The organism is Kitasatospora sp. NPDC058218, from assembly GCF_042882445.1.
GTDB lineage: Bacteria > Actinomycetota > Actinomycetes > Streptomycetales > Streptomycetaceae > Kitasatospora.
Map to the genome: position 1 here is coordinate 1 of NZ_JBHVWC010000051.1, position 56,476 is coordinate 56,476.

Genomic DNA, 56,476 nt, shown 5'->3' on the forward strand with positions numbered 1-56,476 from the left:
TTTTTGTGTTTTTTTTGCTGGGGGGGGGGGGGCCCGGGCCCCCGCGCCCCCCCCCCTCCCGCGTTGCCGCCGGGGGCCGTCAGTTCTTGAGCCCCTGGAGGCAGAGGACGTAGCTCAGGGCGGCGGTGGAGGACTCCCGGGTGTAGGTGCTGTCCGAGTTGGGCACGTTGTCGCACGCCTTGTCGTCGCTGGTGGCGAGCATCTTGCGGAGCACCTTGTACTGGGCCCGCGAGTCGGTGCAGGACAGCATCGTGATCCGCGGGTTGGAGTCGTGGGTGGCGCCCGTCCCGTTCTCGTTGCGCAGGCAGTCGCCGGCCTTGGCCCGGTCGATGTCGCTGGGCACCGAGGAGGCCCCGCCCGGGGAGGACGGCTTCGCCGCGCCCGGGGTGGTGATCTCGGGGATGGGCGGCAGCGAGAACGACGGCATGGGCGGCATGGTCACCGCGGTCGGCGAGGGCAGCACCAGCGGGTGGTACGGCGTGGGGCTGCGGTGGTTGGCGCCGAGCAGGGCCCCGGTGGTGATCAGGATGATGAACGAGGTGATCGAGAAGATCGGCAGCAGCAGCATCAGCATGTGCGGCCGCTTGGTCAGCGGGACGCCCGGATCGAGCTGGGGGCCGTGGGTGCCGGGGACCGGCGGCGGCAGGTCCTTGATCTTGTTGTGGGCGGCCAGGTTCCGCAGCAGGGTGATCGGCGTGATGATCGAGGACAGGTAGCCCCACCAGCCCTGGACCAGGGTGCGGGCCGACATGTCGCGGACCACGGCGGTGCCGCAGGTGCGGCAGAACGGCCCCGGCTGCTTCAGGAACCGCATGATGATGATGATGCCCTGGTGCCCGCGGACGGTCGTCTCCACAGCCGGGAAACCACCGCAGAACCGGCAGACCGGCCCGCCCTGCGGCGCCTGCTGGGCGTACCCGGCCTGCTGCGGGTAGCCGTAGCCGGGCGGTCCGGGCTGGGGCGGCGGGGCCTGGGCGGGCACGCCGTACCCGGGCGGCGGCGGTGCGGCCGGGTAGCCGTAGCCGGGCGCGGCCGGCGGCTGGGCGCCGTACGGGTTGCCGGCGGCGTAGGGGTTGCCGTCGGCCGGCGGCGGGGCGCCGTACGGCATCTGGGGAGGCGGAACGGACAAAGGGGTCCCCCGGGGAAAGTCGGTCGGTGAAGGTCGGCGGAAAGGGGTCAGGACTTCTTGACCGGCGGCACACCGGTGGTCAGCGGGCCGAGGCAGAGCACGTAGCGCTTCTTGTTCCAGCGCCGCCCGCTCTTGCCCGAGACCGTGCTGGTCGTCCCGACGGTCTGCTTGCAGCGGGTGGTGTCGGTGCTGTCGGTGAACTTGGCCAGCACCTTGTAATTCGCCTTGGAGTCGGTGCACTTGACGATGTCGACGTCGCGCGATCCGCTGGCCTTGACGCAGTCGCCGGCCTTGGCGCTGCTGACGCTCGGCCCGCTGACGAAGTAGCCGACGATCAGTGCGCCACCGCCGAGCACGGCGACGACGATCTTCAGCTTGGCCTTGGCCCCGGTCTTCCTCGCCGGTTCGGCGGGCTGCGGCGCGACCGGCTGCTGCCCGTACGGGGGCTGCTGGCCGTACGGCGGCTGGTTGCCGGGCGGCGGACCGTACGGAGGCTGCTGCCCGTACGGCGGCTGCTGGCCGTACGGGGGCTGGCCGCCGGGCTGCGGCGCGGCCGGGTAGCCGTACGCCGGCGGCTGACCGTAGCCGGCGGGGGCCGGCTGGGGCGCGCCGTACTGCGGCGGCGGCCCGCCGTACGGCGCTGCGCCCTGCGGCGGTACGCCCGGTCCCGGTGCCTGCGGATAGCCGTACTGCGGCGGCGGCCCGTACGGACTGGGCGGTGTACTCATCAGGTTCTCCCCCGAGACAGAGTGCTGTCGGTCCGACAGATCTGACGTACCTTAGCGACTCACCCGGACGGGGCAGGTTTCGAGGGTGCGCGCGGCCTCAGGACTGCTGGTCACCGGGGAGGGGACCGGTCCGCCGGGCCGCCCGCAGGTAGAGCACGGCGGCGAGCGCGTACACCAGGGAGACGCCCGCGACCACCCCGACCGAGCGGCCGGAGAGCGGCAGCACCAGGGCCGTCACCACCGCGGCGGCCACGAAGGCGACGTTGAACAGCACGTCGTAGATGGCGAAGACGCGGCCGCGGTACTCGTCCTCGACCGACTCCTGGACGACGGTGTCGGCGCAGATCTTGGTGCCCTGGGTGACCACGCCGAGCAGCAGCGCCGCGATCAGGCAGGGCACCAGGGAGAAGCCCAGGCCCAGCGCGGGCACGAAGACCACCGGTGCGGCGAGGCAGAGCGTCATCCAGCCGGCCAGCCCGAGCCGGCGGGTGCACCACGGACTGATCACCGCCGCGAGGAAGAACCCGGCCGCGGAGAGGCCGACCGCCTGGCCCAGGGTGACCAGCCCGGCGGCGCTGTCCGCCGGATCGTTGAAGGTGTAGCGCGCGAGCATCACCACGACGACGATCAGCACGCCGTAGCAGAACCGGGCCGCGGTGACGGCGGCGAGCGCGTGCACCGCGGGGCGGCAGTCCCGGACCAGGTGGGTGACGGCGGCGCCCAGGTCGCGGGCGGCCAGCACCAGCGCCCGTCCCAGCGGGGGGCGGTCGAGGCGGTGCTCGGGGCCCAGCAGGTCCCGGTCCATCCGGCGGGCGGCCAGTGCGGCCGAGAGGTAGAGCACCGCGGCGACGGTGACCAGTGCCGCGTCGGCCTTCGGGCCGGGGGTCATCACCTGGTGCAGCAGGAAGCCCAGGCCGCCGCCGGAGGCCGCGGCGACCGTTCCCAGGGTGGGGGAGAGCGCGTTGGCGGTGACGAGCTGGTCCTGGGGCACGACCCGGGGCAGCGCGGCGGACAGGCCCGCCAGGATGAACCGGTTGAGCGCGGTGACCAGCAGCGCGGAGGCGAAGAACAGGGCGGTCGGCGCCTCGACCAGGAGCAGGGCGCCGGTGACGAGGCCGAGCCCGAAGCGGGCCAGGTTGCCGTAGAACAGCACCTGGCGGCGGCGCCAGCGGTCCAGCAGCACGCCGGCGAAGGGGCCGATCACGGAGAACGGCAGCAGCATCACGGCCAGCACCGAGGCGATGTCGGCGGGGGAGGACTGCTTCTCCGGGGAGAAGACCACGTAGGCGGCGAGCGAGACCTGGAAGACGCCGTCGGAGAGCTGGGAGAGCACCCGGGCGGTCAGCAGCCGGCGGAAGTCACGCCCACGGAGCAGGCCGAGGAGCGTGGCGCGGTGCGCGGTCTGGTCGGTGCTGCCGTTCTCCGTGATCGCCACCCGCCCAGACTGCCATGGAAGGGGCCTGTGTTTCACGTGAAACATTCGCCGGGAAATGGTGAACGGGCCCACGGTGAACCGTGGGCCCGTTCAGCGCCCGGGAGCGCTCGGCTCCCGGTGTTCCGGGCTCAGCACCAGGTACTCAGTACTCGGTGCCGGCACCCGGAACCCGGCGCCCGACGATCGGGATCGTCGCTGGGCTCAGCGCTCGACCTCGCCGCTGATGAACTTCTCGACGTTCTCGCGGGCCTCGTCGTCGAAGTACTGGACCGGCGGGGACTTCATGAAGTACGAGGACGCGGAGAGGATCGGGCCGCCGATGCCGCGGTCCTTGGCGATCTTCGCGGCGCGCACGGCGTCGATGATGACACCGGCCGAGTTCGGGGAGTCCCAGACCTCGAGCTTGTACTCGAGGTTCAGCGGGACGTCGCCGAACGCGCGACCCTCAAGGCGGACGTAGGCCCACTTGCGGTCGTCGAGCCACGCCACGTAGTCCGACGGGCCGATGTGGACGTTCTTGGCGCCCAGCTCGCGGTCACGGATCTGCGAGGTGACGGCCTGCGTCTTCGAGATCTTCTTGGACTCCAGGCGCTCGCGCTCGAGCATGTTCTTGAAGTCCATGTTGCCGCCGACGTTCAGCTGCATGGTGCGCTCGAGGATGACACCGCGGTCCTCGAACAGCTTGGCCATCACGCGGTGCGTGATGGTGGCGCCGACCTGGGACTTGATGTCGTCACCGACGATCGGCACGCCGGCCTCGGTGAACTTGTCCGCCCACTCCTTGGTGCCCGCGATGAACACCGGAAGGGCGTTCACGAAGGCGACCTTGGCGTCGATGGCGCACTGGGCGTAGAACTTGGCCGCGTGCTCGGAACCGACGGGCAGGTAGCAGACGAGAACGTCGACCTGCTTGTCCTTGAGGATCTGGACGACGTCGACCGGGGTCTCGTCGGACTCCTCGATGGTCTCCCGGTAGTACTTACCCAGGCCGTCGAGGGTGTGGCCGCGCTGGACGGTGACACCGGTCGGCGGCACGTCGCAGATCTTGATGGTGTTGTTCTCGCTGCTGCCGATGGCGTCGGCCAGGTCGAAGCCGACCTTCTTGGCGTCGACGTCGAAGGCGGCGACGAACTCCACGTCACGGACGTGGTACTCACCGAACTGGACGTGCATCAGGCCGGGGACCTTGCCGGCCGGGTCGGCGTCCTTGTAGTACTCGACACCCTGCACCAGCGACGCGGCGCAGTTGCCCACGCCCACGATGGCTACGCGAACCGAACCCATTCCGGTTGCTCCCTGTGATCTCATGAGGGCCGCCGGTGCTCGGCGGCGCTCGTCCTGCTTCTTCGATGAATGCTTGACGGGCGCGAGGCGCCCACTCCTACCGCGCGGCACAGGGCTGACGCGGTGTCAGCGCTCCTGGTCGGAGCGCCCCGGGCGGTCGTACGGTGGCCCGGGCGGATCCGGGGATCCGGCCTCCTGGCCACGGCCGTCCGAAGTCTTGTCGGGTACTGCGCCGGCCTGCCCCCGGAGGTCCGCAGGCCCGCCGGTGAGCGGTCCGGTCCGGCCGCTGCGGTTGGCCCGCTCGGTCTCGATCAGCTCGTTGAGCCACCGGACCTCGCGCTCGACCGACTCCAGGCCGTGTCGTTGCAGCTCGACGGTGTAGTCGTCGAACCGCTCGCGGGCCCGGGCGAGCGAGTTGCGCATCCGTTCGAGGCGCTCCTCCAGCCGGCTGCGGCGCCCCTCCAGGACGCGCATCCGCACGGCCCGGTCGGTCTGGCCGAAGAACGCGAAGTGGACGCCGAAGTGCTCGTCCTCCCACGCGTCGGGGCCGGAGTCGGCGAGCAGTTCCTCGAAGCGCTCCTTGCCCTCGGGCGAGAGCCGGTAGACGATCTTGGACCGCTTGCCGTTGAGCGCGGTGGCCGGGACGTACTCGTCGTCCGGGTTGTCCTCGACGAGGAAACCCTGGGCCACCAGGCTCTTCAGACACGGATAGAGCGTTCCGTAGGAGAACGCGCGCAACGTTCCGAGCAGGACGTTGAGCCGCTTGCGCAGCTCGTACCCGTGCATCGGGGCGTCGTGGAGCAGGCCGAGAACGGCGAACTCCAGCACTCCTGAGCGCCTGCCCAATGCCGTCGTCCTCCCTTCCTTCCGGCTGCTTCCTGGTCCGCCGTCTCCGGCGGTATGCCGCTCCGATGTATCGGCTCGATATATCGAGAACAGTAAACCGGGCTCCCCGGTGGAGCAAGGGGGGCACGCGTGAATGTGATCACAAGGCGACGCGCGGGTGCGCTTGGCAACGGGCCTGTAATGATCTGCTGCCGTTTTGCGGGCATTAATACTTGATGCCCGATTAGTTGTATTTCTCGGCTGCGTACGCTGTCGCGTGTGCACGAGGACCACCTCCGGGGTTAGGGCGGTTGCGGGCATCGGACGTGAACCCTGCCTTCAGGCTCGACCGCCTGGCGAGGAGTAGCTGGAACATGAGCGAACGACGGCGGAGGTCTGCCGACGATGGCGGACAGCCCCCGGGCGACAACGGCCGCCCGGACGGAGCCGGACAGGGCGGGCCCGGGCCGGAGAGCCCCGGCCGCAGGCGCCCCGCGGGCCTGCGGGAGACGGCGCAGCAGCCCCGGATGGGCCGTGCCGAGATGCGCAAGGCGGCCCAGAAGGGCGGCAAGCGCGGCGGTGCGGCGGCCGGAGCGGGCGCCGGCGACGGCGGCCGGGGCGGCAAGCCCGGCAAGAAGCGGTTCATCGACTACCCGCGCTTCGGCAAGCAGGGCGTCCGCCGCTGGCTGCCGTCCTGGAAGCAGTGGCTCACCGGCTTCCTGCTCTTCTTCGCCACCTGCGTGGGCGGGGTCTGGTACGCGTACGCGACCACCACCGTCCCGCAGATCCACGACCTGGTGAACGACCAGAACAACATCTACTACTGGGCCGACGGCTCGGAGATGACCCGCAAGGGCGAGACCAACCGTCAGATCGTCGAACTCGCCGACATCAGCCCCAACGTGCAGAACGCCGTCATCGCCGCGGAGAACTCGACCTTCCGCACCGACAGCGGCATCGACCCCATGGGCATGATGCGCGCCGTCTACAACATGGCGACCGGTGGCGAGACCCAGGGCGCCTCGACGATCACCCAGCAGTACGTCAAGAACGCCTACCTGAGCCAGGACCAGACGCTCGGCCGCAAGGTGCGCGAGTTCTTCATCACCCTGAAGGTCAATCAGGAGATGGAGAAGAACGACATCCTGCGGGACTACCTGAACATCAGCTGGTTCGGCCGCGGGGCCACCGGCATCCAGGCGGCCGCGCAGGCCTACTACGGCGTCGACGCCAAGGACCTCGACATCTGCCAGAGCGCCATGCTGGCCGGCCTGCTCAAGGGCGCCGCGCTGTACGACCCCACCAACCCGGCGAACCAGGAGCGCGCGGAAGAGCGCTGGAAGTGGATCCTGGACCGGATGGTCACCACCAAGAACGCCACGGCGGAGGAGCGGGCCAAGTGCACGACGTTCCCCGCGCCGATCCCGCGCAAGCCGCCGGCCAACATGAACGGCGAGATCAGCTACCTGGTCGACACCGCCAACAAGTTCATCATGACCAAGGACCCGACGATCAGCCAGCAGTCGATCGACAAGGGCGGCTACAAGGTCTACACGACCTTCGAGAAGGACAAGGTCGACGCCCTCAAGAAGGCCGTGGACGAGGTCAAGGGCGAGACGCTCAACGTGCAGAAGCGCCCGGACAAGGACAACTGGGTCCAGTTCGGCGCGGCCAGCGTCCGCCCGGGTGACGGCGCGATCGTCGCCATATACGGCGGCGACGGCGTGGAGAACCAGCACTTCGACAACAACGCGGACGCCAAGGGCGTCCAGGTCGGCTCGACCTTCAAGCCGTTCGTGCTGGCCGCCGCGATGCAGGTCGGCGTGCAGACCGCGACCGACGACAAGGGCAAGCCGAAGCGGATCAACGCGGACAGCCGCTACCAGTCCGACGACCTGTCCGAGATCCGCAAGCCGGACGGCTCGCTGGTGATCGGCGACGACGGCAAGCCGTACCGGCAGAAGAACGAGGACGCCGGCAAGCGAGGCTACGTCTCGCTGCGGATGGCCATGCAGAACTCCTACAACGTGCCGTTCGTCCAGCTCAACCAGGACGTCGGCGGGCAGAACGTGGCCAACATCGCCGAGGCGATGGGCGTTCGCAAGGAGAGCTTCGTCGACCCGAAGACCCCGACCTTCGCGCTCGGCACCTCCACGGTCAGCCCGATCCGGATGGCCGACGCGTACGCGACCCTGGCGGCGAGCGGCAAGCAGGCCGAGCCGTACTCGGTGACCAAGGTCGAGGTGAAGGGCGTGCCCCGGCCGGGCTTCAACAAGCCCGAGCTCAAGCAGGCCCTGGAGCCCGCCGTCGCCGACAACGTCACCGACGTGCTGGTGAACGTGGCGAAGAACGGTACGGGTTCGAAGAGCAACGCGCTGGGCCGCCCGGTGGCCGGCAAGACCGGTACCACCGACCAGAACAAGTCGGCCTGGTGGGTCGGCTACACCCCGCAGCTGGCCACCAGCGTCGCGATGTGGCGCGAGGACCCGGCCAAGCACGAGCGGCTGTCGCTCAACGGCACCGGCGGCAAGGACTCGGTGCACGGTGGTGACACCCCGACCGACATCTTCACCCGGTACATGAAGGCCGCCCTGGCCAACGAGAAGAAGATGGACTTCCCGACGCCGCAGCCGATCGGCAGCCAGGTGGACTCCTCCGGCGCCCCGAGCACGGCCAGCCCGTCGACCTCGCCCTCGGCGGCCGAGACCACGGCCCCCACGGCTCCGGACCCCGGTGCCCAGCAGCCGACGCAGCCGCCCGCCACCCAGGGGCCGGCCTGTGTCCCCGGGGTGGACTGCCCGGGCACGGTGCCGACGCAGCCGCCGACCAAGACCCAGCCGCCGACCGGCGGTGGCGGTGGCGGCGGTGGTGGCGGCGGGGCCTCGCCCAGCTGCATCATCCCGGGGCTCTGCGGCACGCCGCAGCCGTCGGCGTCGACCGCTTCGACGGCACCCTCGCCCAGCAACAGCAAGTCGAACAGGCCGACCACCTCGCCCAGTTCGACGGGCGGGGCCCAGCAGGGCGCGGCCCCCTGACACCCGGTGCCGAACGGCGCTGAACGACGGTGAACCGGCTGAACGGCGGTGGCGGCTCTCTTCGGAGGGCCGCCACCGCCGTTTCCGTCGTCCCCGCCCGCTCCGCCGGCCCCGTCGACGTCGTGGGCTCCGTCATTCTCGCCGTTTGGTCCTGAATCGCCGGATCGGCCCGGCGCCCGCCCGGGGGCCTCCTCGTCCAGCCGGGAGAGGTGCGGCAGGATGTCCGGCATGACGTCGAGCGCTCGTGACGAATCCGTCGGCCAGATCGGGCCCATCGAGGCCTCCGGGCCCGCCCCGGCGGCGCCCGCCACGGCCACCGCCACGGCCGTGCCGCCCGCCAACACGGTGGTCGTCCCGGCGGACGAGGACCCGGTGGCCGCGGCCGGCAGTGAGGTGATCGGCGGTCCGCCCGGCCGGCGCGCGCTGCTGGGCGTCTCCTGGTGGATCCCGGCGCGCTTCCTGGCGCTGGTGGTGATCGTCGTCTCGGTGCTGGGCATGGCGCAGAAGCTGCCGTGCTACGACGCCGCCTGGTTCCAGCCGGGTTCGCCGCAGTACATCCACGCCTGTTACAGCGACATCCCGCACCTGTTCTCCGGGCGGGGCTTCGCGGCCGGTCTGCACCCCTACGTGGACCGCATCCCGGGCACCTCGGGCGATCTGCAGTACCTCGAGTACCCGGTGCTGACCGGCCTGTTCATGCAGATCGCGGCCTGGCTGACGCCCGGCGGCGGCTCCGGCCAGCAGCAGGAGCAGTGGTTCTGGGCGATCAACGCGGGCCTGCTGATGGCCTGCGCGGTGGTCGCCGTGGTCGCGCTGTCGCGCACCCACCGGCGCCGGCCCTGGGACGCGCTGATGTTCGCGCTCGCCCCCTGCCTGCTGCTGAACGCCACCATCAACTGGGACCTGCTGGCGGTCGCGCTGGCCGCCGTCGGGATGGCCTGGTGGGCCGGCTCGCGGCCGGTCTGGGCCGGTGTCTTCATCGGTCTGGCCACCGCCGCCAAGCTCTACCCCTTGCTGCTGATCGTCCCGCTGCTGCTGCTCTGCTGGCGGGCCGGGCGCTGGCGCGACTTCCGGGCGATGCTGGGCGGCGCGGTGGGCGCCTGGCTGCTGGTCAATCTGCCGATCATGATCGCCAACTGGCAGGGCTGGTCGACCTTCTACGTCTTCAGCAAGCACCGCACCGAGGACTACGGCTCGTTCTGGCTGATCCTGATGCAGAGCCGGGGCGTCGGCCTGGAGAACCTCGACACCTACATCGCGGTGCTGATGGCGCTCTCCTGCCTGGGGGTCGGCTGGCTGGCCCTCTCGGCGCCCCGCCGTCCGCGCTTCGCCCAGCTGGCCTTCCTGGTGGTGGCCGCCTTCGTCCTGTTCAACAAGGTGTACTCGCCGCAGTACGCGCTCTGGCTGCTGCCGCTCGCGGTGCTGGCCCGGCCGCGCTGGCGGGACTTCCTGATCTGGCAGGCCTGCGAGGTGCTCTACACCCTGGGCATCTGGTCCCACCTGGGCTTCGTCACCGGGCCCAAGCAGCACGGGATCGGCGAGTCCTGGTACCACTTCGCCATCGTGCTGCACCTGCTCGGCACGCTCTACCTGTGCGGCATGGTGATCCGCGACATCCTGCTGCCCGACCGCGACCCGGTGCGCTGGGACGGCACCGACGACCCGTCCGGCGGGGTGCTCGACCAGGCCCCGGACGTCTTCGTCGTCGGCACCGCCCGGCAGCTGCGCGAGGAGGCGAGCTACGCCGGCTACGCGCCGGCCGGCTCCGAGCTGTGGCTCGACGACGAGCCGTACGCCCCTGAGACGGCCGGGAGCACCAAGCCGTAGCGCGGTGAGGGTCCCGTCCGGCGGCCGGACGGGACCCTTCGGCACGCTCTAGCGGTCCACCACGCGGTCGAAGTGCGTGGTGGTGTGCCGGACCTGCAGGACGAGTTCGTCGCCGACCACCGGCGCCTTGGTCTCGTTGTCCAGGAGGAGCAGCGAGACCTGCATGTGCGGCGGCTCGGCGAACCAGAGCTGCTTGCCGGCCCAGTTGAACGGCGACTTGGTCTTGTTGACCGTCGCCAGTCCGGCCCGGGCGATGCCCTTGGCCCGCGAGGACATCCCCTGGACGTACTTGGGTGCCTCCAGGCCGATGCCGTGCGCGGTGCCGCCGGCGACCACCAGCAGATGGCCGTCGGCCGGCGCCGGGTGCTGGCGGTAGCCGTAGCGGTCGCCCTTCGCGACCGGGGTGACGTCCAGCACCGTCGCCCGGACCTCCAGTGCGCCGTGGTCGCCGAGCCAGAGCCGGGTGCCGATCCGGGCCCGGAAGACGGTGTCCGGGTAGCGCTGGGCCAGCTTCTCCATGCCCGCCGCGCCGAGGTGGCTGACGAACACGGTGTGCACGGGGATCCCGGCCGCCCGGGCGGCGTCCACCCAGTGGGCCACCTCGTCCACCGGGTCGGAGCCGTCCGGCCGGTCCATCGGCAGGTGCAGCGCCAGGCCCTCGAAGGAGACGCCGTCCAGCTCGGCGGCGACCGCCGGCAGGTCGGCCGCGCCCACCCCGTGCCGGCGCATGGTGGTCATGCACTCCACCACCACCCGGGCGCCGTGCAGCGCGCGCAGGCCGTCCAGGTTCGCCACCGTGCGGATCACCCGGGCGTGCGGCAGCGGCAGCACCTCCTCGCCGACCCGGTACGGGGTGAGCACCAGCAGCTCGCCGCCGTACCAGTCGGCGGCGTCGGCCGCCTCGTAGGCGGTGCCGACGGCCAGTACGCCGGTGCCGAGCAGGGTCGCCTCCTCGGCGAGCCGGTGGTTGCCCAGGCCGTAGCCGTTGCCCTTCGCCACCGGCACCAGGCCGGGGAACTCGGCCAGGACGGAGCGCTGGTGGGTGCGCCAGCGTTCGGTGTCGAGGTAGAGCGACAGCGTCATCGGGTCATCTCCCAGAGGGTGTTGGGCACGGCGGGCAAGCGACTCAGCGGCGCGACATGTAGAGGTCGAGCGCCTTGTGCAGCAGCTTGTTGAGCGGGAAGTCCCACTCGCCGAGGTACTCGGCGGCCTGGCCGCCGGTGCCGACCTTGAACTGGATCAGGCCGAACAGGTGGTCGTTCTCGTCCAGGGTGTCGCTGATGCCGCGCAGGTCGTACACCCCGCCGCCGAGCGCGTACGAGTCGCGCATCATCCGCCACTGGATCGCGTTGGACGGCTTGACCTCGCGCTTGTGGTTGGCCGAGGCGCCGTAGGAGTACCAGACGTGCTCGCCGACCACCAGCATCGTGGTCGCGGCCAGCGGCTCGCCCTCGTGGTAGGCGATGTACAGCCGCATGCGGTTCGGGTCCTCGGAGGTGAGGGCCTTCCACATGCGCTGGAAGTACGCCAGCGGGCGCGGGGTGAAGCGGTCGCGCTCGGCGGTCACCAGGTACAGCTGGTGGAAGATCGGCAGCTCGTCGTAGCCGCCCTGGACCACCTCGACGCCGCTCTTCTCTGCCTTCTTGATGTTGCGGCGCCAGAGCTGGTTGAAGCCCTTCTGGATGTCGTCCAGCGAGCGGTTGGCCAGCGGCACCTGGAAGACGTAGCGCGGCTGGACGTCGCCGAAGCCGGCGCCGCCGTCCTCGCCCTGCAGCCAGCCGGCCTTGCGCAGTCGGTCGGCCACCTCGAAGGCGCGCGGCTCGTACCAGTCGGCCTCGATGTCGCGCAGGCGCTTGGCCTGCTTGCCGGCGATGGCCTCCTTGATGGTCGGCGCGTTCCAGCGCCGGATCACCACCGGCGGGCCCATCTTCACCGAGAACGCGCCCTGCGACTTGAGGTGCGCCAGCATCGGGGAGAGCCAGCGGTCGAGGTCGCGGTCGAACCAGTCGATCACCGGCCCCTCGGGCAGGTAGGCCAGGTACCGCTTGACCTTCGGCAGCTGCCGGTAGAGCACCAGGCCGGCGCCGACGATCTGGTTGGACTCGTCGATCCAGCCGATCGACTCCGTGCGCCACTCCGCCTTCACGTCGCCCCAGGACGGCACCTGCATGTGGCTGGCAGAGGCGCGGCTCCTGATGAAGGCGAGATGCTCCTCGCGGGTGATCGTCCTCAGGCGCAGGCTCATGCTCGGTGCTCCTCGTCGGTTGGGCTGCGGTGGGCCCCAGGTTCTCGGGCTGACCCTATCGTCCGGGGCCCCGGCGCCCACGGCTGCGGGCGTGGCGGCGCCCCCGTCGCGTACCTGTCTCACCGAGTAGGTACGCGACGGGGGCGCCGAGGGTTCCGGACGGGGGCGGTGGGGTGGCTAGCCGAACAGGCCGCCGTGGGCCATTCCCAGGTAGAAGCCGAACGCGGAGGCGGTGAGGCTGATCACCAGGACGAAGCGTTCGGCCGTGGTGACGGAGACGAACTGTCCCCAGAGGCCGGTGGCGACACCGAGGAGCCCGCTCCAGGAGCTCAGCAGGTGCAGGTTGTCGAAGAACGAGGTCGTGAAGGCCAGCACGCCCAGCAGCAGGGTGATGCCGACCAGGGTGTTCTCGCGGGGGTGCCGGTGGCCGTCGGTGTTCAGGGTGAGGGCGGGGAGCCGGTGGATGGTCTGGGCCATGAGTCCCACCTCCTGGTGGGGAGACGAACGAGCAGGAAACCCGTTCCGTCCAGATTGCGGCGATTGGGGCGCGGATCACAACCCCTATGCATTTTGTTCGGCCGTCCGGGTGCGGGTAGGCTGTGCAGTCTGCACTGGTGTAGTTGTGCCCCCTTGCGCCCTCTTTCGGGTGGACGGGGCTCGAATGTCGGACCCGGCCGCTACGGTGAGCCGGTGTCGTCACTACTCCGGTGCCGACGCTGCACAACCCTCCTGCCACGGAGAGACCGTGGCCGCTGAGTCCAAAGGAGGTGGGTTACTCATGCGTCACTACGAGCTGATGGTCATCCTCGACCCCTCGGTCGAGGAGCGCGCTGTCGCCCCCCTGATCGAGAACTTCCTCACTGTCGTCCGCAACGGCGGCGGCAAGGTGGAGAAGGTCGACACCTGGGGCCGTCGCCGTCTGGCTTACGAGATCAACAAGCAGTCCGAGGGCATCTACTCGGTCATCGACCTCAAGGCCACGCCTGAGGTCGTCAAGGAGCTCGACCGCCAGCTTGGCCTGAGCGAGTCGGTTCTGCGGACCAAGGTCCTGCGCCCGGACACCCACTGAGCCACCTCTGAGGCCTTCGGGTCTCGGGTAGCTCGCGTCCGCTGTTTCACGTGAAACAGCGGTGAACGGAACTCTTCCGGAGAGGTCATCACCACCATGGCAGGCGAGACCGTCATCACCCTCGTCGGCAATCTCGTCGACGACCCCGAGCTGCGCTTCACCCCGTCGGGTGCGGCGGTCGCGAAGTTCCGCATCGCGTCCACTCCCCGCACCTTCGACCGCCAGACGAACGAGTGGAAGGACGGCGAGAGCCTCTTCCTCACGTGCAACGTCTGGCGGCAGCCGGCGGAGAACGTCGCCGAGTCGCTGCAGCGCGGCATGCGCGTCATCGTGCAGGGCCGACTGCGCCAGCGGTCTTACGAGACCAAGGAAGGCGAGAAGCGGACGGTCTTCGAGGTCGAGGTCGACGAGGTGGGCCCGAGCCTGCGTTCGGCGACCGCGAAGGTCACCCGGGCCAACCGGTCCGGCGCTCCCGGCGGCGGCGGCTTCGGCGGCGGCCAGCAGGGCGGCGGCCAGGGCGGCGGCAACTGGGGCGGCGGTGGCGGCCAGCAGGGTGGCAACTGGGGTGGAAACTCCGGTGGCCAGTCCGGCCCGTCCGACGACCCGTGGGCGTCCAGCGCTCCCTCTGGTGGCAACCAGGGCGGCGGCAGCTGGGGCGGCGCTCCGTCCGGTGGCGGCTTCTCGGAAGAGCCCCCGTTCTAAGAGCTGACAGATTTCGTGCGGTCCGGCGGCCGGCGTCGTGAGACGCCTGCCGGGCCGTGAACCCCAAATGGAGCACACAATGGCGAAGCCGCCTGCTCGCAAGCCGAAGAAGAAGGTTTGCGTCTTCTGCAAGGACAAGGTCAACTACGTTGACTACAAGGACACGAACCTGCTGCGGAAGTTCATCTCCGACCGCGGCAAGATCCGTGCCCGCCGGGTGACCGGCAACTGCACCCAGCACCAGCGTGACGTCGCCACGGCCGTGAAGAACAGCCGTGAGATGGCGCTGCTGCCCTACACCAGCACCGCGCGCTAAGAGAGGGTGACCAAGTAATGAAGATCATCCTCACGCACGAGGTGCCGGGTCTCGGCTCCGCCGGCGAGGTCGTCGAGGTCAAGGACGGCTACGCCCGCAACTACCTGGTTCCGCGTGGCTTCGCCATCCGCTGGACCAAGGGCGGTCAGAAGGACGTCGACGCCATCCGTCGCGCCCGCAAGATCCACGAGATCCAGACCCTTGAGGCCGCCAACGAGGTCAAGGGCAAGCTCGAGGGCGTCCAGGTCAAGCTGGCCGTTCGCTCGGGCGAGGCCGGCCGTCTGTTCGGTTCGGTGACCCAGGCCGACGTCGTCGAGGCCATCAAGGCCGCCGGCGGCCCGGCTGTGGACAAGCGCGCCGTCGCGATCGCCTCGCCGATCAAGACCGTGGGCACCCACAAGGTCTCGGTCAAGCTGCACTCCGACGTCCAGGCCAACCTCGACGTCGCCGTCGTCGCTGCCTGAGCTCCGTAGCAGTGGCCCGAGGGCCGGTCTCCCCCTCCCGGGGAGGCCGGCCCTCGGTCGTTCCCGGGCGGGCGCCCACGGGCCCGGGCCCGTACCGGGCCGGCGGGCTCAGGCCCGCACCGCGCCGGTGACCAGCCACTTGCCGCTCCGGGCACGCTTGGCCAGGAACCCCGCGCGGACCAGCATGAACAGGTTCATCGCCCACCAGAGCCCGGCCAGGCCGGTGCCGCTGGCCGGCACCGCGAGGGCCACCGGGGCGAAGACCGCCAGCGTGGCGAGCATCGCCCAGGCCAGGTACGGGCCGTCGCCGGCGCCCATCAGCACCCCGTCCAGCACGAAGACCAGGCCGGAGACCGGCTGGCAGAGCGCGAGCAGCAGCAGGACGGTGTTCAGCTGCCCCTGCACCACCGGGTCGGGGGTGAACAACGGGACGTACAGCGGTCGGGCGGTGACCACCAGCAGGCCGAGCACCACGCCGGAGCCGACGCCCCACTCGATCATCCGACGGGTGGCCGCCTTCGCCCCCGGGACGTCCTCGGCGCCCAGGTGGCGGCCGATGATGGCCTGCCCGGCGATGGCGATGGCGTCCAGCGCGAAGGCGATGAAGAGGAACACCGTCAGCGCGATCTGGTGGGCCGCGATCGCGTCGTCACCGAGCCCGGCGGCGACCGCGGTGGCGATCATCAGGATGGCGCGCAGGCTCAGCGTGCGGACCATCAGCGGTCCGCCGGCCCTGGCGCAGGCCCGGATGCCCGCCGCGTCCGGCCGCAGCGAGGCGCGCTCCCGGCGGGCCCCGCGCACCACCACGAACAGGTAGGCGGCGGCCATCCCGGTCTGCGCCAGGACGGTGCCCCAGGCCGAGCCGGCCACCCCGAGTCCGGCGCCGTACACCAGGCCGGCGTTCAGGCCGAGGTTGGCGGCGAACCCCGCGACCGCCACCAGCAGCGGCGTGCGGGTGTCCTGGAGGCCGCGCAGCACCCCGGTGGCGGCCATCACCATCAGCATCGCCGGGATGCCGAGCGCGCTGATCCGCAGGTACGTCACGGCGTAGGGCGCGGCGGTGGCCGAGGCGCCCAGCAGGTCGGCCGTCCAGGGCGCCAGCAGCAGGGTCAGGGCGACCACGACGACCGACAGCGCGAGGGCGAGCCAGATGCCGTCGATGCCCTGTTGGACGGCGGCCCGGCGGTCGCCGGCGCCGATCCGGCGGGCGACCGCGGCGGTGGTCGCGTAGGCGAGGAAGACGAAGACGCCGGTGGCGGTGGTGAGAGCGGCCGAGGCGACACCCACACCGGCCAGCTGGGAGGTGCCGAGGTGGCCCACGATGGCCGAGTCGGCCAGCAGGAACAGCGGCTCGGCGACCAGGGCGCCGAAGGCCGGGACGGCGAGGGCGAGGATCTCGCGGTCGTGCCGGCGGCGGTCGATGGTGGGGGCGGTCATGGGGTCAAGGCTACTCATCCACAGGTAATGACCGCCAGGTGGTTTGGAGTGTTACTCGAAATCTTGAGCGACCACCGTGTGGCGGTGTGTGTCCACGGCCACCCGGCTGTGTGTGAAGAATTTCTCATGCACAGCCCCGGGAAGAGGTAATCCCAGGTCAGTAAGTTGACTGTGGAGCGATGGTCTGGTTATCCACAGGGCTTTCCACAGGGGCGTCCACAGGTTTGCGGCACTTCTCCACAGCCTCCGGCCGGTCGTCCACACCCCCTGTGGATAACCGCCTTGGCTGAAGGGCTCCCGGCGCCTTAGCGTGGGCTCTCCGCCCGACACTCCCACCCGCCCCGGCGTCCGATTTGTCGGTGCGGTGGCGTAGAAAGAGGGGCGCGGCTCCGCTCCACCCAGCCACCGGCAAGGCCCGCTCCAACTCGCACCACTCGCTGATCGGGGAACACGCGTGACCGGCCCCCAGTACGACGACCACGACGCCCCGCCGCCGGAGGAGGACTGGCAGACCGCGGACGACCCCTTCCCCGTCGGTGCCTTCGCCGACGCACCCTTCCCGGAAGGCCCCGGCGACCGGCTGCCGGTCTCGCGCGGGCGCGGCCAGGGCTCCGGCCAGGGTTCGGGCCAGGGCTCCGGCTCGGGTTCGGGCGGGTTCCAGGGCGGCGGCTTCCAGAAGGGCGGCAAGGGCTCGGGCGGGTTCCAGCGCGACGGCGGCAAGCGGCGCCAGGACGACGAGGACGAGCGCTCCGGCGCCGACGGCTTCGAGCGGGTCCCCCCGCAGGACCTCGCCGCCGAGCAGTCCGTCCTCGGCGGCATGCTGCTCTCCAAGGACGCCATCGCCGACGTGGTCGAGGTGCTCAAGCCGGCCGACTACTACCGGCCCGCGCACGAGCTGATCCACGGCGCGATCCTCGACCTCTACGCCCGCGGCGAGCCGGCCGACCCGATCACCGTGGCCGGCGAGCTGACCAAGCGCGGCGAACTCGTCCGGGTCGGCGGTCCCGGCTACCTGCACACCCTGGTCAACTCCGTCCCCACCGCCGCCAACGCCGAGTACTACGCCGAGATCGTCCACGAGCGCGCGGTGCTGCGCCGCCTGGTCGAGGCCGGCACCCGGATCGCGGGCATGGGCTACGCCGCCGAGGGCGACGTCGACGAGATCGTCAACGCGGCCCAGGCGGAGATCTACGCCGTCACCGAGCAGCGGACCAACGAGGACTACGCGCCGCTCTCCGACATCATGGAGGGCGCCCTCGACGAGATCGAGGCGATCGGCTCCCGCAACGGCCAGATGTCCGGCGTCCCGACCGGCTTCGCCGACTTCGACCAGCTCACCAACGGCCTGCACCCCGGCCAGATGATCGTCATCGCGGCCCGCCCGGCCATGGGCAAGGCCCTGGCACTGGACACCCAGCTGCCGACTCCGGACGGCTGGACCACCATGGGGGAGGTCCGGACGGGCGACTACCTGCTCGACGCCTCCGGCAGGCCGACCCGGGTGGTGGCCGCCACCGAGGTGATGACGGAGCGGCCGTGCTTCGAGGTCCTGTTCGACGACGGCACGTCCGTCGTCGCCGACGCGGACCACCAATGGCTGACCGAGACCCGTGCCTCGCGCAGGTCCGCGCAGGCGGTCCGGGCCGGTGGCAACGGTGACCGGGGTACCTCGGGCTCGGTCAGGACGACCAAGGAGATCGCCGAGACCCTTCGCTGCGACACGGCCGACGGACGTGCCAACCACTCGGTGCGGAACGCGGCAGCGCTTGATCTCCCGGACCGTGAGCTGCCCGTACCGCCGTACACCCTGGGCGCCTGGCTGGGTGACGGCCACAGTGCCGCCGCGAGGATCACGTCGGCGGACCCGGAGGTCGTCCGGCGCATCGAAGGCGAGGGCTTCGAGGTCCGGCAGGTGGGTACGTCGCTGACCCACGCCGTGAGGTTCGCCGTGGAGCGACCGGAGCCCCCGGTGCGGGCCTGTGTCGTCTGTGGGGCGACCTTCGTGGCCAAGCTCTCCCAGGTACAGACCTGTGGGAGGTCGTGCGGCGGCAAGGCGCGCCTCGTCTCGTCTCCCGTTCCCGCCCCCACCTGCGTGGACTGCGGCAGCGAGTGCTCCTCGGCGTTCTCCGAACCGCGCTGTGCCCCCTGCAGCAGGAACCACGGGAGCCTCCTGGTGGTGCTGCGGACCATGGGCGTCCTGGGGAACAAGCACATCCCCGTGGAGTACCTCCGGGCTTCCGTCGCTCAGCGCCGGGCGCTGCTTGCCGGGCTCCTCGACACGGACGGGACCGTCACGAGGACGGGATCGGTGCAGTTCGCGGTCACCAGCAAGGCGCTTGCCGAGGGTTTCCGCGAGCTTGTGGTCGGTCTCGGCCACCGGTGCGGTGTGAGCACCAAGGCGGTGAAGGGTCGCTCGGAGGAGTCGTCCACGGTCCACATCGTCACGTTCACTCCGGAGGACGAGGTCTTCGGGCTGGAACGGAAGCGGACCGCGCACACGGATCGTCGGCGTCCCGGCACCGCGAGGCTGAAGCAGCGCTACATCGTGGGCGTTCGCGAGATCGACAGCGTTCCGGTCCGCTGTGTCGAGGTGGACAACCCGGACCACCTCTACCTGGCTACCCGGGCGATGGTTCCTACGCACAACTCCACCCTCGCACTGGATTTCGCGCGTGCCTGTTCGATCCAGCACAAGCTGCCGAGCGTGATCTTCTCCCTCGAAATGGGGCGCAACGAGATCGCCATGCGCCTGCTCTCGGCCGAGGCCCGGGTGGCGCTGCACCACATGCGCTCCGGCAACATGACGGACGACGACTGGACCAGGGTCGCCCGCCGGATGCCGGACGTCAGCGAGGCACCGCTGTTCATCGACGACTCGCCGAACCTGTCGATGATGGAGATCCGCGCCAAGTGCCGCCGGCTCAAGCAGCGCAACGACATCAAGCTGGTCGTCATCGACTACCTCCAGCTGATGCAGTCCGGTGGCTCCCGCCGGGCCGAGAACCGCCAGCAGGAGGTCTCCGACATGTCGCGAAACCTGAAGCTGCTGGCCAAGGAGCTGGAGGTGCCGGTGATCGCGCTCTCCCAGCTGAACCGTGGTCCCGAACAGCGCACCGACAAGCGGCCGATGGTCTCCGACCTGCGTGAATCCGGCTCGATCGAGCAGGACGCCGACATGGTCATCCTGCTCCACCGCGAGGACGCCTACGAGAAGGAGTCCCCGCGTGCCGGCGAGGCCGACCTGATCGTCGCGAAGCACCGTAACGGCCCGACGGCCACCATCACGGTGGCCTTCCAGGGCCACTACTCGCGCTTCGTCGACATGACGCGGGACTGACCGGGTCATCGCTCTTGTAGGGTCTCGCGATCCGCGGCGGAATCTCGTGGATCTTGGCGGAGTGGTGGCGGATACGCCGGCGAGCTGAGATTCAGAAGGGGAGCGTGACGAAGTTCACTCGTTCGAGGGTGAGGTCGTCGGTCTTCCCTGATGTGGGGGTGCCCTGCCCCGACCGTGTCGCCATCAGGTCGTCAGATCTCTGGCGTTGGGCGGGTCTACGCGTTCTTCCGCCGCTGGCGCGACCACGGGCTGGTCAAGGAGTTTCATGACCGCGTCCCCGCCCGGGTCCTGCTCGCCCCCCGTCACCGACGCCGGCCAGCACCTCACCCGCCGAGTCGGCCCCGGAGGCATCTGGGTCAGCTGAGAGCCGCCTCCGAAGGAGACGCCGCACGCCGTCACGCCCACTGACCAACACCGCCCGGTCGCGCCCGCCGCTCTTGGCGGAGCGCAACGGCGCCGCGTCGGCGCTTCAGTCGGCGTTGTAGGTGCGCAGCTGCTCGGCGGCTTCCTGGTAGGCGTCGGTGGCGCGGGCGAAGTAGTCGAAGAGGACTTCGAGCTGTTCGGGCGAGTAGCCCCTGAGGAGCTCGCCGATCCGCTGCCGGGCCGGGGCCATGACCCGGTCGAGGTCGGCGGGCTTGCCGATCGGTTCGACGATCACCTTGCGGCGGTCTCCGGGGTCCGGGGCCCGGCGCACGTAGCCGGCCTGTTCGAGGCGGTCGATGAGGCGGGTGGTCGGCCCGGTGGTGAGGCCGGTGCGGGTGCCGAGCTCGCCGGGGGTCATCGGGCCGGTCAGTTGAAGGATGTTCAGCGCGTAGAGGTCGGTGGCGCCGAGCTCGCAGGCCTTGGCGCTGGCATGGCCGTGCAGCATCACGGCGCTCAGGTACCGGCGGTAGGCCTCACTCGCATCGGATGGCACGGCAGGCGTTGACACGGGCTCCTCCACTCCTTAATCTCTTCCTCAGTGAAGAGAAATCTTCGACGAAGTAACTTCTTCAAAGAAGTTATCATGGAAGGGGAGACCATGAGCACCGTCACCACCACCGAGGCGACCGACCCGACGGGCGAGCCGACCGACCTGAAGAGCACCCCGACGAGCACCGGGAACGTCGGGCGCACCAACCGTCGGCGCACCGTCAAGCGCGCCCTCGGCATCACCGCCCTCACCCTCGCCGTCGCCGCGGCCGGCGGGTACTTCTGGCTGGACGCCACGTCCGACGTCCGCAACCTCGGCCAGACCGACTGCACCGCCGTCACCCCCGCCGTCACCGCCACCCCGACCGGCACGCCCACCACCGACGATCACCGTGCCGTCTGCGACACCATCCGCGCTCTCACCGACGCCTGGGGCCGGGGCGACGCCACCGCGTACGGCGAGCAGTTCACCGTCGACGCCACCTACACCACCTACGTCGGCACCCACTACCAGGGCCGCCGCGACATCGCCGACGCCCACCGTGCCCTGTTCGACGGATTCGTCAAGGACACCAAGCTCGCCGACTCCTTCCTCGGCATCCGCTTCTACGGGCCGGACACCGCCATCGTCACCAGCCGCGGCGACACCTACAAGGGCGGTACGCCCAAGAAGCCGTCCGAGCTGACCAAGACGCAGTCCTACACGCTGGTCCGCCAGAGCGACCACAGCTGGCGCATAGCCGCCTTCCACAACACCCAGCGCCAGAACGTGATGGAGCGGCTCTCCTTCCTCTGGGACTCGGCGACCATGCCCGAGGCCGAGAAGTGACCGACCGGCTCCGCCCGCACACCGGCGCCCCGCGCCTGCACGCCACTCCACCGCACACCCCAACCCGGAGGACGACACCATGACCGCCAACCACCACACCACCGCCCCCCGCGCGACCGACGCCGCCGCGATCCGCGCCCTGCTGGAGCGCGGCGCCGCAGCCTGGGCCGACGGCGACGGCACCGCGTACGGCGCCTGCTTCACCGAGGACGCCACCGACGTCACCTACGTCGGCACCGTCTACCACGGCGGCGAGGAGATCGGCCGCGCTCACCAGGCCCTGTTCGACAGCTTCCTCAAGGGCACCCGGCTGATCCTCGACATCACGGACCTGCGCTTCTACGGCACCGACGCGGCCGTGGTCGTCACCCGCGGCGACGTCCGCAAGGGCGGCACCCCGGAGCAGGACGGCAAGCAGGGCAAGCTCGGCAAGCTCGCCACGTACACGGTGGTGCGCGAGGCCGACGGTCGGTGGCGGATCGCCGCCGTCCAGAAGACCCAGCGCAAGCCCCTGATGGAGGCCGCCTCCTTCCGCTTCCAGCCGGCCACCCGACCCGCCGCGAACTGAGACGCAGCCATCATGACCACCACCCAGCCGACCGCCGCGACACCCCGGTCGTCCGACACCGCCCACCGCCCCACCGCCCTGGTCACCGGAGCCAGCGCCGGCATCGGCCGCGCCTTCGCCCGCCGCCTGGCCGCGAGCGGCCACCGGGTGATCGCCGTCGCCCGGAACGAGGAGCGACTCCAAGCCCTGATGGCCGAACTCGGCCCCGGCCACGACTACCTGGCCGCCGACCTCGGCGACCCCGACGGCCTCCACAAGGCCGCCCAACTCCTCGCCGACCGACGCGTCCACCTCCTGGTCAACAACGTGGGAACCGCCACCACCGGCCCCTTCGCCACGACCCCACTCACCCACGCCCACGAGATGCTGCGCCTCAACTGCGAGGCCCTCGTCACCCTCTCCCACGCCTTCCTCGCCCAGGCCCGCCCCGGCGACGCCCTGCTGAACGTCTCCTCCACCCTTGCCCACACCCCGCTGCCGGACCTCGCCGTCTACAGCGCCACCAAGGCGTTCGTCACCGCCTTCTCCGAGGCACTCTGGTCCGAGCACCGGGCATCCGGCATCCACGTCCTCGCGCTCTGCCCGGGCATGACCGCCACCGAGTCGCAGTCGCACGACGACGCACCGGCCGCCCTGGTGCAGACCCCCGAACAGGTCGTCGCCACCGCCCTACGCGCCCTGCGCCGCCGCAGCCGCCCCACGGTCGTGCCCGGCACGGCCAACCGCCTCCTCCTGGCCGCCGCCCGCACCCTCCCCCGCCACCGCACCCTCACCACCCTCGCCCGCACCTGAACCACCCGCACGAACGCGAAGGAGGCCGGATCTCCGAGCAGCCCAAGACACCGGCCGAGCGGTAGTCCGGCAGGCCGCCGCGGAGGCGACGGCACCATCTCAGGGCGCTCCCCTACCGCTGCTCGAGGGACGCATGGACGGGGATGAACGACGAGCCGGCCGACGGGCTCGCCGACGTCACCTACCGGGGCGGCCGGTACGAGGACGACGCGCATGCGCAGTTCGGTGGCGAGCGGATCGCGCAGTACGGCGTCGACGGACCGCACGGCCGGCTCGACCTTCCGCCGGCCGAGGCAGCCGCACGCGCGGCCGAACTCACCGCCTGGCGCGACCGACTCCACGGCAAGGGCCTCATGGTCTCGATCGACCATCCCGCCCTACGACTTCGATGACGAAGACGAGTGACGAGCCCAGCTCTGGGGATCCGCCACCGTGGTGAGACTGATCAACCCCGACAGGTGGTGAGACAGATCCGGGAGCCCCAGGTCACAGCGGTGACGTGTGCCATGAGCCGCGAGATCCTACACAGCTTGTAGGGCCTCGCGGCCGATGCCGTCGTCCCACGGGCCGTGTCGTACCGATGTCGGGTACGGCATCGCCGTGAGACCGGCGCGTGGGTGCTGCTGCTCAGCGCCTCGTCTCGTACCTGGTCAGGACCACGCCGCCGGGAAACGTCCGCGTCTCCACCAGGTTCAGGTTCGCCCAGCCGTCCAGCGCGGTGAAGAACGGCGTGCCGCCGCCCACCAGGACCGGATGGGTGGCGATCACGTACTCGTCGATCAGCCCGGCGCGCATGGCCGCCCCGGCGAGCGTTGCGCCGCCGATGCTCATCGGGCCGCCGTCCTCGGCCTTGAGCCGGGTGATCTCGGCGATCGCGTCGCCGGTGACCAGGCGGGCGTTCCAGTCGACCTCGTCGATCGTCGAGGAGAACACCACCTTCGGCGTGTCCCGCCAGGTCCGCGCGAACTCGATCTCCGCCGGGGTGGCGTCGGGCTGCTGGGCGCCGGTCGGCCAGTAGGAGCTCATCGTCTCCCACAGCTTGCGCCCGTACAGCGACAGGCCACTCGCCTGCTCGTGGTCGAGCCACCACTGGAACAGCTCGTCGCTCGGCGGTCCGCTCCAGCCGATGTCGTCGCCGACCGCGGCGATGTAGCCGTCCAGGGTCAGGTTCATGCCGTAGATCAGTTTCCGCATGGCTCAGCCTTCCGTCCGCGGGTGTCCGGCGTACAGACCAGCGTGGCGCGGGAACCCCATCGGTGCGCGATCCGGCTCGCCGGTGGCCCTCGTGCTCGGGGCTCGGCGTGGTGCACCCGGGCGAGCCGCCTGATCCCGACCTCGCCCTCGCGAGGAACCGCCCGGCAAGGGCCCCGGGGGCACGGGGCTGCCGGGCACGGCCGGGTCAGAGGGTGACGGTGGCGCGGAAGACGGTGGTGCCGGTGCCGTCGAGCCGGGTGGCGGTGCCGGTCGCGGGGAGGAAGGCCGACTCGCCGCGGGCGAGGTCCAGGGTGGTGCCGTCGGCGGCGGTGAGCCGGGCGCTGCCGGCGGTGCAGAGCAGGATCTGCGGGGCCCGGCCGTCGAGTTGGCGCTCCTGGCCGTCCAGGGTGAAGAGGGAGAGCCGGAACTCGTCGACGGGGACGGGGTAGAGCTCCTCGCCGGGGGTCTCGGCGACGCCGACCGGCAGCAGCAACTCCGGTGCGCCGGAGGTGAATTCCACCACCTTGAGCAGCTCGGGCAGGTCGATGTGCTTGGGCGTGAGCCCGGCCCGCAGGACGTTGTCGGAGTTGGCCTGCAACTCGACGCAGACGCCGTGCAGATAGGCGTGCGGCACGCCCGCGCCGAGGTAGAGCGCCTGGCCCGGACGGAGCCGGATGGCGTTGAGCAGCAGGCCGGCGATCAGGCCGCGGTCGCCGGGGAACTCGCGGGTGATCCGGCTGTACAGCGCGTACGGGCCGTCGGGGTCGCCGGCGGCGGCCTTGTCCACCGCCTCGGCGGTGTCCCGGACGGTCGCGGCGGCGGTGGCGTCGTCCATGGTGAGGACGGCGGCCAGGGTGCTGCGCAGCGCCTCGGCCTCGTCCTCGGCGCCCAGCAGCGCGATCAGCGGGTCGAGCGCCGCCACCTTCAGCCCGGCCAGCAGGGCGGCCGCCCCGGCCGGTGTACGGAAGCCGCAGAGGCCGTCGAACTGGTCGAGCGCGCAGATGAGTTCGGGCTTGTGGTTGGCGTCGCGGTAGCTGCGGTGCGGGGCGTCCGGCGGGATGCCCAGGGCGTTCTCCGCGGCGTACCCGGCGCGGGCCTGGTCCAGGGTGGGGTGGGCCTGGATGGAGAGCGGGATGCCGGCGGCCAGGACCTTGAACAGGAACGGCAGGGCGGGGCCGAACCGGGCCACGGTGGCGGCGCCCAGCTCGCCCTCGGGGTCGGCGGCGATGAGCTCGTCCAGCGTGCGGGGCCCCTCGCCCCGGTCGGCGCGGGAGGGGGCGCCGGGGTGGGCGCCCATCCACAGTTCGGCCTGCGGTTCCCCGGTCGGTTCCTGCCCGAGCAGCTCGGGGAGCGCGGTGAGCGACCCCCAGGCGTACGGGCGGACAGTGTTGACGAGCCTGTCCATGCGCGCGGTCCTGCTCCTTCGCTGCAGTGGCTGGTGTGCCGGATCGCCGGGAGACGGCCCGGCGAGCGGGTGGTCCGGGCAAAGGCTGGGCATCGACCCTAGCCGACCGGTGCCGTCGGGAGGGAAACGGCCGTGGTCGGCCGGGAGTGCCGGAGCCGTACCGGCTGTTCGAGGACGCGGTAGTAGGATGCCAGGACGCAGTAGTTTCCACAGTGGTTTCCAGGTCGGCGGGATGTCGACGGGGACTGCGTCTCAGAGTGCGGGCAACGGTGACTGGCACTTCCCGCCACCGGCCGAGAGGTTTGTACGTGACCGTGAACCAGCAGAGTTTTGCTGATCTCGGCAGGGTGCTGGTGATCATTCCGACGTTCAACGAGGCGGAGAACGTCGAGCGGATCGTCGGACGGGTCCGTGCCGCCGTGCCCGAGGCCCACGTCCTGGTCGCCGATGACAACAGTCCGGACGGCACCGGCGAGCTGGCCGACAAGCTGGCCGCCGAGGACCCGAACGTGCAGGTCATGCACCGCCGGGGCAAGGAGGGGCTGGGCGCGGCCTACCTGGCGGGCTTCCGCTGGGGCATCGACAACGGCTACGACGTCCTGGTCGAGATGGACGCGGACGGCTCGCACCAGCCCGAGGAACTGGACCGGTTGCTGAGCGCGCTGCGCGGCGCCGACCTGGTGCTCGGCTCGCGCTGGGTGCCGGGCGGCCGGGTGGTGAACTGGCCGAAGTCGCGCCTGCTGCTCTCGCGCGGCGGTTCGACCTACTCGCGGCTGATGCTGAACGTGCCGATCCGGGACGTCACCGGCGGCTACCGGGCCTTCCGCAAGGAGACCCTGCTCGGTCTGGGCATGGACGAGGTCGCCTCGGCCGGCTACTGCTTCCAGGTCGACCTGGCCTGGCGGACGGTGAAGGCCGGCTTCAAGGTGGCCGAGGTGCCGATCACCTTCGTGGAGCGCGAGCTGGGAGCCTCCAAGATGAGCCGGCACATCGTGCTGGAGGCGCTCTGGCGCGTCACCTCCTGGGGTGTCGCCGACCGGCTCGCCAAACTGACCGGCCGCAAGGGCTGACCGGCAGCCGAAGAACCCGACAGCGCCCGGGTCCGCCTGTTCTCCACAGGCGGGCCCGGGCGCTTCGCGTTCCCGGGTGTCGGCCGGCGGGGCGGGTCAGCAGGAGCCGGGCGGCCTGAGCGCGCTGTCCGGCAGGTACTGGTCGGCCCAGACGGCGAGCTCGGTGAGGGCCGGGCGCAGGGCCGCACCCGCCTCGGTGAGGCGGTAGCTGACGCGCAGCGGCGGGCCCTCGTCGACCTGGCGCAGGACGAGCCCGGCGTCGGCGAGCTCGGTGAGTCGGTCGGAGAGCATGCGCTCGCTGATGCCGGGGACGGCGCGGCGCAGCTCGGAGAAGTAGCCGGGTCCGTTGTTGGTGAGGACGGCCACGATCAGGCCGGTCCAGCGCTTGCCGAGCAGGGTGAAGACCCGGGTCAGCGCGATCTCGGTGCCGGTGCAGGCGGCCGTCGCCTCCCCGCACTCCACGGACGCGGCGTGGAGCTGCTCGGTCACCTCGTGCTGGGCCATGGATACAGCGTACCCGTCTGTCCACTAGTGACTGCAGAAAAGTAAGCTGCTACGGTACTTGCAGCTGCGGCGGAAAGAGCAGCTACTTACTTGATGGAGGTTCGCCATGCCCACTCTGCTGCACATCGACTCGTCCGCGTTCACCGACGGCTCGGTCTCCCGCGAGGTCTCGGCCGCCTACCGGGCCGCCTGGCAGGCCCAGCACCCCGACGGCGTGGTGATCCACCGCGACCTCGCCGCCCGGCCGGTGCCGCACCTGGACGCCGACGGCATCTCCGCCGCCTTCACCCCGGCCGAGGGGCGCAGCCCCGAGCAGGCGGCCGCCTTCGCGCTGCGCGAGGAGCTGATGGCGGAGCTGGAGCAGGCCGACGCGATCGTGATCGGCACCCCGATGTACAACTTCACGATCCCGTCCGGCCTCAAGGCCTGGCTGGACCAGGTGATCCTGATGGGCCGCACGGCGGGGGACACCCCCACCGCGGCGGGCACGCCGGTGACGGTGGTCGCGGCGCGCGGCGGCTCCTACGCGCCCGGCGCCCCGCGCGAGCCGTACGAGTTCGTCACCACCTACCTGGAGAAGGTGCTGACCGGGATGCTCGGGCTGGAGGTCGACTTCATCGTCCCCGAGTTCACCCTGGCGGCGACCGTGCCCGCGATGGCGGACTTCGTGCAGCAGGCCGCCGACTCCAAGGCCCGGGCGCTGGAGGACGCGGCACGCCGGGCGAAGGCGGTGGCCGCCTGAGAGCGGCCCCGGGGCGGCCCGCCGGGCCGCGGGCACGATCGGGAAGGCGCGCCCCGCCGGGCGCGCCTTCCGCGCATTCGGCGGGCCGTACTCCCATGCTGTAGGGCGCAGGGAGTCCGACCGCCGACCGGAGGGAGCAGCCAGTGACGTCGTCCTCGCCCGAGGGGAGCGCCGACGCGGAGCACGCGGGCGCCGCGGACGGCGACTTCGCCGGGGCGGCCGGTGTCCGGCCGCTGGAGATCGCCGTCTTCACCGGCCCCGAGTCGGCCTTCTTCGCCACCTCCACGCTGATCCTCGGCGAGCGCACCGCGATCCTGGTCGACGCCCAGCTCACCCGCAGCGCCGGCCGCGAGCTGGCCGAGTGGGTGGCCGGCAAGAACCGCCGGCTGCTGGCCATCGTGATCACCCACCAGCACCCCGACCACTACTTCGGCGCCGAGGAGGTGCTGAGGCTCTTCCCGGAGGCGCAGCTGCTGGCCGCGCCCACGGTGGTGGACGGCATCCTGCGCACCGCGGCCGCCAAGGTCGCCCAGTGGAAGCCGGTGTACGGCGACGACATCCCCGACCACCCGCTGGTGCCCGCGCCGCTGCTGCCCCAGCCGTTGATGGTCGACCGCCAGGTGATCCCGGTGCTGTTGTTCGGCCAGGGCGACTGCGACGGCTCCACGGTGGTCCACGTGCCCAGCATCCGCACCGTGATCGCCGGCGACTTCGTCTACAACGGCACCCACGTCTGGACGGCCGACACCACCCCGGAACAGCGCACCGCGTGGGTGCGCAGCCTCGGCCGGATCGCCGGACTCGGCGCGGAACGGGTGATCGCCGGCCACCGGGCGCCCGAGCAGGACGACGACGCGGCCCGGGTGCTCGCCTTCACCGGCGAGTACCTGCAGGACTTCGACCGGCTGCTGGCCGAGCACCCGGACGACGCGGAGGGGCTGGTCGCCGCGGTGGGCGAGCGGTACGGGGAGCTGACCCTGCCGGCCATCCTGGAGCTGAGCGTCGCCGCCAACCTCGCCCGTCCCCGGTACCCGGAGGATGACGACGGGATCGTCGACGCCGAGCTCGTCGACGAGGACCCCGAGGACTGAACCGGCCCGGGCGGATACTGGCGGCATGACGCCGTACGACGTGATCGTGCCCGCCGGGGGCGCCGCCCGCCGGCTCGGCGGCGCGGACAAGCCCGGGCTGACCGTCGGCGGGACGGCGCTGCTCGACCGGGTGCTCGCCGCCGCCGCCGGCGCCCGCACCACCGTGGTGGTCGGCCCGGTCCGGCCCACCGCCCGGACCGGGGTCCGCTGGACCCGTGAGCGGCCGCCCGGCGGCGGTCCGGTGGCGGCCGTCGCGGCGGGCCTGGCCGAGGTGACGGCCGAGGTGGTGCTGCTGCTCGCCGCCGACCTGCCGTTCCTGGACGAGCGGACCGTCCGCCGGCTGGCCGCGGCCCTCGCCGAGCGGGAGCCGGAGGGCGACGCGGCCGGCCCGGTCGACGCGGCCGTCCTGGTGGACGCGGCGGGCCGGGACCAGCCGCTCGCCGCCGCCTACCGCACCGCCGCCCTGCGCGCCGCGCTGGCCGCCGCCGGGGATCCGGCCGGGCTGCCGCTGCGCCGGCTGACCGGCGGCCTGCGCACCCTGCGGCTGGCCGACACCGACGACGTCACCTATGACTGCGACACCTGGGAGGAGCTGGAGCGGGCCCGCGAACGGGACCGCTCGTAGGCCCCGTCCGGCCGCCCGGCGAAGCGCCGCACGGCGCAGCGCGGCACGGCGGGACACGGCGCGCCGCGGCACGGCCGACGGCGGTGCCCGGGCCGCCGTACGGCGCCGGCGGCCCGCCGTACGGGAAGCGACGCGCGCCGCTCGCCCGGGAAACAACCCGGGGAAACCGCCGATCAGGCAGCATGGGGCCCATGGAGCGCACGCTGGATGACTGGATGGCCGAGGTCCGGGCCGAGCTGGGGATCGACCTGGACGTCGACGTCCGCGGACTGCTCGACCTCACCCGGGTGGTCGCGCACGGGGTGGCGCGCCCCGCCGCGCCGCTGACCGCCTTCCTGGTCGGCTACGCGGCCGCGCAGCGCGGCGGCGGTCCGGAGGCCGTCGCCGAGGCGTCCCGGCGCGCCGCCGAACTCGCCGAGCGCTGGACGGCGGCGGCCGGGGCGGAGCACCCGTGAGCACCGTCGAGGAGGCCGCCGTGCCCGGCGGACGCTCCGCCGCCGGGCCCCTGACGTGGCCGCAGGCCCGGGCGGCGGCCCACCGGGCCGGGCTGCACCCACTCCCGCCGCAGCGCCTGGACCTGGCCGACGCGCTCGGCCGGACCCTCGCCGAGCCGCTCACCGCCCTCACCGACCTGCCCGCCTTCGACACCTCGGCGATGGACGGCTGGGCCGTCGCCGGGCCGGGCCCCTGGCGGGTCGCCGGGCGGATACTGGCCGGGCAGCCGGCCGTGCCGCCGCTGGCCGACGGTGCGGCCACCGAGATCGCCACCGGTGCCCGGCTCCCGTCCGGTGCCACCGCCGTCCTGCGTCGCGAGCACGGCGAGCGGATCGGCGCCCTGCTGCACGACCGCGCCCCGGGCTCGCTGACCACCGGCCAGGACGTCCGCCCGCGCGGCCAGGAGTGCCGTCGCGGTGAGGCGCTGCTGGCCGCCGGCACCCCGGTCGGCCCGGCCGTGCTGGGCCTCGCCGCGGCCTGCGGCCACGACCTGCTGGCGGTCCGCCGCCGCCCGGTCGTCGAACTCCTCGTCCTCGGCGACGAACTGCTCGGCTCCGGGATCCCTCGGTCCGGCCTGGTCCGGGACGCGCTCGGCCCGCTGCTGCCGCCCTGGCTGCGCGCGGCCGGCGCCGAGGTGGGCGAACCGCGCGCCGTCCGGGACGACTTCGGCCTGCTCCGGGACGCCGTCCGGCACTCCACCGCCGATGTGGTGGTCACCACCGGCGGGACGGCCGCCGGTCCGGTCGACTTCCTGCACCGGGCCCTGGCCGAGGCCGGTGCCCGGCTGCTGGTGGACGGCGTCGCCGTCCGCCCCGGTCACCCCATGCTGCTCGCCGAACTCCCGGGTGGCCGGCACCTGGTGGGCCTGCCGGGCAACCCGCTGGCCGCGGTGGCCGGCGCCGTCACCCTGGCCCTGCCGCTGCTGTACGCGCGGGGCGGCCGGTCCGTCGGCGAGCCGGTGCTCGCACCCGCCGCCGTCGACCTGGCCGGGCACCCCGCCGACACCCGGCTGCTGCCGGTGCGCCGCACCGCGCGGGGCGTCGTCCCGCTGGCCTTCGACGGCCCGGCGATGCTGCGCGGTCTGGCCCGCGCCGAGGCGCTCGCCGTGGTGGCGCCCGGTGGCGCGGCGGCCGGTGACACCGTCGAGCTCCTGGAGGCCCCGTGAGCGCGCGCCGTCGCGAGTCGCCGCTGCGCGCGCCGACCCCCGGCACCGAACCGTGGGCGGACGCCGGCATCGTGCTGCCCGCCCGGCGCTCCGCGCCCGCCGTCCGGCAGGTCGGCTCGCGGCTGCTGGTGGCGCTCGCCGTGCTGGTGGCCACCACCGTGATCGTCTGGCTGGACCGGGACGGCTACAACGACAACGCCGGCGGCGGGGTGAGCTTCCTCGACGCGGCGTACTACGCGACCGTGACGCTCTCCACCACCGGGTACGGCGACATCACCCCCTTCAGTGACAGCGCCCGGCTCACCAACATCTTCGTGATCACCCCGCTGCGCGTGGTCTTCCTGATCATCCTGGTCGGCACCACGCTCGAAGTGCTGACCGAACGCACCCGCCAGCAGTGGCGGTTGAACCGCTGGAGGTCCACCGTGCGCGAGCACACCGTCGTGATCGGCTACGGCACCAAGGGGCGCAGCGCCGTCGACACCCTGCTCGGCCAGGGGGTGCGCAAGGAGGAGATCGTGGTCGTCGACCCGCAGCGCAAGGTCATCGACCAGGCCGCCCAGCACGGGCTGGTGGGGGTGGTCGGCGACGCCACCCGGACCGACACCCTGCTGCGCGCCGGCCTCCCCGCGGCCGCGCGGGTGGTGGTGGCGCCGGAGCGGGACGACACCGCCGTCCTGATCACGCTGACCGCGCGCCAGCTCACCAAGGCGGCCACCGTGGTCGCCGCGGTGCGGGAGGACGAGAACGCGCCGCTGCTGCGGCAGAGCGGCGCCGATGTCGTGGTGACCAGCTCCAGTTCGGCGGGCCGGCTGCTCGGCATGTCGATGCTCAGCCCGCACGCGGGCGCGGTCATGGAGGACCTGCTCACCTACGGCAACGGCCTGGACGTGATCGAGCGCCCGGTCACCCGGGCCGAGGCCGGGCACGGCCCGCGGGACTGCGAGGACCTCGTGGTCGCGGTGGTCCGGGGCCGCCGGGTGATCAACTACACCGAGCCGGAGGCCCGGGTGCTCCAGCTCACCGACCGGGTGATCGTCATCAAGTGACCGGCCGGTGGCTACAGTCCGTGTCATGACTGAGCAACCGCAGCCCCCCTTCGGCACGTTCGAGACGGTCGCCCCGGCCCTGGACGTCTGCGACCTCCTCGCCGGGCCGGTGGCCGACGCCCTCCGGAACTGGGGCGACCGGGAGGCCGCCCGGTCCGTGTTCTACGTGGACACCGACCCGGAGAAGGCGGACACCGCGGTGTTCTGCGAGACCTACGGGGTGCCGCTGGAGGCCTCGGCGAACTGCGTGGTGGTGGCCGCCAAGCGCGGCGGGGAGACCACGCAGGCCGCCTGCCTGGCGCTCGCCCACACCCGGGTGGACGTCAACAAGGCCGTCCGCAAGCGGCTGGAGGCGCGCAAGGCCTCGTTCGCGCCGATGGACGCGGCGGTGGCGCAGACGGGGATGGAGTACGGCGGCATCACGCCGGTCGGCCTGCCCGCCGGCTGGCCGCTGCTGATCGACGCGGCGGTGGCCGCGGCGCCGTACGTCCTGGTGGGCAGCGGGCGGCGGCGGGGCAAGCTGATCCTGCCGGGCCGGGCACTGGCGACCCTGCCGGGGGCCGAGGTGCTGGCCGGGCTGGCGGGCTGAACGGGCGCTCCCGGCGGAGCGGACCGGCCGACCGGACCGGGTCGACCGGTGCTCCCGCCGGCTGCGCGGGGCGCCCCCGCGGCCCCGCCGGAACGCAGTAGCTTCGGGTCATGCATGCGATGACGATTCCTGAACCCGGTGGGCCCGAGGCGCTGGTCTGGGCCGAGGTGCCGGACCCGGTGCCCGGTGACGGCGAGGTCCTGGTCGAGGTGGCGGCGACCGCCGTCAACCGGGCCGATCTGCTCCAGCGGCAGGGTTTCTACAACCCGCCGCCCGGCAGCTCGCCCTACCCCGGCCTGGAGTGCTCGGGGCGGATCGTCGCCCTCGGGTCCGGGGTGGCCGGCTGGGGGGTCGGCGACGAGGTCTGCGCGCTGCTGGCCGGCGGCGGCTACGCGCAGCGGGTCGCGGTGCCGGTCGGGCAGCTGCTGCCGGTGCCGAAGGGGCTCGACCTGGAGCAGGCCGCCGCGCTGCCGGAGGTCGCCGCGACGGTGTGGTCCAACGTCTTCCTGGTCGCGCACCTGCGGCCGGGGGAGACGGTGCTGCTGCACGGCGGGGCCAGCGGCATCGGGACGATGGCGATCCAGCTGGCCAAGGCGGTCGGGGCCCGGGTGGCGGTGACGGCGGGCAGCGCCGAGAAGCTGGCCCGGTGCGCCGAGCTGGGCGCCGACATCATGATCAACTACCGCGAGCAGGACTTCGTCGAGGTGCTCCGGGAGGCCACCGGCGGCGCCGGGGCGGACGTGATCCTGGACCTCATGGGGGCGGCGTACCTGCAGCGGAACGTGGACGCGCTGGCGGTCAACGGCCGGCTGGTGATCATCGGGTTGCAGGGCGGGGTGCAGGGCGAGATCAACCTCAACACGCTGCTGCGCAAGCGCGGCGCGGTGATCGCGACCAATCTGCGCGGGCGGCCGCTGGCGGAGAAGGCCGCGATCGTGGCGGCGGTGCGCGAGCACGTCTGGCCGCTGGTCGAGTCGGGTCTGGTCCGGCCGGTGATCGACCGGGTGCTGCCGCTGGCCGAGGCGGCCGCCGGACACCGGGCGCTGGAGAACGGCGAGCAGGTCGGCAAGGTGGTGCTGCGGGCCTGAGGCCCGGCCGGGGCTGCCCGGGGCGGGGGCGGAGGCCGTGGTCCGGCCGGGCGGTTGGTGCACAGCCGTTCGAAATGCCCGGAATGCCCGATTGTGTGACGCTGGTCCGGAGCTGTCCCGCCGCCGACCCCGCCCGTGCGCGGTCGGCCGTCGGAAGGACCTCGACCGTGGCCGCACCTTCGAACGCGTTCCTCGGGCCGCTGCCCGCCGCGCCCTCCCACGGCCGTACCCGGGACCGGGCCGGTACCGGCGCTCGCCGGGCCCGTCGCGGCGACCGCCGACTGCGGCGGCTGCTGGCGGTGGCGGTGCTCGGCCTCGCCCTGCCGCTGGTCGTCGCGCCGCCGGCGCCGGCCGCCGTGGTGGACCGGCCGACCGGTCCCCGGGAGGCCGCCGCCGGGCCGGAGACCTCCACCGCGCTCGCCGCGCCGTCGGCGGACCCGTCCGAGCCGGCCGCGTCGTCCGAGCCCGGTCCGCCGGCCCCGGCCGCTCCGGTGCCGAGCGGCCCCGGCCGGTCCGGGTCGCCCTCCGCCGGGGCCGGCCAGGCATCCTCCGAAGCGTCGCCCCCGGCCTCCGCCGCTCCGGCGCCGGAGCCGACCCCGGTTCCGACTCCCGCACCGGAGCCGTCGGCCGCGCCGGTCGCGGTGCCGGCGCCGAGCACGCCGCCGGCGCCGACCGGCACACCGCCGCCCCCGAGCGCGCAGCCGGCCGCCCCGCCGGCCCTGCCCCCGGGGGCCGCCGCGGCGCCGCAGCACCAGAACGGGCGCCCCCGCCCCGGGCCGGCGGCCGGCGGGCCCTGGGCCGGTCGGGCCGAGGACGGCCACCGGCACCGACCGGCCTCGGCCCCCGAGCGAGTCCCCGAGCGGGCCGCCGAGCGCCGACCGGCGCGGGGGCCGGAGCAGCCGGTCGAGGCCGAACAGGCCGCCCCGGACGCGGACCCCGGTACGCCGGAGACCACCGCGCCGGCCGAGGACGCCGTACCGGACGGCGCCACCGTGGCGGCCGGGGCGACCGCCCAGCAGGCCGCCGGAGCCGTCCCGGCGGTGCTGCCCGCCCGCTGGCACGACGCCTCCACGCTCCAGCTCCCGCTGGGCGCCGGCCTCGGCCTGATCGGCTGCGGCCTGGGGCTGATCGGCCTGCGCCTGCGCAAGGGCTGAGCCGGCCCGCGGCCCCGCGCGAACTGAGTATCCGTACGGATGCCGGGCTCCCGCGCGGGGGCGTAGCGTCGGGCCCGGAAGTGTCGCGGTGACGTCGGTCGGTGGCGGCGGTGCGGGCGCGGTGGTGCGGTCGGGGGTTTCCGCCCGACCAACCCCAGTGAGGGAGAATGTTGTTCATGACGAATCCGATGAACGAGCGCTCGCCGCAGGAGCTGTACCAGGCCATGGGCGGGCAGTCGCAGGACGGCCAGAAGGTGCTGATCGTCGGACCGGACGGGCTGCCCGTGGGTCAGGGGTTCGCCGGTTCGACCCAGGACGACGGTGAGGGGCCGCGCGAGCTCCCGGTGACCGAGATGGTGGAGCAGCCGGCCAAGGTCATGCGGATCGGCAGCATGATCAAGCAGCTGTTGGAGGAGGTCCGGGCGGCGCCTCTCGACGAGGCCAGCCGGGTCCGCCTGAAGGACATCCACGCCAGCTCCATCAAGGAGCTGGAGCTCGGCCTGGCCCCCGAACTGGTCGCGGAGTTGGAGCGGCTCTCGCTCCCCTTCACCGAGGACACCATCCCGACCGAGGCCGAGCTGCGGATCGCGCAGGCGCAGCTGGTGGGTTGGCTGGAGGGGCTGTTCCACGGCATCCAGACCGCGCTGTTCGCCCAGCAGATGGCGGCGCGCGCGCAGCTGGAGCAGATGCGCCGGGCGCTGCCGCCCGGCCTGCACGGCGCCGACCAGGAGGGCGACGAGCCCGGCGAGGGCCGCGGCATCCGCTCCGGGCCGTACCTGTAGGCCCGCCACCGGCCCCGCGGGGAGCGCCGCGGGGCCCGTGCCGGCCGCCCGGTATCGGACGTACCGCCACGATCCGGTGCCGAACGTACGACCGACCCACTACCGCCCGGTCGTGGGTCGCGGCTCGGACACAGTGTCGGCCCTGCGCCGATCACTGTCGCCGCGAGCCGATACCCTGGGCCCCTGTCGCAGGCCGGGCGAGCGCCGCGACAGGGGTCGGGCGGGCCACGAAACCGGGCCCGACCACGCACGGACGAGACCGAACGTCACGGTTGCGGCGGCACGACCGCGCCGAGGGGGAGCAGAGGACCATGAGCGAGCACGGCAACGCGGCGGTCGAGGGCCAATCCCTGGGCAACGGCAGGTACGTGCTGCAGCGGGTGCTGGGTGAGGGCGGCATGGCCTCCGTGCACCTCGCCTACGACAACGTGCTCGGCCGCTCGGTCGCGCTGAAGAGCATGCACGCCGAGCTCGGGCGCGACGAGTCCTTCAAGGAGCGGTTCCGCCGCGAGGCGCAGGCCGTGGCCCGGCTGGAGCACGCCAACATCGTCACGGTCTACGACAGCGGCGAGGACGTCGCCGCCGACGGCTCCACCACCCCGTACATCGTGATGCAGCTGGTCGACGGCAAGGGTCTGCGCGACGCGATCAACGAGGCGGTCGCGCAGTACGGCGCGATGCCCACCGAGGAGGCGCTGCGGGTCACCGTCGGCGTGCTGAACGCGCTGGAGGCCTCGCACGACCAGGGCCTGGTGCACCGCGACATCAAGCCCGGCAACGTGATGTTCGACCGCAAGGGCAACATCAAGGTCATGGACTTCGGCATCGCCCGCGCGCTGGAGTCCGGGGTCACCTCGATGACCCAGACCGGCATGGTGGTCGGCACCCCGCAGTACCTCTCGCCCGAGCAGGCGCTCGGCAAGCCGGTGGACGCCCGCTCCGACCTCTACTCGGTCGGCGTGATGCTCTTCGAGATGCTCACCGGCCAGCTGGTCTTCGACGGCGACTCGGCGTTCTCGATCGCCTACAAGCACGTCCAGGAGGAGCCCTCGGCTCCGTCCACCGTCAACCGGACGGTCAGCCCGGCGGTGGACGCCTTCGTCGCCCAGGCGCTGCGCAAGGACCCGGCGCACCGCTTCCCGAGCGCGGCGGCCATGCGCGACGAGGCGGAGCGGCTGATCGCGGCGGAGAAGGGCGGCGGCAACGGCAACCAGCTGGCCGCCAGCTCGCCGCTGGTGATCACGGACGGCCCGCGCTCGGTGCACGCCGCGCCGCCCGCCCCGCAGGCTCCGCAGACCCCGCAGCCGTTCCAGCAGCAGTACCGGACGCCGCCGCCGGCGTTCCAGACCCCGCCGCCGCAGCACCCGCACACGCCGCAGCCCTTCCCGCAGCAGTACCAGACCCCGCCGCCGGCCTTCCAGGCCCCGCAGCACTTCCCGCCGCAGGCGCACACCCCGCCGCCCCAGCCGATGCCGACGCAGTTCCAGCCGGCTCCCGCGTCGAACAGCGGCGGCTGCTCCACCGCACTGGTGATCGTCGGCATCATCATCGGCGTGATCGTCCTCGCGATCATCATCATCGCCATCGTGGTGACCAAGGCGGAGAAGGACACCAAGAGCTCCCGGTCCGCCGAGCGGCCCGCGACCGTTCTGCACCTGGACGACCTGCCCGACCGGAATGGCCTGCTCTGACGCGTTCCGCCCGGATCGGGCGTGCTACGGGGGAAGTCCGGAGGCGGTAGCGTTCGGGGACACGAAGCGACAGGGCACCGCGATCCGAGCGAACGCCCGGGGCGAGGAGCGATGGCACAGACGCAGCAGCCGGACGACGACGAGGGTGCCCGCGCGGCCGGTTCGGCCGGCGGAGCCCGCAGGATGCCCGAGCCCGGCAGCGACAGCGCCGCCACCTCCGCACTCCCGCCGTTCGGCGGCGGCCCGCAGACCCCCGGCCGGGGCACCGCGGCCCCGCTCGGCACGGTCGGGGACGGCCGCTACCGGCTGACCCACCGGCTCGGCCGCGGTGGCATGGCCGAGGTCTTCGCCGCCCAGGACGTCCGGCTCGGCCGGACCGTCGCCGTCAAGCTGCTGCGCCCCGAACTCGCCCAGGACGACATCGCCCGGCTGCGCTTCACCCGGGAGGCACACGCCGTCGCGGCGCTCAACCACCACTCGATCGTCGCGGTCTACGACACCGGCGAGGAGTACGTCGGCGACGAGTCGACGCCCTACATCGTGATGGAGCTGGTCGAGGGCCGGACCGTCCGCGAGCTGCTGGTGGACGAGGAGGCGCCGCCGGTCGACCAGGCGCTGATCATCATCGCCGGGGTGCTGGAGGCGCTCGCCTACAGCCACCGGCACGGCATCGTGCACCGCGACATCAAGCCCGCCAACGTCATCATCACGACCACCGGCGCGGTCAAGGTGATGGACTTCGGCATCGCCCGCGCGCTGACCGGCACCGCCAGCACCATGACCCAGACCGGCATGGTCATGGGCACCCCGCAGTACCTCTCGCCCGAGCAGGCCCTCGGCAAGCCGGTCGACCACCGCTCCGACCTGTACGCGGCCGGCTGCATGCTCTACGAGCTGCTCACGCTGCGCCCGCCGTTCACCGGCGACACCCCGCTCTCGGTGGTCTACCAGCACGTGCAGGACATGCCGGTGCCGCCGGCGCAGGTCAACGGGCGGGTGCCGGCCGCGCTCGACCCGCTGGTGCTGCGCTCGCTCGCCAAGAACCCGGACGACCGCTTCCAGGACGCCGACGAGTTCCGCGCCCACCTCCAGCACGCGCTGCGCGAGATGCACGGCGCCGGCGGGGCCTGGGCGGCGGGCGCCGCGGCGGCCGGGCTGGCGGCCGCGGGCCAGGGCCACAGCGGGGCCACCCCGATGATCGGCACCGACGAGACGGCCGTGCTCGGCGCCGGTGTCGGCGGCCCTGGCGACTCGACCACGGTGCTGCCGTACCAGGTGCCCGGCGGCCCGCACACCCCGTCCGCGCCCTACCCGGGGGCCGGTGGGCCGTACGGCGGCGGTCACGACGGCTCGGGCGGCGGTGGCGACGACGGGGACGACGATCGGCGGCGGCGCGGCCCCTGGGGCTGGGTGGCCGGCGTCGCGGCGGTGCTCGTCGCGTCCGGTGTCGGCATCGCACTCGCGCTCAGCGGTGGCAACGGCGGGGGCCACACCCCCACCCCGGCGCCCACGCCGTCCGTTTCCTCGACCACCTCGCCCGAGACCGGCACGCCCACCACCGGTGGGAGCAGCCCGACCTCGGCGCCGGTCACCCAGAACACCCGGAAGCCGCAGCAGCCGACCGACACCACGAACAACAACAACCAGAGCCCGGCGCCCAGCGTGCCCTCCGGCAAGCACTCGCCGAGCACGACGCCGTCGCCCACCGGGACCAAGTCGGCGAGCGCCACCGCGACGACCAGCACGACGCCCACCGGCGGTGCCAGCACGACGCCGGCGGGCGGGGCCACCGGCACGCAGAGCGGCGGCGCGACGGGCACCCAGCCGCCGCCGGCCACGAAGCCGCCGGTCACCCAGCCGCCGGGCGGCGGCGGTGGGACCACCCCGCCCGGTACCGGCGGCTGACCGGCGGGGTCAGTTGGCGAAGGCGTCCAGCACCTGTTCGTACTCCTGGCACCACCAGGCCAGCTGGCCCGCCGAGGCGGGGTAGAGCGGGTCGGCCCGGTGGTCGGCCCGCTGGTAGCGCCACTGGAGCATCCAGAAGTCGTTGAGCCGCTCCCACCAGACCCGGTGGGCGGCCGCGGCCAGGTGCTCCGCGGTGGCGGCCCCGGTGGCCCGGTAGGCCTGCGAGTAGTGCCGGACCCGGACGAGGTCGAGCGCTCCCGACGTCCGGTCGTTGAAGACCAGGGTGGCGGCGCGGACGGCCTCCTCGGCGCGCGGCTGCGGGCCGAGCTTGTCCCAGTCCAGGACGGCCGCGATCCGGCCGCCCTCGTGCAGCAGGTTGAGGCCGTGGAAGTCCCCGTGCGTCCAGCCGGTGGGCGGGGCGGCCTGCGGGGCCGGCCGGCGGTGGGCGTACTCGGCGAGCAGGTCGAGCCGTTCGGTGAGGCGCTGCTCGACCAGCGCGTCCAGCTCGCCGTACGGGCGCTGTTCGCGGGCGCTCAGCCGCAGGTCGCGGGCGAGCCGGGCACTGTCCAGCGGGTCGGCGGTGCGGTAGCCGGCGGGTTGCGGGACCGGGGCGCAGACGTCGTCGAGTGCGCCGTGCAGTCGCCCGAGCAGCGCGCCGAGCGCGTCGCACTGCGGTAGGGAGAGGTCGCCGCCGTGCCGGTGTCGGCCATCGACCCAGGGGAAGAGCGCGAACAGCCGGCCGCCGAACGCGGCCACCGTGACGGAGCGTTCGGCACAGGCCAGCGGGGGAGCGACGGGCAGTCCGAGGGCGTCCAGCGCGGCCATCGCGCGGTGGTGGTCGGCGATCGAACCGCGGTGCGCGGTGGCGGCGTCGACGTAGCACTTCAGGAAGTACGTCCCGGCCTCGGTGGTGACCCGGTAGCCCCGGTTCAACAGGCCCTCGGCGACCGGTTCGGCGGTGAGCAGCCGCCCCACCCGGTAGCGGCGCAGGACCTCGGCCAGCGCGAGGTGGGGGACGGGCGGGCTGAGGGTCCCTATCGGCGGTGCGGTGAGGTCGGGGCGGGCCGGGGCACAGGCGAGGGTCTGGCTGAAAGTCACAGGCTGAGGTTAGGGCCCCCTGGCGGGGGTCCTTGACAAACCGTCAGATCTGTGATGCATCCGGCTTTCAGTGCTGCTGGTCCGCCTGGTGCCGGGCCACGAAGGCGGCGGCCTGGGTGCGTCGCTCCATGCCCATCTTGGCGAGCAGACTGGAGACGTAGTTCTTGACCGTTTTCTCGGCCAGGTGCAGCTCGTTGCCGATCTGACGGTTGGTCATCCCCTCGCCGATCAGATCGAGGATGCGGCGCTCCTGCTTGGTGAGCTGGGACAGTCGTTCGTCCTCCTTCTCGCCGCCGTCGCGCAGCCGGGCCAGCACCCGGCTGGTGGCCACCGGGTCGAGCAGCGACTTGCCGGCCGCGACGTCCCGGACGGCGGCGATCAGGTCGGTGCCGCGGATCGCCTTCAGCACGTAGCCGGAGGCGCCCGCCATGATCGAGTCGAACAGCGCCTCGTCGTCCGAGAACGAGGTCAGCATCAGACACTTGATCTCCGGCAGCCGGGAGCGGATCTCCCGGCAGACCTCGACGCCGTTGCCGTCCGGCAGCCGGACGTCGAGTACCGCGACGTCGGGATGTACGGCGGGGATCCGGGTGATGGCCTCGGCGGCGGTGCCGGCCTCGCCGACCACCTCGATGTCGTCCTCGACCGAGAGAAGATCGTGGACGCCCCGCCTGACCACCTCGTGATCGTCGAGCAGGAATACCCTGATTTGTCCGTTATCAGTCACGCGCAAAGCCTCCCATATCACCGTAGGAAAGACCTATTGCGCGCACCGCCGCAGCAGCGCTATCCGGCCAGAGCGCCGGAAAGCGATACCGGTAACCCCCTTACGAACGGGGCTCCGCCCGGATAACGTGCGCAGGTGTCCTGAAGGCGACCGAATTGAGAGCTGCGCCACACCCGCAGTTGTAGGCCCTGAACAAGTAGGACGTCCTAGCGCAAGCGCGCCAAGGGCTGCCGCTGGGTAACGTTCTCGTGAGGGACGCCGTCGGAACAGGATCACCACCTGCCTTGCAGCCGGTGCGCACACCCACGCGCGCCCCGCGAGGCGGTGACCGGACCGGTCACCGGCGACCCCGGGCGGCCGGACAGACCGAGGAGTGAACGTGACCGTCAAAAGCACGGCGAGGGCCCGCAAGAAGGCGGCCCCCGGCGTCCCTGACACCCTCCGCGCCACGGGTACGGACGCCCAGCCGGAGCTCGTACAGCTGCTCACCCCGGAAGGAGAGCGGGTCGAGCACCCGGACTACCCGCTCACCACCACCCCGGAGGAGCTGCGCGCCCTCTACCGCGACCTGGTGCTGGTGCGCCGGTTCGACGCCGAGGCCACCGCGCTGCAGCGCCAGGGCGAGCTGGGCCTGTGGGCCTCGCTGCTCGGCCAGGAGGCGGCCCAGGTCGGCTCCGGGCGGGCCATGCGCACCGGCGACTACGCCTTCCCCACCTACCGCGAGCACGGCGTGGCCTGGTGCCGCGACGTGGACCCGCTGAACCTGCTCGGCATGTTCCGCGGCGTGAACCACGGCGGCTGGGACCCGAACGAGAAGAACTTCCACCTGTACACCATCGTGATCGGCGCGCAGACCCTGCACGCCACCGGCTACGCGATGGGCATCACCAAGGACGGCGCGGACGACGCGGTGATCGCCTACTTCGGCGACGGCGCCTCCAGCCAGGGCGACGTCAACGAGGCCTTCACCTTCGCCTCGGTCTACAACGCCCCGGTGGTCTTCTTCTGCCAGAACAACCAGTGGGCGATCTCCGAGCCCACCACCACCCAGACCAAGATCCCGCTGTACCGCCGCGCCTCCGGCTTCGGCTTCCCGGGCGTCCGGGTCGACGGCAACGACGTGCTGGCCTGCCTGGCGGTCACCCGCTGGGCGCTCGACCACGCCCGCAGCGGCAACGGACCGGTGCTGATCGAGGCGTTCACCTACCGGATGGGCGCGCACACCACCTCCGACGACCCGACCCGCTACCGTCCGTCCGAGGAGACCGAGGCCTGGAAGGCCAAGGACCCGATCACCCGGCTCAAGGCGCTCCTGGAGAAGGAGGGCCTGGCCGACGCGGAGTTCTTCGCCTCGATCGAGGCCGAGAGCGAGCAGCTGGGGCTGCGGGTGCGCGAGGGCGTGCGCACCATGCCGGACCCGGACCCGACCCTGATCTTCGACCACGTCTACGCCGAGCCGCACACGCTGGTCGATGAGGAACGGGCCGAGTACGTCGAGTACGCGGCCTCCTTCGAGGCGGGGGAGAACCTCTGATGGCCGGTCAGCTCAGCATCGCGAAGGCGCTCAACGAGGCGCTGCGCAAGTCGCTGGAGAACGACCCGAAGACGCTCCTGATGGGCGAGGACATCGGCAAGCTCGGTGGCGTCTTCCGGATCACCGACGGCCTGCAGAAGGACTTCGGCGACAGCCGGGTGATCGACTCCCCGCTCGCCGAGTCCGGCATCGTCGGCACCGCGATCGGCCTCGCGCTGCGCGGCTACCGCCCGGTGGTGGAGATCCAGTTCGACGGGTTCGTCTACCCGGCCTTCGACCAGATCGTCTCCCAGCTCGCCAAGATGCACGCCCGCGCGCTCGGGCACGTCAAGATGCCGGTCACCATCCGCATCCCGTACGCGGGCGGCATCGGCGCGGTCGAGCACCACAGCGAGTCGCACGAGGCGTACTTCGCGCACACCGCCGGTCTGCGGGTGGTCTCGCCCTCCAGCGCGCACGACGCGCACTGGATGCTGCGCCAGGCCATCGAGTCGGACGACCCGGTGATCTTCCTGGAGCCCAAGCGCCGGTACTGGGACAAGGGCGAGGTCGGCGACGCCGCCGACCTGGGCCTGTACGACGCCCGGATCGTGCGCCCCGGCGCGGACGCGACGCTGATCGCCTACGGGCCGATGGTCAAGGTCTGCCAGGAGGCCGCCGCGGCCGCCGAGGAGGACGGCCGCCGGCTGGAGGTCGTCGACCTGCGCTCGCTCTCCCCGGTGGACTTCGCCACCCTGGAGGAGTCGGTCAAGCGGACCGGCCGCGGCATCGTGGTGCACGAGGCGCCGGTCTTCCTGGGCATGGGCGCCGAGCTGGCCGCCCGGCTGACCGAGCGGTGCTTCTACCACCTGGAGGCGCCGATCCTGCGGGTCGGCGGCTACCACGCGCCGTACCCGCCGTCCCGGGTCGAGGAAGCCTTCCTGCCGGACCTGGACCGCGTGCTCGACGCCGTCGACCGCGCGCTCGCGTACTGAACCGGGGAGCGAAGATGACCACCGAAGTTCGCTCGCTCCGCGAGTTCAAGATGCCCGACGTGGGCGAGGGCCTCACCGAGGCCGAGATCCTCAGCTGGTACGTCAAACCCGGCGACACCGTGACGGACGGCCAGGTCGTCTGCGAGGTGGAGACCGCCAAGGCCGCCGTGGAGCTGCCGATCCCGTTCAACGGGGTCGTCGAGCAGCTGTTCTTCCCGGAGGGCGCGACGGTCGACGTCGGCACCGTGATCATCTCGGTCGCGGTGGCGGGGGAGGCGGGCGCCGTCGCGCCGGCCGCGGCCGCCCCGGTGGCGCCGGTGGCCGCGCCCGCCGAGGCCGAGCCCGCCCGGCGCGAGGTGCTGGTCGGCTACGGACCGCGGACCGGCGGCACCCAGCGCCGGGCCCGCCGGACCACCACGACCACCGTGGTCGCCGCGACCCCGGCTGTGCCCGCCCCGGCCCCGGCCGCCGTGCCGGCCCCCGTCGCCGCCCCGGTGGTGCCGGAACAGCCCACCGGTGACCGGCCGTTGGCCAAGCCGCCGGTGCGCAAGCTCGCCAAGGACCTCGGTGTCGACCTGCGGGCCGTCACGCCGACCGGCCGGGACGGCGTGGTCACCCGCGAGGACGTGCACGCGCACGCCGCCGCGGCGGCCGCCGTCACGGCGCCGGTGGCCGGGCCGGTCGTGGCGGCCCCGGCGGCCCCGGCGGAGTCGGTGTCGGTGGCGACCGCCACCACCGGCGACGTCCGGGTGCCGATCAAGGGCGTCCGCAAGGCGACCGCGCAGGCGATGGTGGCCTCGGCCTTCACCGCCCCGCACGTCACCGAGTTCGTCCAGGTCGACGTCACCCGCACGATGAAGTTCGTCCGCCGGCTCAAGGAGAGCGGCGAGCTGGGCCGAGACGTCCGGGTCAGCCCGCTGCTGCTGGTCGCCAAGGCGCTGCTGACCGCGATCAAGCGGCATCCCGAGATCAACGCCCAGTGGGACGAGGCGGCCCAGGAGATCGTCATCAGGGGCCAGGTGAACCTCGGCATCGCCGCGGCCACCCCGCGCGGCCTGATCGTCCCCAACATCAAGGACGCGGGCGCCAAGACGCTGTCCGGCCTGGCGGTCTCGCTCGGCGAGCTGATCGACACCGCCCGGCTGGGCAAGACCTCGCCGAACGACATGCAGGGCGGCACCGTCACCATCACCAACGTCGGCGTCTTCGGCGTCGACACCGGCACCCCGATCCTCAACCCGGGCGAGGCCGCGATCCTCGCCTTCGGCGCGGTCCGGGAGCTGCCGTGGGTGCACAAGGGCAAGGTGGTGCCGCGCCAGGTCACCACGCTGGCCCTCTCCTTCGACCACCGCCTGGTGGACGGCGAACTGGGCTCCAAGGTGCTGGCCGACATCGCCGCGCTGCTGGAGCGCCCCAAGCGCCTGATCACCTGGGGCTGACCGGCCGGAACGGAGGAAGGGGCCCCGCTCCGCACCACTGGTGCGGGGCGGGGCCCCTTCGGTTCCCGGGCGTCGGTCAGCGCTGGGGACGCAGCCGGCGCACGGCGATCAGGACGCCCGCGCCGAGGGCGACGAAGGCGGCGGAGGAGGCGGCGAGGAAGCCGTTGCGGGCCTCGGCGCCGGTCTGGGCGAGCTCGGGGGTGCCGGCCGGTGCGGTGGGGGCCGGTGCGCCGGCGGTGGGGGCGGCCGGTGCGGCGGCCGGGGTGCCGGCCGAGGTCCGGTCGGTCACGGGGGCGGGCTTGGCGGTGCTGGAGGCGGTCGGCTTGGGCGCGGCGGGCTTGGCGGCGGTGGTCGGCTTGGCGCTGGGCTTCGCGGGGGTGGCGGGCTTGGCCGGGGCGGCGGTGCGGACCACCGAGTAGGAGTGGGAGCCCCCGGACTCCACGGGGTAGCCGTCGGCCTTGCCGCCGACGTAGACGGTGAAGTCCTTCAGGTCCGCGGCGGCGTTCGCCGAGACGGAGACCCGGAACATGAAGTTCTCGGCCCGGCCGTCGTTGAGCTGCTTGACCTTGAGCGAGCTGGTGTCCGCGATGATCGTCGGGTCGCAGCCGTGCCGGAGGGAGAGCTTCTTCCAGCCGCCGCCGGTGGCCGCCTCGATCGTGAAGTCCTCCAGCCGGGTGGAGCCCTTCTCGTTGAAGATCGCGATCGTGGGGGCGACGTTCTCGTACGGGGCGCCGGTGAAGTTGGTGACTCCGACGCCGACCTCGGCCTTGGCGCCGCCGGCGGTGATGCTCTGGTGGTCCGGAGTCATGTGGAACCCGGCGGTGAGGTCGCCCTTGTGCGCGGCGGCCGGGGTGACCGGCTTGGCCTCCGCGGCGGCCTTGCCGTCGCCGCAGGCCCAGGAGGCCTCGGCGGTCATCAGCTGGACGGAGCCGGCGAGGACGACGGTGGCGGCGACGGCGGCGAGCCGGCGGCGGCCGGAGGGCGAGGTGGCGTTCTTCGCAAAAGCGGAGATAACGGACGAGCGCATGATGTGAGTCCCCAGGGTGGTGATGCCGACGGTGTGTGAAGGTGACCGGCTCCGCGTCTTTCGCGCGGTGCGCCCCCCGGCCCTGCCGGTCTCGCTCTCCGTGCCTTCATCCGTATAGACGCGCATCCCCGTCGGTGGTTGCAGGTGGTTGCGAAAGTTCTTCGAGAATCTTCGAACGCCCCGCGGGCGGGGGTCGCTCGGCGATACTGCCGCCATGGCAGAGGAGCTGATAACCCGTTCGGCGGAGCGTCGGACCGCCCCCGAGGAACGCCGCTCGCTGCGGCGGGACGCCTCCCTCCCCGCCCTCCTGGCCGGGCTGGTCTGCATCGTGGTCTCGTTCTCCGGGCCGCTGGTGGTGGTGCTCGCGGCGGCCTCGGCCGGACGGCTGGACACGGCGCACACCGCCTCCTGGATCTGGGCGGTGGCCGTCGGCAGCGGGCTCACCGGGCTGCTGCTCAGCTGGTGGACCAGGACGCCGGTGATCACCGCCTGGTCCACCCCGGGCGCCGCGCTGCTGGTGACCAGCCTCGGCGCGTACCCCTACCGGGAGGCGGTCGGCGCCTTCCTGGTGAGCGGGGTGCTGGTGGCGCTGTTCGGGGTCACCGGACTGTTCGGGCGGTTGATCGCCGCGATCCCGGCCGGGATCGTCAACGCGATGCTGGCGGGCATCCTGTTCTCCTTCGGCGCCGGCATCTTCGGCGCCGTCCACGGCGCGCCCGCCCTGGTGCTCGGCAGCTTCGCCGCCTTCGTGCTGGCCAAGCGGTTGGCGCCGCGGTACGCCGTGCCGGTCGCCCTGCTGGTCGGCGGGGTGCTGGCGGCCGTCACCGTCGGGCTGCCGGTCCACCTCGGGGCGGGCGGCCCGACCGTGCCGGTGTTCACCGTGCCCGCCTTCTCGGGGCCGGCCATGGTGGGTCTGGCGCTGCCGCTCACCATCGTGGCGCTGGCCTCGCAGAACGCCCCCGGGCTGGGTGTGATGCGGGCCTTCGGCTACCGGCCGGACGACCGGCTGCTGATCGGGGCCACCGGCGGGGTCTCCGTCCTGCTGGCGCCGTTCGGCTCGCCGGGGGTGAACCTGGCCGCGATCACCGCCGCCATCTGCGCCGGGCCGGAGAGCCACCCCGATCCGCGCCGCCGCTACGTCGCCGGGATGTCGGCGGGCCTGCTGTACCTGCTGGTGGGCAGTTTCGGCGGGCTGCTGGTGAGCCTGTTCACCGGTCTGCCGAAGGAGCTGATCGCGGTGATCGCCGGGGTCGCCCTGCTGGCCTCGCTCCAGGGCAGTCTGGCCGCGGCCGTCGCCGACGAGCGCGGCCGGGACGCGGCGGTGGTGACCTTCCTGGCCAGCGCCTCCGGGATGAGCCTGCTCGGTATCGGTTCGGCGTTCTGGGGGCTGCTGCTCGGCCTCGGCACCCACCTGGTGCTCCGGGCCCGGCCGGGGCGGAGCGGCTGAGGTCACGGGTAGCAGGGATCACCCACCTGATCGGACTCATAGGTATGACCGGGGTGATCCGGGTCGTTCGGCCAGGTCGGTGACTTTTTCGCCGGACGGTGGGGGTGACACGCCGGGCCGGGTACGTCTTCGCGTCCACCACCCGGGCGACGCCGGGTGACCGGATCCCCGAGGACGCACCCGTATGCCGCCTGGCAACCCTGGCCGTCTCGTCCGGAGTCTGGCCGCGCTCGTGCTGGTGTCCACCGCCGTACTGCCCGCCGCCCTGGAGCTGGCCGGCCCCTCGCCGTTCGGTGTGATCGGGCCGGGGGCCCCCGCCGACCGGGCGGTGCCGCCCCACACCGTCCAGCGGGCCGACCTCCGTGCCGCCGGCACCGCCCCCACCGTCGACATAAGGCGGACCGGGGACCCGGCCAACCGGATCACCCTGGTGCTGCTCGGCGACGGCTACCGCGCCGACGAGCAGGAGCTCTTCCGCGAGCAGGCCGACCGGGCCTGGCACGCCCTGATGGAGATCGAGCCGTTCCGCAGCTACCAGGGGTTCTTCAACATAAGGCGGGTCGAAGTGGTCTCGCCGGACTCCGGCATCGCCGAGACCGAGAGCCGGGGCCGCAACCCCGGGACCCCGCTCGGCATGCACTTCTGGTGCGAGGGCACCGCCCGGCTGCTCTGCGCCGACGAGGCCGCCACCGCGCGCTACGCGGGGGAGGGCGACGGCCCGCAGTACCTGATCGCGCTGGCCAACTCCAGGGAGTACGGCGGGGCCGGCGGCACCGGGGTGACCACCCTGGCCGGCGGCAGCCCGGACGCCGGGCGGATCATCCAGCACGAGATAGGGCACACCGTGGGCGACCTCGGTGACGAGTACGACAGCGCCCCGGACGACGCCGACTACCCCAACCTCTCCACCGAGAACGCCGACGACATGCGCCGCAAGCAGACCAAGTGGTGGCGCTGGCTGGGCGCGGAGTCCCCGGACGGGGGCGGCACGGTCGGGGCGTACCGCAGCGCCAACGGGATCTACCGGCCCACCCGGGACTCGGTGATGCGCACCCTCGGCGGCGCCTACAACCTGCCCTCGCGGGAGGCGATCATCGAGGAGATCTACCGCCGGATCCGGCCCACCGACACTCCCGTGCCCGCCCCGGGCGAGGTGACCGGCCGCCCCCGGCTGGAGGTCCGGCCGCTGCCCCTGGCGGGTAGCCGCCGGCTGCAGGTGGACTGGAAGGTGGACGGCGTCCCGGTGGAGCCGCAGGCGGTGGACCGCAGCTGGCTCGACACCGCCGCGCTGACCCTGCTCCCGGGGCAGAGCGCCACCGTCACGGCCACCGTCCGGGACACCACCGACTGGGTCCGCGACGAGGCCTTCCGCGACCGGTACATGACCAGGTCGGTCTCCTGGACGGTCACCGGTTGAGGCGGTTCGTGCCCGATCCCCCCGCCGCCCCGGCCCCGATCTCCCCGCCACCCCCGGCTGAGGGTCGAATGATGGGATGACTAATCTGGGCACACTATGTCCGTGGAGCCCGCCAGTTCAGCCCGCCCCCTGTCCGTCCCCGCTCCCCGATCCACCGCCGAGCCGGCGCCCCCGGCGGTTCCCGCGCCGCCGGTGCCGCCCGCGGTCGCGCCGCCGCCCGGCGGCCGCACCGCCTGGCTGGCCTGGTCCATCGGCGTCAGCGTCTACATCCTCGCGGTGATCCACCGGACCAGCCTCGGGGTGGCCGGGCTGGACGCCGCCGAGCGCTTCGCGATCGGTGCCTCCGCGCTCTCCACCTTCTCGATCCTCCAGGTGCTGGTCTACGCGGCGATGCAGATACCGGTGGGCCTGCTGGTCGACCGCTTCGGCCCGCGCCGGGTGCTGCTGTTCGGCGTCCTGCTGCTCAGCGCCGGACAGCTCGCCTTCGCGTTCTCCTCCTCCTTCGCCCCCGCGCTGGCCTCCCGGGCGGTGCTGGGCTGCGGTGACGCGATGACCTTCATCAGCGTGCTGCGGATCGCCGCACGCTGGTTCCCGGCCGCGAAGAACCCGTTCGTCGCCCAGCTGACCGGTCTCGCCGGGATGGGCGGCAACCTGGTCACCACCGTCGTCCTGGCCGACGCCCTGCACCGCGAGGGCTGGACCCCGACCTTCACCGCGATCGCCCTGCTCGGCGTCGCGGTCTTCGCCCTGGTCGCGCTCTTCCTGCGGGAGGCCCCGGCGGGCGCGCCGCTGCCGGCCGGGGCCTTCGTGTCCGGGCCCGTGGCGCCCCGGCCCGGCGTCGGCCGGCAGGTCCGGCAGGCGTGGTCCGAGCCCGGCACCAGGCTCGGACTCTGGGTGCACTTCACCACCCAGTTCCCCGGCAACGCCTTCGGCCTGCTCTGGGGCCTGCCCTACCTGGTGGAGGCCCAGGGCATGTCGCGCGCCGGGGCGGGCGGGCTGCTCACCCTGCTGGTGCTCGCCAACATGTCCTTCGGCTTCCTCTTCGGCCGGGTGCTCTCCCGCACCGCCCGGGCCCGGATGCCGATCGTGCTCACCGTCATCGCCGCCACCGGGCTCGGCTGGGCGCTCGTGCTGGCCTGGCCGGGCGGACACCCGCCGGCCTGGCTGCTGGTCGGGATCATCCTGGTGATGGGCAGCAACGGCCCGGCCTCGCTGGTCGGGCTGGACTACGCCCGGGCGCGCAATCCCGTGGAGCGGCTCGGGACCGCCTCCGGGATCGTCAACATGGGCGGCTTCATCGGCACGATGATCACCCTGTTCGGCATCGGCGTCCTCCTGGACGCGCTCAGCCCGGCCGGCAGCGACACCTACTCCGCCGACGCCTTCCGCTGGGCCTTCTGCTGGCTCTACGTGCCGCTGGCGGCGGGCACCCTGATGATCCTGCGGCTGCGGCGCAAGGTCGCCGAGCGGGAGCGGGGCGCGCCGGCCCCGGCCTGACGAGCGGCCGGCCGCGGCCGGAGCACCCGCCTGCCCGGCCGCCCGGGCCGTGCGGGCGGGCGCCGTGCGCTCCGGCCGTGCGGGGAGAGCCGGTCAGGCCGTGACGGAGAAGTTGGCCAGCACCCGCGAGGCCAGCTCCCGGTCGCCCTCGACGGTGACCGGGCCCGGGCGGCCGCGGCCGCAGGCGAGCCGGACGTACGTCTCCCAGTCCAGCGTGAGCTGGACGTCGGGGGCGAGGCTGATCGACTCGTCGACGGTGCCGCGGCCGGCGTCGTCGACCCGGACGGTGCGCAGGAACTCGACCGGGCCGGTGACGTCCACCACCAGCGTCGTCCCGGCCGGGGCGCCGGCCCGGTGGGCGACCGCCTTGGGCAGGGCCTCCAGCAGGACGTCGCGGGCGAGCAGCGCGGCCGGGGAGTCCAGGTTGCCCGGCGCGGCGAGGGCCCGGCGCAGGTCCTGCTCGTGCACCCAGACGTCGAAGGCCCGGTGCCGCAGCAGCTCGTGGTACGGCAGGTCGCGGCTGAGCGGCCCGGCCGGGAAGCGGACCGCCTCGGACGGGGTCTGCTTGGCGCCGCGCAGCGCGCGCGAGCGGCGGATGATCGTGTACTCCAGCTCGCCGGTCATCTCCAGCGCGGTGTGGCAGCGGCGCTTGTCGACCGGCAGCTCGATGTAGCGGGCGAACTCGGTGGTGACGTGGCGCAGATCACGGGGGAGCGAGTGGATCGGGCGCGGGTCGCCGAGCAGCTCGGACTCGACGGCGATGACGTGCGAGACGACGTCCCGGACGGACCAGCCGGGGCACTCGGTGGCCCGGTTCCAGGAGCCCTCGGGGAGAGGGGCCACCAGCTCCGATATCGATTCGATGGACTGCGTCCACGCCTCGGTGTAAGCCTGCACGGTCTGGTTGTCCGTCACGGGAATCTCCGGCCCTCCGTCAGCTGCCTTGCCACGCGCGCCCTGGTTCGGGGTCGGACGGGAAAGTCCGGCTTCCGGGCACACACGCTAACCGCACGTTACGCTGCCGGGTGAGAACAGGGCAGCGCTTTCGGGTGACGATCGTAGGACTCTTGCCGTGGACGGTGGTACTGTGCGCGCTTCATTGATCCAACTCGCGGTCTCCGACGCCGAGCCGCCCGCCGAGCGGCGGGCCCGGGCGGCGGCTCTGGTCCGCGCCCAGCAGGGGGCCGACCTGGTCGTCCTCCCGGAGCTGTGGCCGCTGGGCGGTTTCGCCTACGACCTCTGGTCGGACGGCGCCGAGTCGCTGGACGGGCCCACCTCCGACGCGATGGCCGCCGCCGCGAAGGCGGCCGGGGTCTGGCTGCACGCCGGGTCGATCGTCGAGCGCGACCCGGACGGGCCGATCTACAACACCTCGCTGCTGTTCGCCCCGGACGGCGAGCTGGTGCACACCTACCGCAAGATCCACCGCTTCGGCTTCGACAGCGGCGAGGCGGTGGTGATGGGCGCCGGGCAGGAGATCGTCACCGCCGCCACCGACTTCGCCACGCTCGGCCTGGCCACCTGCTACGACCTGCGCTTCCCGGAGCTGTTCCGGGCGCTGCTGGACGCGGGCGCGCAGCTGCTGGTGGTCCCGGCGGCCTGGCCGGCGCGGCGGCGCGAGCACTGGACGCTGCTGAGCCGGGCCCGCGCGGTCGAGGAGCAGGCCTACGTGCTGGCCTGCAACACCGCCGGGACGCACGGCGGGGTCGAGCAGGCCGGCCACAGCATCGTGGTGGACCCGTGGGGCCGGGTGCTGGCCGAGGCGGGTGCGGGGGAGGAGGTGCTGACCGTGGAGTTCGACCCGGCGGAGGTGGCCAAGGCCCGCGCCGAGTTCCCGGTCCACCGGGACCGGCTGCTGGGGATCCCGGCCCCCGTTCAGCGGTGACGCCCGGGGGCGGGTGAGCGTGGCTTTCCGGGGCATACGGGAGGCTTGTACAGGACGGCGGCATTTTTGAGAAGATGAGCCATCGTCGTGTTACCAGCCGTTCTTCAGCCGGCCTGTCCCGAGGCAGACCGTCGAGCCTGCCCGAGGAGGTCGCGCGCATGTCCGGCACCGGCGCAGGCGACACCAGCCCCGTGATCCAGCGCAACAGCCTGCGCGAGCAGATCGCCGGCGCGCTGCGCGAGGAGATGATGGCCGGCCGGCTGGCCGCCGGCCGCAACTTCACCGTCAAGGAGATCGCCGAGCTGTACGGGGTCTCCGCGACCCCGGCCCGCGAGGCGCTGGTGGACCTGGGGGCGCAGGGACTGCTGCGGGCCGAGCACCACCGCGGGTTCACGGTGCCCGAGTTCGGCTGGGCCGACTTCCTGGAGATCTTCGAGTCCCGGGTGCTGCTCACCGACAGCTGCTTCCGCCAGCTCGCCGTGCGCGCCGCGGTGCCGGACGCGGGCCGGCTGCCCTCGCTGCGCCGCCGGGCGGACGCGGCGGTCCGGGCCGTCCGGGCGGGCAACCTGGACGTGATGGTGGGCTGCGACCGCCGGTTCTGGCAGGAGGTCGCCGGGCTGCTCGGCAACCGCCGGATCGGCGACTACCTGGACTGGCTCCGGGTGCAGTCCTGGATGTTCGCCGCGCCCTACCTGCGGACGATGCCGACCCTGGGCGGGGTCTGCTGGGACCGCCACATCGAGCTGGTCGAGGCGATCGAGGGGCACGACCTCGCGGGCGCGCACCGGATCGTCTGCGAGTACAACCTGTTCACCGTACGGGTGCTGGCCGGACTGACCGGGGAGCCGGTGGAGTCGGTGGGCGTGCTGTCGCTGCTGGCCGCCGGGCTCGACCCGGCGCCCGCGCCGTCGGGTGGGCCGGGCGGTGCACCGGGCGGTTCCTCGGTGTCCGCGGGCTCCGATGCGGGCGGCGGGCCCCGCCAGGGGGAGTCCGGTGACACCCCGGTGGGCCGGCCGGAGCCGCTCCGGGCACCGGAGGCCGGCCGCGGCCGGGAACGCGAGCTGGGCCGGGAGCTCGGCCGCGAGCTGGGCCTCGGCCTCGGCCTGGTGCCGCAGCCGCGCACGGCGGCGTACGGGCGCTTCGGCCGCCGATCGGCCGACCCGTCGGCCGGCCAACTGCCGGAGGGGCGGCCCGACCCGCACCGCGCGCCGGGCCGGTAGGGTGGGCGGTCGTCGTCCCGGGCGGTCCCTGTACCGACCGTCCGGACACCGACCCGTCCATCCGTCGTCCGCCCGCGCGGACGACCCCGCCGCCCGGAGAGGAAGAGCCGGCCCATGGCCTGCGACCTCTGGCTCGTCCCGCTCGTGGACGTGCTGAGCCACAGCCCCGACAATCCCTTCCGGGACGATCTCGCGCTCTACAACGCCGTGTTGACCGCGCACGGGCTGCCCGAGGTGCCGGTGTACCAGTACGTGCCGGGGATAAGCGGGGCGGTCGAACCGATAGCCGCCTTCGACTACGACTCGCTGCACTTCCTGCGCCGCGCCTACTTGTTGGGCCTCACCGGCCTGGACATCACGCCGGTGGACGCGCTCGGCGGCGACTACGAGCAGCTGTTGGAGATGTTCGAGAGCAGCGCGGAACACTCGCACCTGGTCTGGCACTTCGACCACGCCGGGGCGTACGTGCCGATCGAGTTCGCGGTGCCGCTGGTGGACGACGCGCTGCTCGCCTCCGGCGGCCCGCTGGGCTCCAGCCACGGGCTGCTGCGCGAACTCCAGGCCGTCGCGCCGGCGCTGGGCATCGACCCGCTCAACCCGCCGGACCCGACCAGGCCGCTCGGCCCGACCGGTCTGGAGCAGCCGTTCGGCCCGCCGCTGGACGACCTGCACCCCTTCGCCCGGGAGCGGCACGCCTGGGCGGGCCTCTACGCGGCGGCCACCCGCAGCCTCACCCAGGGCTCGATGATCGTCTTCGCCTGAGCCCGAGCCTGAGCCTGGGCCCGAGCCCTGCGCGCCGGGAGCCGGGAGCGGCCTCCGCTCCCGGGCTCCGCACGGCCGCCCGGGGCCGGGCTACCGCAGCGGGCCCTCCGGCGGCCGCTGGCGCGGCATGGTGGGCCGGGTGCCCGGCGGCGGCAGGATCCGCACCTGGGCGCCGATGCCCGACTCGCTGCGGCCGCCCCAGCTGCCGGAGGCCTGGGTGGGCAGCTGGGTCATGCCCGCCCGGAACTCCAGCATCCACTCCGAGGTCTCGGTGCGCACCATGTCCGAGACGTCCTCGCAGAACCGCCGCAGCACCCCCAGGCAGCGCTCGGCCGCCTCGCCGGCGGTGCCCTCGGTGGGGCCGAGCACCTCCCGCACGCACTCCGACGCCCAGTCGAACTGGAAGGCCTCCAGGCGGCGTTGCAGCGCCTGCGCGGTGGAGACGTCCCGCATCCAGCCGGAGGTCAGCCCGAACGCCCGGTCCGCGCCGTAACAGGCCGCGGCGAGCGCCAGTCCGACGTAGCCCCAGCTGGTCGCGTTCGCCACCGTGCCGGTCAGGTCCACCAGTGGGGCGGTGACGCCGCCGACCGCGAAGCCGGCCGTGCCGAACCGCAGCAGACGGGCCCAGCGGCGCTTCCAGACCCGGTCCCGGCGGTACCAGTCGATCGCCTCCACCGCCCGCTCCTCGGACCAGCGGTAGAGCTCCTCCAGTCGCTCGGCGGGCTCGCCCCAGTCCCCGAGGGGGAACTGGCGGGCGCTCAGATCGGCCCGGCGGCGGGTGGAGGCCCGGGGCGCGACTGCGGCGACGGGCTGGTCCTCCTCGCCGATCTCCTTGCCCCAGGCACTCTCCTCGGGCTGCATTTCCGGCTGGCTCACCTGTGGGGCTCCCTGTGGCGGGCGGACTGCTGGGTCTGACATCGCGTCCTCCTGACAAGTCATCGGCCTGACGGGCCGTGAAACGTCGGACGACGGATCGGATGCACACGGCGCCCCCGGGCGAGTGTGGGTGCCCCGGGACGGCGTACCGGCCGGTGGCCGGCGGTTGTCCATCAGCACTTCTTACCGCCAAATGGCTGACCATGGGGGCGCTTCGCCAATGATCGTTACCGGATTCGGGCACCGGATGCCGAGGTGAGCGGGTTGCGGCGGTCGGCGAGATTTCACCCGTCCGAGCGAGGCCCCGGTGACCCGCTGTCCTGACCCGGACACCGGGGGCGCACCGGCCGACCCGCCGCTTGGAGGATCCTCCGACACCGGCAGCGTACGGACGGCTTCACCTGGAGCTTCCGACGGGACCGGAGGGCGACGCGAACCGGCCACCGACTACCCTTGCCAACCGTGAAGGTCCTCGTCATCGGCGGCGGCGCCCGCGAACACGCCCTGTGCCGCTCTCTGTCCCAAGATTCCGCCGTCACCGAGCTGCACTGCGCCCCGGGTAACGCCGGGATCGCGCAGGTGGCGACGGTCCACCCCGTCGACCAGCTGGACGGTGCGCAGGTCGCTGCGCTCGCCCGGCGGCTCGACGCCGACCTGGTCGTGGTCGGCCCGGAGGCCCCGCTGGTCGCGGGCGTCGCCGACGCCGTGCGCGCGGCCGGCATCCCGGTCTTCGGCCCGTCCGGCAAGGCCGCCCGGCTGGAGGGCTCCAAGGCGTTCGCCAAGGACGTCATGGCCGGCGCCGGGGTGCCCACCGCCCGCTCCTACGTCTGCACCACCCCCGCCGAGGCCGCGGAGGCGCTGGACGCCTTCGGCGCGCCGTACGTGGTCAAGGACGACGGCCTGGCGGCCGGCAAGGGCGTCGTGGTCACCTCCGACCGCGAGGCCGCGCTGGCCCACGCCGCCTCCTGCGAGAGCGTGGTCATCGAGGAGTACCTCGACGGCCCCGAGGTCTCGCTGTTCGCGATCACCGACGGCACCACCGTCCTCCCGCTCCAGCCCGCGCAGGACTTCAAGCGCGCGCTGGACGGCG

General features: G+C 72.8%; 50 protein-coding genes and 2 pseudogenes (1 of these 52 cut by a window edge). 34 read left to right on the forward strand and 18 right to left on the reverse strand.

From position 1 onward, the window contains the following. Positions 1 to 79 precede the first annotated feature (79 nt). The 5 genes from ACFVYI_RS28810 to ACFVYI_RS28830 all read right to left on the reverse strand — a co-directional run bounded on the left by ACFVYI_RS28810 (position 80) and on the right by ACFVYI_RS28830 (position 5,422). On the reverse strand, positions 80 to 1,108 hold the full coding sequence (locus tag ACFVYI_RS28810; protein ID WP_387890924.1) for a hypothetical protein: 1,029 nt from the start codon (positions 1,106 to 1,108) through the stop codon (positions 80 to 82). 68 nt (positions 1,109 to 1,176) lie between these two features. After that, on the reverse strand, positions 1,177 to 1,857 hold the full coding sequence (locus ACFVYI_RS28815; RefSeq protein ID WP_387890927.1) for a hypothetical protein: 681 nt from the start codon (positions 1,855 to 1,857) through the stop codon (positions 1,177 to 1,179). A gap of 97 nt (positions 1,858 to 1,954) precedes the next feature. Continuing rightward, positions 1,955 to 3,292 (reverse strand): MFS transporter, encoded by a 1,338-nt coding sequence (locus ACFVYI_RS28820; RefSeq protein ID WP_387890930.1) that lies wholly within the window; start codon positions 3,290 to 3,292, stop codon positions 1,955 to 1,957. Positions 3,293 to 3,493: 201 nt separating this feature from the next. Continuing rightward, entirely contained in the window at positions 3,494 to 4,576 is a 1,083-nt protein-coding gene (locus ACFVYI_RS28825) for an inositol-3-phosphate synthase (protein ID WP_387890932.1), read from the reverse strand. 126 nt (positions 4,577 to 4,702) lie between these two features. Continuing rightward, on the reverse strand, positions 4,703 to 5,422 hold the full coding sequence (locus ACFVYI_RS28830) for a helix-turn-helix transcriptional regulator (protein ID WP_387890935.1): 720 nt from the start codon (positions 5,420 to 5,422) through the stop codon (positions 4,703 to 4,705). Positions 5,423 to 5,775: 353 nt separating this feature from the next. Between ACFVYI_RS28830 and ACFVYI_RS28835 the strand changes: the two genes are divergently transcribed. Continuing rightward, on the forward strand, positions 5,776 to 8,436 hold the full coding sequence (locus tag ACFVYI_RS28835; RefSeq protein WP_387890938.1) for a transglycosylase domain-containing protein: 2,661 nt from the start codon (positions 5,776 to 5,778) through the stop codon (positions 8,434 to 8,436). A gap of 228 nt (positions 8,437 to 8,664) precedes the next feature. Further along, positions 8,665 to 10,263, forward strand: coding sequence for a glycosyltransferase family 87 protein (locus ACFVYI_RS28840; RefSeq protein ID WP_387890940.1), 1,599 nt, complete (start codon positions 8,665 to 8,667; stop codon positions 10,261 to 10,263). A gap of 48 nt (positions 10,264 to 10,311) precedes the next feature. Here ACFVYI_RS28840 and ACFVYI_RS28845 read toward each other — a convergent pair whose 3' ends face one another. The 3 genes from ACFVYI_RS28845 to ACFVYI_RS28855 form a co-directional block, all read right to left on the reverse strand. Next, positions 10,312 to 11,346, reverse strand: coding sequence for an alanine racemase (locus ACFVYI_RS28845; protein WP_387890942.1), 1,035 nt, complete (start codon positions 11,344 to 11,346; stop codon positions 10,312 to 10,314). A gap of 43 nt (positions 11,347 to 11,389) precedes the next feature. After that, positions 11,390 to 12,508, reverse strand: a complete 1,119-nt coding sequence (locus ACFVYI_RS28850) for a peptidoglycan bridge formation glycyltransferase FemA/FemB family protein (protein WP_360644984.1) — start codon at positions 12,506 to 12,508, stop codon at positions 11,390 to 11,392. A 177-nt stretch (positions 12,509 to 12,685) separates the two neighbouring features. Beyond that, positions 12,686 to 12,985, reverse strand: a complete 300-nt coding sequence (locus ACFVYI_RS28855) for a hypothetical protein (protein ID WP_387890945.1) — start codon at positions 12,983 to 12,985, stop codon at positions 12,686 to 12,688. 301 nt (positions 12,986 to 13,286) lie between these two features. Between ACFVYI_RS28855 and rpsF the strand changes: the two genes are divergently transcribed. From rpsF to rplI, 4 genes are all read left to right on the forward strand, one after another. Then, the gene (rpsF, locus tag ACFVYI_RS28860) at positions 13,287 to 13,577 is read left to right on the forward strand and encodes a 30S ribosomal protein S6 (RefSeq protein ID WP_148643846.1); all 291 of its coding nucleotides are present in this window, start codon (positions 13,287 to 13,289) and stop codon (positions 13,575 to 13,577) included. Between the two features lie 96 nt (positions 13,578 to 13,673). Continuing rightward, entirely contained in the window at positions 13,674 to 14,279 is a 606-nt protein-coding gene (locus tag ACFVYI_RS28865) for a single-stranded DNA-binding protein (protein ID WP_387890948.1), read from the forward strand. Between the two features lie 79 nt (positions 14,280 to 14,358). Further along, on the forward strand, positions 14,359 to 14,595 hold the full coding sequence (rpsR, locus tag ACFVYI_RS28870) for a 30S ribosomal protein S18 (RefSeq protein WP_030304537.1): 237 nt from the start codon (positions 14,359 to 14,361) through the stop codon (positions 14,593 to 14,595). 17 nt (positions 14,596 to 14,612) lie between these two features. Beyond that, positions 14,613 to 15,059 carry a 50S ribosomal protein L9 gene (gene rplI / locus ACFVYI_RS28875; protein WP_329488772.1) on the forward strand — a complete coding sequence of 149 codons (447 nt, stop codon included), beginning with the start codon at positions 14,613 to 14,615 and terminating at the stop codon, positions 15,057 to 15,059. Between the two features lie 108 nt (positions 15,060 to 15,167). Here rplI and ACFVYI_RS28880 read toward each other — a convergent pair whose 3' ends face one another. Beyond that, the gene (locus tag ACFVYI_RS28880) at positions 15,168 to 16,496 is read right to left on the reverse strand and encodes an MATE family efflux transporter (protein ID WP_387890951.1); all 1,329 of its coding nucleotides are present in this window, start codon (positions 16,494 to 16,496) and stop codon (positions 15,168 to 15,170) included. 580 nt (positions 16,497 to 17,076) lie between these two features. On the opposite strand from ACFVYI_RS28880, the gene dnaB reads away from it, so the two are divergent. After that, positions 17,077 to 19,833, forward strand: a complete 2,757-nt coding sequence (gene dnaB / locus ACFVYI_RS28885) for a replicative DNA helicase (RefSeq protein WP_387891074.1) — start codon at positions 17,077 to 17,079, stop codon at positions 19,831 to 19,833. Between the two features lie 469 nt (positions 19,834 to 20,302). Here dnaB and ACFVYI_RS28890 read toward each other — a convergent pair whose 3' ends face one another. Further along, a complete protein-coding gene (locus ACFVYI_RS28890) occupies positions 20,303 to 20,749 on the reverse strand; it encodes a MarR family winged helix-turn-helix transcriptional regulator (protein ID WP_387891076.1) in 447 nt (148 codons plus the stop codon). Between the two features lie 90 nt (positions 20,750 to 20,839). Between ACFVYI_RS28890 and ACFVYI_RS28895 the strand changes: the two genes are divergently transcribed. The 4 genes from ACFVYI_RS28895 (at position 20,840) to ACFVYI_RS28910 (ending at position 23,326) form a co-directional block, all read left to right on the forward strand. After that, positions 20,840 to 21,574, forward strand: coding sequence for an SgcJ/EcaC family oxidoreductase (locus ACFVYI_RS28895; RefSeq protein WP_387890953.1), 735 nt, complete (start codon positions 20,840 to 20,842; stop codon positions 21,572 to 21,574). Positions 21,575 to 21,653: 79 nt separating this feature from the next. Beyond that, positions 21,654 to 22,142, forward strand: coding sequence for an SgcJ/EcaC family oxidoreductase (locus ACFVYI_RS28900; RefSeq protein ID WP_387890956.1), 489 nt, complete (start codon positions 21,654 to 21,656; stop codon positions 22,140 to 22,142). A 12-nt stretch (positions 22,143 to 22,154) separates the two neighbouring features. Further along, entirely contained in the window at positions 22,155 to 22,934 is a 780-nt protein-coding gene (locus ACFVYI_RS28905) for an SDR family NAD(P)-dependent oxidoreductase (protein ID WP_387890959.1), read from the forward strand. Positions 22,935 to 23,077: 143 nt separating this feature from the next. Continuing rightward, positions 23,078 to 23,326 carry a hypothetical protein gene (locus ACFVYI_RS28910; RefSeq protein ID WP_387890962.1) on the forward strand — a complete coding sequence of 83 codons (249 nt, stop codon included), beginning with the start codon at positions 23,078 to 23,080 and terminating at the stop codon, positions 23,324 to 23,326. 235 nt (positions 23,327 to 23,561) lie between these two features. Here ACFVYI_RS28910 and ACFVYI_RS28915 read toward each other — a convergent pair whose 3' ends face one another. Together ACFVYI_RS28915 and manA are read right to left on the reverse strand one after the other, a co-directional pair. Further along, a complete protein-coding gene (locus ACFVYI_RS28915) occupies positions 23,562 to 24,128 on the reverse strand; it encodes a dihydrofolate reductase family protein (RefSeq protein WP_387890964.1) in 567 nt (188 codons plus the stop codon). A 205-nt stretch (positions 24,129 to 24,333) separates the two neighbouring features. Further along, positions 24,334 to 25,533, reverse strand: coding sequence for a mannose-6-phosphate isomerase, class I (gene manA / locus ACFVYI_RS28920; protein ID WP_387890966.1), 1,200 nt, complete (start codon positions 25,531 to 25,533; stop codon positions 24,334 to 24,336). A gap of 308 nt (positions 25,534 to 25,841) precedes the next feature. Between manA and ACFVYI_RS28925 the strand changes: the two genes are divergently transcribed. After that, the gene (locus ACFVYI_RS28925; RefSeq protein WP_387890968.1) at positions 25,842 to 26,603 is read left to right on the forward strand and encodes a polyprenol monophosphomannose synthase; all 762 of its coding nucleotides are present in this window, start codon (positions 25,842 to 25,844) and stop codon (positions 26,601 to 26,603) included. Positions 26,604 to 26,699: 96 nt separating this feature from the next. Here ACFVYI_RS28925 and ACFVYI_RS28930 read toward each other — a convergent pair whose 3' ends face one another. Next, positions 26,700 to 27,107 carry a winged helix-turn-helix transcriptional regulator gene (locus ACFVYI_RS28930; protein ID WP_387890971.1) on the reverse strand — a complete coding sequence of 136 codons (408 nt, stop codon included), beginning with the start codon at positions 27,105 to 27,107 and terminating at the stop codon, positions 26,700 to 26,702. 106 nt (positions 27,108 to 27,213) lie between these two features. Here ACFVYI_RS28930 and ACFVYI_RS28935 point away from each other — a divergent pair, with 106 nt between their 5' ends. From ACFVYI_RS28935 to ACFVYI_RS28990, 12 genes and pseudogenes are all read left to right on the forward strand, one after another. Then, positions 27,214 to 27,849, forward strand: coding sequence for an FMN-dependent NADH-azoreductase (locus ACFVYI_RS28935; protein ID WP_387890974.1), 636 nt, complete (start codon positions 27,214 to 27,216; stop codon positions 27,847 to 27,849). Between the two features lie 143 nt (positions 27,850 to 27,992). Further along, positions 27,993 to 28,940 carry an MBL fold metallo-hydrolase gene (locus tag ACFVYI_RS28940; RefSeq protein ID WP_387890977.1) on the forward strand — a complete coding sequence of 316 codons (948 nt, stop codon included), beginning with the start codon at positions 27,993 to 27,995 and terminating at the stop codon, positions 28,938 to 28,940. 25 nt (positions 28,941 to 28,965) lie between these two features. Further along, positions 28,966 to 29,573: pseudogene (locus tag ACFVYI_RS28945) on the forward strand (molybdenum cofactor guanylyltransferase); the annotation flags it as partial. A 195-nt stretch (positions 29,574 to 29,768) separates the two neighbouring features. Then, positions 29,769 to 30,020: pseudogene (locus ACFVYI_RS28950) on the forward strand (DUF6457 domain-containing protein); the annotation flags it as partial. Then, positions 30,017 to 31,225: a molybdopterin molybdotransferase MoeA gene (locus ACFVYI_RS28955; RefSeq protein WP_387890979.1), complete on the forward strand. Its 1,209-nt coding sequence runs from the start codon at positions 30,017 to 30,019 to the stop codon at positions 31,223 to 31,225. The pseudogene ACFVYI_RS28950 and the gene ACFVYI_RS28955, both read left to right, overlap by 4 nt. Positions 31,226 to 31,248: 23 nt before the next feature. After that, positions 31,249 to 32,274 (forward strand): potassium channel family protein, encoded by a 1,026-nt coding sequence (locus tag ACFVYI_RS28960; RefSeq protein ID WP_387891079.1) that lies wholly within the window; start codon positions 31,249 to 31,251, stop codon positions 32,272 to 32,274. 25 nt (positions 32,275 to 32,299) lie between these two features. Next, positions 32,300 to 32,863: a YbaK/EbsC family protein gene (locus tag ACFVYI_RS28965; RefSeq protein WP_387890981.1), complete on the forward strand. Its 564-nt coding sequence runs from the start codon at positions 32,300 to 32,302 to the stop codon at positions 32,861 to 32,863. A gap of 110 nt (positions 32,864 to 32,973) precedes the next feature. Then, on the forward strand, positions 32,974 to 33,951 hold the full coding sequence (locus ACFVYI_RS28970; RefSeq protein ID WP_387890984.1) for an NAD(P)H-quinone oxidoreductase: 978 nt from the start codon (positions 32,974 to 32,976) through the stop codon (positions 33,949 to 33,951). Between the two features lie 167 nt (positions 33,952 to 34,118). Beyond that, a complete protein-coding gene (locus tag ACFVYI_RS28975; protein WP_387890986.1) occupies positions 34,119 to 35,105 on the forward strand; it encodes a hypothetical protein in 987 nt (328 codons plus the stop codon). A 176-nt stretch (positions 35,106 to 35,281) separates the two neighbouring features. Beyond that, positions 35,282 to 35,887 carry a bacterial proteasome activator family protein gene (locus ACFVYI_RS28980; RefSeq protein WP_387890988.1) on the forward strand — a complete coding sequence of 202 codons (606 nt, stop codon included), beginning with the start codon at positions 35,282 to 35,284 and terminating at the stop codon, positions 35,885 to 35,887. A gap of 311 nt (positions 35,888 to 36,198) precedes the next feature. After that, the gene (locus tag ACFVYI_RS28985; protein ID WP_387890991.1) at positions 36,199 to 37,578 is read left to right on the forward strand and encodes a protein kinase; all 1,380 of its coding nucleotides are present in this window, start codon (positions 36,199 to 36,201) and stop codon (positions 37,576 to 37,578) included. Between the two features lie 111 nt (positions 37,579 to 37,689). After that, entirely contained in the window at positions 37,690 to 39,483 is a 1,794-nt protein-coding gene (locus ACFVYI_RS28990; protein ID WP_387890994.1) for a protein kinase, read from the forward strand. A 9-nt stretch (positions 39,484 to 39,492) separates the two neighbouring features. Here the strand turns inward: ACFVYI_RS28990 and ACFVYI_RS28995 are convergent, their stop codons facing one another. Then, a complete protein-coding gene (locus ACFVYI_RS28995; protein WP_387890997.1) occupies positions 39,493 to 40,581 on the reverse strand; it encodes a phosphotransferase enzyme family protein in 1,089 nt (362 codons plus the stop codon). Positions 40,582 to 40,648: 67 nt separating this feature from the next. Beyond that, complete coding sequence (locus tag ACFVYI_RS29000) at positions 40,649 to 41,308, reverse strand: response regulator (protein ID WP_387891000.1); 660 nt, start codon at positions 41,306 to 41,308, stop codon at positions 40,649 to 40,651. A gap of 379 nt (positions 41,309 to 41,687) precedes the next feature. On the opposite strand from ACFVYI_RS29000, the gene pdhA reads away from it, so the two are divergent. From pdhA to ACFVYI_RS29015, 3 genes are read left to right on the forward strand one after another with little or no spacing between them, the layout of a single operon-like run. Then, entirely contained in the window at positions 41,688 to 42,842 is a 1,155-nt protein-coding gene (gene pdhA / locus ACFVYI_RS29005) for a pyruvate dehydrogenase (acetyl-transferring) E1 component subunit alpha (RefSeq protein WP_387891003.1), read from the forward strand. Then, on the forward strand, positions 42,842 to 43,816 hold the full coding sequence (locus ACFVYI_RS29010; protein WP_387891006.1) for an alpha-ketoacid dehydrogenase subunit beta: 975 nt from the start codon (positions 42,842 to 42,844) through the stop codon (positions 43,814 to 43,816). The genes pdhA and ACFVYI_RS29010 overlap by 1 nt, the downstream gene beginning before the upstream one ends. Before the next feature lie 14 nt (positions 43,817 to 43,830). Beyond that, positions 43,831 to 45,255 carry a dihydrolipoamide acetyltransferase family protein gene (locus tag ACFVYI_RS29015; RefSeq protein WP_387891008.1) on the forward strand — a complete coding sequence of 475 codons (1,425 nt, stop codon included), beginning with the start codon at positions 43,831 to 43,833 and terminating at the stop codon, positions 45,253 to 45,255. Positions 45,256 to 45,331: 76 nt separating this feature from the next. Here ACFVYI_RS29015 and ACFVYI_RS29020 read toward each other — a convergent pair whose 3' ends face one another. Further along, on the reverse strand, positions 45,332 to 46,282 hold the full coding sequence (locus tag ACFVYI_RS29020) for a hypothetical protein (protein WP_387891011.1): 951 nt from the start codon (positions 46,280 to 46,282) through the stop codon (positions 45,332 to 45,334). A 214-nt stretch (positions 46,283 to 46,496) separates the two neighbouring features. Here ACFVYI_RS29020 and ACFVYI_RS29025 point away from each other — a divergent pair, with 214 nt between their 5' ends. From ACFVYI_RS29025 to ACFVYI_RS29035, 3 genes are all read left to right on the forward strand, one after another. Further along, the gene (locus tag ACFVYI_RS29025) at positions 46,497 to 47,729 is read left to right on the forward strand and encodes a benzoate/H(+) symporter BenE family transporter (protein ID WP_387891013.1); all 1,233 of its coding nucleotides are present in this window, start codon (positions 46,497 to 46,499) and stop codon (positions 47,727 to 47,729) included. Between the two features lie 184 nt (positions 47,730 to 47,913). Further along, positions 47,914 to 49,146, forward strand: coding sequence for a M64 family metallopeptidase (locus ACFVYI_RS29030; protein WP_387891015.1), 1,233 nt, complete (start codon positions 47,914 to 47,916; stop codon positions 49,144 to 49,146). A 96-nt stretch (positions 49,147 to 49,242) separates the two neighbouring features. Further along, positions 49,243 to 50,643: a nitrate/nitrite transporter gene (locus ACFVYI_RS29035; protein ID WP_387891018.1), complete on the forward strand. Its 1,401-nt coding sequence runs from the start codon at positions 49,243 to 49,245 to the stop codon at positions 50,641 to 50,643. A 93-nt stretch (positions 50,644 to 50,736) separates the two neighbouring features. Here ACFVYI_RS29035 and ACFVYI_RS29040 read toward each other — a convergent pair whose 3' ends face one another. After that, positions 50,737 to 51,558: a maleylpyruvate isomerase family mycothiol-dependent enzyme gene (locus tag ACFVYI_RS29040; RefSeq protein ID WP_387891021.1), complete on the reverse strand. Its 822-nt coding sequence runs from the start codon at positions 51,556 to 51,558 to the stop codon at positions 50,737 to 50,739. 172 nt (positions 51,559 to 51,730) lie between these two features. Here ACFVYI_RS29040 and ACFVYI_RS29045 point away from each other — a divergent pair, with 172 nt between their 5' ends. From ACFVYI_RS29045 to ACFVYI_RS29055, 3 genes are all read left to right on the forward strand, one after another. Next, positions 51,731 to 52,528 (forward strand): carbon-nitrogen family hydrolase, encoded by a 798-nt coding sequence (locus ACFVYI_RS29045; RefSeq protein WP_387891023.1) that lies wholly within the window; start codon positions 51,731 to 51,733, stop codon positions 52,526 to 52,528. Between the two features lie 158 nt (positions 52,529 to 52,686). After that, positions 52,687 to 53,748, forward strand: coding sequence for a GntR family transcriptional regulator (locus tag ACFVYI_RS29050; protein WP_387891026.1), 1,062 nt, complete (start codon positions 52,687 to 52,689; stop codon positions 53,746 to 53,748). 114 nt (positions 53,749 to 53,862) lie between these two features. Further along, entirely contained in the window at positions 53,863 to 54,510 is a 648-nt protein-coding gene (locus ACFVYI_RS29055) for a hypothetical protein (protein WP_380572634.1), read from the forward strand. A 90-nt stretch (positions 54,511 to 54,600) separates the two neighbouring features. Here the strand turns inward: ACFVYI_RS29055 and ACFVYI_RS29060 are convergent, their stop codons facing one another. Continuing rightward, positions 54,601 to 55,386, reverse strand: coding sequence for an SLATT domain-containing protein (locus tag ACFVYI_RS29060; protein ID WP_387891029.1), 786 nt, complete (start codon positions 55,384 to 55,386; stop codon positions 54,601 to 54,603). A 462-nt stretch (positions 55,387 to 55,848) separates the two neighbouring features. On the opposite strand from ACFVYI_RS29060, the gene purD reads away from it, so the two are divergent. Then, positions 55,849 to 56,476 carry the 5' portion of a phosphoribosylamine--glycine ligase gene (purD, locus tag ACFVYI_RS29065; protein WP_387891032.1) on the forward strand. It continues 620 nt past the right edge of the window, so only the first 628 of its 1,248 coding nucleotides appear in the window; its start codon is at positions 55,849 to 55,851; its stop codon lies off the right edge, out of view.

Coding starts and splice junctions, on each gene's coding strand:
- ACFVYI_RS28810 (WP_387890924.1), bottom strand. CDS start 1,108: ATGCCGTACGGCGCCCCGCCGCCGGCCGACGGCAACCCCTACGCCGCC.
- ACFVYI_RS28815 (WP_387890927.1), bottom strand. CDS start 1,857: ATGAGTACACCGCCCAGTCCGTACGGGCCGCCGCCGCAGTACGGCTAT.
- ACFVYI_RS28825 (WP_387890932.1), bottom strand. CDS start 4,576: ATGGGTTCGGTTCGCGTAGCCATCGTGGGCGTGGGCAACTGCGCCGCG.
- ACFVYI_RS28835 (WP_387890938.1), top strand. CDS start 5,776: ATGAGCGAACGACGGCGGAGGTCTGCCGACGATGGCGGACAGCCCCCG.
- ACFVYI_RS28840 (WP_387890940.1), top strand. CDS start 8,665: ATGACGTCGAGCGCTCGTGACGAATCCGTCGGCCAGATCGGGCCCATC.
- ACFVYI_RS28845 (WP_387890942.1), bottom strand. CDS start 11,346: ATGACGCTGTCGCTCTACCTCGACACCGAACGCTGGCGCACCCACCAG.
- ACFVYI_RS28850 (WP_360644984.1), bottom strand. CDS start 12,508: ATGAGCCTGCGCCTGAGGACGATCACCCGCGAGGAGCATCTCGCCTTC.
- ACFVYI_RS28855 (WP_387890945.1), bottom strand. CDS start 12,985: ATGGCCCAGACCATCCACCGGCTCCCCGCCCTCACCCTGAACACCGAC.
- rpsF (WP_148643846.1), top strand. CDS start 13,287: ATGCGTCACTACGAGCTGATGGTCATCCTCGACCCCTCGGTCGAGGAG.
- ACFVYI_RS28865 (WP_387890948.1), top strand. CDS start 13,674: ATGGCAGGCGAGACCGTCATCACCCTCGTCGGCAATCTCGTCGACGAC.
- rpsR (WP_030304537.1), top strand. CDS start 14,359: ATGGCGAAGCCGCCTGCTCGCAAGCCGAAGAAGAAGGTTTGCGTCTTC.
- rplI (WP_329488772.1), top strand. CDS start 14,613: ATGAAGATCATCCTCACGCACGAGGTGCCGGGTCTCGGCTCCGCCGGC.
- ACFVYI_RS28880 (WP_387890951.1), bottom strand. CDS start 16,496: ATGACCGCCCCCACCATCGACCGCCGCCGGCACGACCGCGAGATCCTC.
- ACFVYI_RS28895 (WP_387890953.1), top strand. CDS start 20,840: ATGGAAGGGGAGACCATGAGCACCGTCACCACCACCGAGGCGACCGAC.
- ACFVYI_RS28900 (WP_387890956.1), top strand. CDS start 21,654: ATGACCGCCAACCACCACACCACCGCCCCCCGCGCGACCGACGCCGCC.
- ACFVYI_RS28905 (WP_387890959.1), top strand. CDS start 22,155: ATGACCACCACCCAGCCGACCGCCGCGACACCCCGGTCGTCCGACACC.
- ACFVYI_RS28910 (WP_387890962.1), top strand. CDS start 23,078: ATGAACGACGAGCCGGCCGACGGGCTCGCCGACGTCACCTACCGGGGC.
- ACFVYI_RS28915 (WP_387890964.1), bottom strand. CDS start 24,128: ATGCGGAAACTGATCTACGGCATGAACCTGACCCTGGACGGCTACATC.
- manA (WP_387890966.1), bottom strand. CDS start 25,533: ATGGACAGGCTCGTCAACACTGTCCGCCCGTACGCCTGGGGGTCGCTC.
- ACFVYI_RS28930 (WP_387890971.1), bottom strand. CDS start 27,107: ATGGCCCAGCACGAGGTGACCGAGCAGCTCCACGCCGCGTCCGTGGAG.
- ACFVYI_RS28935 (WP_387890974.1), top strand. CDS start 27,214: ATGCCCACTCTGCTGCACATCGACTCGTCCGCGTTCACCGACGGCTCG.
- ACFVYI_RS28965 (WP_387890981.1), top strand. CDS start 32,300: ATGACTGAGCAACCGCAGCCCCCCTTCGGCACGTTCGAGACGGTCGCC.
- ACFVYI_RS28970 (WP_387890984.1), top strand. CDS start 32,974: ATGCATGCGATGACGATTCCTGAACCCGGTGGGCCCGAGGCGCTGGTC.
- ACFVYI_RS28980 (WP_387890988.1), top strand. CDS start 35,282: ATGACGAATCCGATGAACGAGCGCTCGCCGCAGGAGCTGTACCAGGCC.
- ACFVYI_RS28985 (WP_387890991.1), top strand. CDS start 36,199: ATGAGCGAGCACGGCAACGCGGCGGTCGAGGGCCAATCCCTGGGCAAC.
- ACFVYI_RS28990 (WP_387890994.1), top strand. CDS start 37,690: ATGGCACAGACGCAGCAGCCGGACGACGACGAGGGTGCCCGCGCGGCC.
- ACFVYI_RS29010 (WP_387891006.1), top strand. CDS start 42,842: ATGGCCGGTCAGCTCAGCATCGCGAAGGCGCTCAACGAGGCGCTGCGC.
- ACFVYI_RS29015 (WP_387891008.1), top strand. CDS start 43,831: ATGACCACCGAAGTTCGCTCGCTCCGCGAGTTCAAGATGCCCGACGTG.
- ACFVYI_RS29020 (WP_387891011.1), bottom strand. CDS start 46,282: ATGCGCTCGTCCGTTATCTCCGCTTTTGCGAAGAACGCCACCTCGCCC.
- ACFVYI_RS29025 (WP_387891013.1), top strand. CDS start 46,497: ATGGCAGAGGAGCTGATAACCCGTTCGGCGGAGCGTCGGACCGCCCCC.
- ACFVYI_RS29030 (WP_387891015.1), top strand. CDS start 47,914: ATGCCGCCTGGCAACCCTGGCCGTCTCGTCCGGAGTCTGGCCGCGCTC.
- ACFVYI_RS29035 (WP_387891018.1), top strand. CDS start 49,243: ATGTCCGTGGAGCCCGCCAGTTCAGCCCGCCCCCTGTCCGTCCCCGCT.
- ACFVYI_RS29050 (WP_387891026.1), top strand. CDS start 52,687: ATGTCCGGCACCGGCGCAGGCGACACCAGCCCCGTGATCCAGCGCAAC.
- ACFVYI_RS29055 (WP_380572634.1), top strand. CDS start 53,863: ATGGCCTGCGACCTCTGGCTCGTCCCGCTCGTGGACGTGCTGAGCCAC.